Origin of the sequence: Archangium sp., from assembly GCF_036277355.1 — a bacterium.
Taxonomy (GTDB): domain Bacteria; phylum Myxococcota; class Myxococcia; order Myxococcales; family Myxococcaceae; genus Archangium.
Genome location: NZ_DASUNC010000076.1, coordinates 171,981 through 220,458 on the forward strand (window position 1 = coordinate 171,981; position 48,478 = coordinate 220,458).

The window sequence follows — 48,478 nt, forward strand, 5'->3', positions numbered from 1 at the left end:
AGTCCCGGCACACCTTGGCGAACTCGGAGTTCTCCGAGAGGAAGCCGTAGCCGGGGTGGATGGCGTCCGCACGGGTGATCTCCGCCGCGGAGAGCAGCTGCGGGATGTTGAGGTAGCTCTCCTTGGACGGGGGAGGACCGATGCACACCGACTCATCGGCGAACCGCACGTGCAGGGCGTTGGCGTCCGCCGTGGAGTGCACCGCCACGGTGGCGATGCCCAGCTCACGGCAAGCACGGATGACCCGCAGGGCAATCTCCCCGCGGTTGGCGATCAGCACCTTCTTGAACACGATGTCGTGCCTCCGCGGGGCGCTGGGCGCCCGCTATGTCAGACCGGCTCGATGCGGAAGAGCGCCTGGCCAAACTCCACCGGCTGCCCGTTCTCCACGAGGATCTCCGCCACGCGGCCCGCCACGTCGGCTTCGATCTCGTTCATCAGCTTCATGGCCTCGATGATGCAGAGCACCTGGCCCTTCTTCACCACCGTGCCCACCTCGACGAAAGCGGGCTGATCCGGGGCGGGCGTCCGGTAGAACGTCCCCACGAACGGGCTGGTGACGGCGTGACCGGGCTTCTCCGCCGCCGGAGCCGCGGCAGCCGGAGCCGGCGCGGCCGGAGCATGGTGCACGGCGGGAGCAGGCGCGGCCATCACCGGCGCGGCGGCCATCACCGGCGCGGGGCTCACCGAGGGCGACACCGGAGCGGCGTGCACGATGGTGGGCGCCGGCACGGGGCCACGGCGGATGAACAGCTTCTCCTCACCCCGCTGCCAGACGAGCCGCGTCACCTCGGAGGCCTCGAGGATCTCCACGATCTGCCGGAGCGCCTCCACGTCCAGGGACGTGGTGTTGCCCTCGATCCGGGCGCTCCCCGGCTGCACGGTGGCCACGGGCTCCGTTCGCACTGCCTTGCGCTTGGTTGCCAATTCCGTCCCCTCCCTGAACCGCAGTGGGCTCTTAGCCCGCGGTGGCCACGCGCGTGAGGTACTTGCCGTCGCGCGTGTCGATCTTGAGGATGTCACCCTCGTTGATGAAGAGCGGCACGTTGACGGTGTAGCCCGTCTCCATGGTGGCCGGCTTCAGCGCGCCGGACACGGTGTCGCCGCGCACGCCCGGATCGCACTTGGTGACCTTCAGGTCCACCGAGTTCGGCAGCGTCACGCCGATGGCCTTGCCGTTGTAGAACAGGATGGCCGCGTTGATGTTCTCCTTCAGGAAGTTCTTGGACTCCCCGAGGACCTCGGCGCTGATGAAGGTCTGCTCGTAGTTGCGGGTGTCCATGAAGTAGAAGTCGCCGCCCTGCTCGTACAGGAACTGCATGTCCTTCTCTTCGATGTCGGGCTTGGCCACCTTCTCGCCGGACTTGAGGGTCGGCTGGAGCACACGCCCGGTCAGCAGGCTGCGGATGGACGTACGCACGAAGGCCGAGCCCTTGCCCGGCTTGACGTGCTGGAACTCGACGATCTCGAACGGCTCACCGTCGATTTCGATCTTCATGCCCTTGCGGAACTCGGACGTATCAATGACACCAGCCATGGACAGGCTCCTTCGGACAGCTTGAAAAGTCCGGGGTGTCTAGCCGAGGCGCCGCGCCTTGCAAAGGGGAAAGGCGCGGCGCGCTGCGCCGTCCGCTCGGCGGCCTACAACTCGGCGCGAATCTTGGGGGCGATCACCCGGAGGACGTACCTGCCCTTTCCATAGTTACCGTCCGCCCGGAGCGCCAGCACCAGGAAGTATTCCGGGGAGATGAGGCGCATCAGCGTGAGCACCCGCTCGCTGTTCACGCTGACCTCCTGGACCTCCCCCGTCTTGAGCGTCTCGGCGGCCTGGCGGAGCTGACCGAGCAGGTTGGCGTACTCCACCCAGGCTCCGTTCAGCTCCAGCTCGGCCGCGTCTTCCTTCTGATGGGTGTCCACGGAGATCCCGTCGAAACCCATCACACTGCAGGCCAGGGCCCCGTCTACCTGGTTGACCACCGACTCGAGGTGCGTGCGGAAGGACATGGCGTCTGGCTTGTAGGAGGCGCGGGGAAGTGGGTCAAGCGCTAGGTGGCATCAACGCAGCCGTTGGAGCCACTGGGGACGAGGACATCCTGCCCCCTTACGCAAGTGCCGGCAGGCTTTGTATCCGGATCCGTGCAGTCGTAGGTTGCACCACTTGTATACACGGTCACCGGGAAGGTGAACTTGTTGCTCTCCACCGTCTGACCGCTGCTCAGCCGTCCCCGGGCCTTGATGGTGGCGAACACGGTCCCAGCCCCCTTGCCGGGCAGTGCCGCGACCGCCTTGGGGCCGAACGCGTTCATGAAGACGTAGCTCTCCTCCGCGCTGGTCCCAGGACGCAAGACGCGGTAGATGGCACTGGTCTCCTCTTCGGTGTCGATCAGATTCGTGGCATCGGTACCGCCTTGCGGCATGAACTTGTAGGAGTAGACGATCTCGTTGAGGGTGATGTCGCTGAGCCCCTGGCCCGAGAACTCCTCCTGGTTGACGGTGATGGACTGGACGGAGTTGTTCGTCTCGACGCTCATCGCCAGCAGGTAGTTCAGACTACCGGACAGGTCGAGAAGGCCCGAGCCGATCACGAAGTCATCGGCGGGCGTGCAGCCCACGCCCTCCTCGAACGTCAGCGCCCGGGCATCGAGGAACCGCACGGCCGCATCACCCTGGTTGGCCACACAACCCGCCTGCGCCAACGCCAGTGCCGCAATCGCCATCAATCGCTTCATGAATCGACTCCTTGGACCGTAGGGCAGAGAGACCGGCTACAGGGACTGGGAAATCGTCTGCCGGTTGAGGATGCGCGGCGTGATGAAGATGAGCAGCTCCTGGCGATCATCACGCTCGCGGAAGTTCTTGAACAGCAGCCCCAGCACCGGAATCTTCGAGAGGAAGGGGACCGAGTTGCTCTGGGTGCTGCCGCGGCGCACGTAGATACCGCCGATGACGGTGGTATCGCCGTCCTTCACCAGCACCTGGGTGTTGGCCTCCTTGCGCTGGATGGCGGGCTGGCCGTTGGCGCCCGTCTGCGAAGGATCCGGCTGGTTGTTGGCCGCGTTGATGGTCAGCATGATGCTGCCATCCTGGGTGACGTGGGGCGTCACCTCGAGCGACAGACGCGCCTCGACGAAGGTGGTGTTGGCACCGGAGGCGGACACCTGGCTGAACGGGATGGACACACCCTGGCTGATGCGGGCGGTGTTGTTGTCCAGCGTCGTCACCTTCGGGGCGGAGATGGTCTTCACGACACCCTCGTTCTCCGCCGCGGACAGGCGCAGGTTGAGGGCGAGCGCACCACCGGCCGAGCCGAACACGAAGCCCAGCGCACCACCGGTGCCCAGACCGGCGCCCACCGGCAGGTTGACGGCGAAGTTGGGGATGTCGGAGACGCCCGGCGACGTGCCTTCGATGCCACCCGTCACCACCGCGGTGTTGGGGAAGATGAGGCCGGTGGCATTGCCCGTGGCGGGCGCGGCCGAGGCCTGACCACCCCACTGCACACCGAGCTCGCGGCTGAACGAGGTGTTGGCCTCGACGATGCGGCTCTCGATGAGCACCTGCGGCGTCTGCGTGTCCAGGTTGCGCACCAGGGCCCGCGCCTTCTCCACGTTGGCGCGCACGTCCTTGACGATGAGCACGTTGGTGCGCAGATCCACCGTCACCGTGCCGCGCTCGCTCAGCACGTCCCGGACGCGGCTCGACATGTCGTTGGCCGACGCGTAGTTCACCGGGATGAGGTTCACCAGCAGCTCCTCCTGGGCCACCAGCGACTTCTTGCGCTCCTGGCGCAGCCGGGCCTCCTCCTCCAGCGTCTTGAGCGGAGCCACGCGCACGATGTTGCCGATCTCCTCCTTGCCCAGCGACTTGGTGCGCAGGATGAGATCCAACGCCTGATCCCAGGGCACGTTGCGCAGGCGGATCGTCACCTTGCCGTTCACGTCATCGGCCACGACGATGTTCTTCTTGGAGATCTCCGCGATGACGCGCAGCAGGTTCTGGATGTCGATGTCCTTGAACTCGAAGGACACCTTCTTGCCGCGGTAGCGGGCCTGCTGGGGCGCGCCCTCGGAGGCATAGGTGGGCGCCTCGGCGGTGAAGCCGGCGGTGCGCTGGGTGACGGTCACCTGCTCCGTCTTCACGCCCTTGACGCTCAGCCGCCAGGACAGGCCACCGGCCACCTGGCTCACGTTCTCCTCGATGGCGCCATCCGCGGCCACCACCACGCGCACCCGGTTGCCCTCGCCGGGCACCGCGAAGGCGCTGATCATCTTCACCGGCGTCTCCAGCGCGCTGGTGTCCAGGCTGCGCTCCAGGCGCCGCGGCAGCCGGGCGTTCTCGATGGACAGCACCGCGCTGCGCGGATCCGGCCGCTCCACCTTCCAGGCCACCGCGCCCGACAGCTTCAGGTTCACCCGGCCACCGGACTCGTTCTCGTCGAAGGTCAGGTCCTTCACCTCGACGGCGGCCAGCTGGGCGTCCACGGGCTTGACGCGCACGGGCTCGTTCTCGGCGACGACCTTCTCGGGCGTGTCGGCCGGCTTGCGGGCCACCTTGCCACCGAGCACCACCTCCAGGCCGCGGCCGGTGCGCTCCACCTCGTAGCCGGGCATCTGCCCGCGCACGTCGAGCACCAGCCGGACCTTGTCCGAGTGGGCGCCCACGCGCACGTCCTTCAGCACGCCCGAGCGGACGCGCGGAGCGCGCGCCGACAGGCCCACGCCGTACACGTCCACCGCGAGCCGGGGGGGATCCGCCAGCTCCAGCACCTCGTAGCGGGCGACCTCGCCGTCCGCGCGGATGCTCAGGGTGTCACGGGCGAAGGACAGGCCGGTGATGCGGCGGGCCGGGTGGGCCACCTCGCGCTCGTCCGCCTCGGCGGCCACCACGTTCTCGGGCAGCGCGGCGGACTTCTTCTCCTGCGGCTCGGCCGCGGCCGGCCGCGGCGCGGGGGCCACCTGCGGAGCGGGCGCGGCGCTGGCGACGGCGGCGGGCTTCGGCTCGGGCGCGGCCGGCGTCACCGGCTCCGCCCTGGCCTCGGGCGCCTTCGCCTCGGCGACCTTCGCCTCGGCCACCGCTCCGTCCACGGAGATGATGACCTTGTTGCCGTCCGCGCGCACGTCGTACTGCGCGGCCTGGTGCAGGGCCACCAGCACCCGGCCCACGCTCGCGCGCTCGTCCGAGAACTGGGAGGCCACCACTCCGGCCACCGGTCCCTGTCCGTTGTGGTGTCCCTTGATGCCCGTGGCGTCCGCCGACGAGAGGTCCACCACCAGCCGCTCCGGACCGCTCAGCCGGAAGACGGTGAAGGTAGGAGCCCGCGTGCCGGCCACCACCACCTGGGCGCCCGAACCCGTCTGCACGACCTTCAGGTCGCGCAACGTATTGAGCTCGGCGGCCTCGGCCCCGACACCCACGATGGCAACCGCCAGGGCGGCCACCACGCTCATCAACTTGCCCCTCGTCACAGCGCTCTCCTCGAGCATGCTTCCCCTCAACAAGTTGCAATGGGCCCTGGGCGCCGCACTTCCCGGCGCCCAGGTCACCGGGCCCCTACGGCTCCCAGTTCTTGCCCGTCATCAGGTCGTAGGCGGGGTCCACCCGGCCCTCACGCTGCTTCAGCTCCAGCTTCACCGGGTTGTAGACCACCCGGTCCGCCGTGGTGGTCGTCTCCGTGACGATGACCTCCTCACGGAGGATCTGCGTCACCTTGCCACCCTGGCGGCCCATCCGGGTGTTGCGGCGCACGATGTGGCCGCGGCCCATCGGGTCCTCCACCATGGCCATGGGGTTGGCGTCACCGGTGACCACCGCCACCAGCTTGAGCTGATCGATGTCCCACTGGCACAGCGGCTCGGTGCAGGCCGACACCTGGGCACCGGGCTGCGGATTCTCGCGCACCATGTCCTCGATGGGACTGCGGAACGGATCCCGCCGGCCCATGGGATTGTAGCTGTAGACGTACCCCGGCGCGGCCGTCACCGTCGTCACCGGCGCCGCGGCCTTTTCCTTCTGGGCCTCGGCCTTCGGCTTGGACGCGGCCGCGGCAGGCGGAGGCGCTTCCTCGCCGCAACCGGCGAGGGCGAGGGCCAATGCCCCCGAAATCAACATGGAGTGGAACGTCTTCATCCGCGGGTCCCCTTGTCGCCCCATTTCCAGGACCGATCAAGTTTCTGCTACTTCTTCTTCTTCTTGCCTTCACCCGCGTTCGCCGTGTTGACGAAGCGGAAGGTGGTGGCGAGGAAGGAGCTGTTGAGCATCACCTTCTCGCTCTTCACCTTGGCGCCATCGAGCTTGATGTTGTTGACGTTGACGATGCGCCGCATGGTCGAGACCTCCTGCAGGAACATCGCGATCTCGTGGTAGTTGCCGCTCACCACCACCTTGATGGGGATGCGGGCGAAGAAATCACCACCGCCCACCGTCTCCGGACCCGGCTCCACGCGGGCGATCTCCAGCCCGGACTTCTTGCCGATGTCGTTGATCTGCGCGAGCAGCTCCTCGATGTCCTTGTTCTCGGGCAGCTCGGTGAGGGCCTCGGCGAGCCGCTGCTCCAGCACGTCCATCTCGCGCCGGCGCTCGTTGAGGTTCTGGGCGATCTCGCTCTTCTCCGCCAGCTCCAGGTCCAGCTTGCGCTGCTCGGCCTGCTGCCGCTCCATCTGCACTTCCAGCGGCTGGATGCCGAAGAAGAAGTTGGCGGCGGTCAGCAGCACCACCAGGGCCGCCAGTCCGCCGAAGCGGACCGCGGGGGGGGCCTTGGCGAGCCTCTCGAGGTATTTGTCCATGGCTCCAGGTCCTCTCAGATGGCGTAGTTGGCGTTGAGGGAGATGTCGAAGACCACCGTGCTCACCTCACCGGCCTTGGCGGCGCCCTGCTGGGTGCTCTTCAACTCCACGTTGGAGAAGAAGGACTTGACGTCCGTCACGGGGAACTCCTCGATGGCGGCCTCGGCCGCCACCAGCTCCACGCGGGAGGTCTTGGCATCGCGGCGCTGCTCCACCAGGCGGCCAATGCCCTTGGGCGTCCACACCATGCTGTTGAGGTTGCGCATCAGCTCGGCCACGTCGTCATGGCTGACGGCGGAACCGGCCAGCTTCACGTTGCCGCGCTCCTCGGTGAAGACGCGCAGCCACACCTTCTTGGGCAGCGCGGTGGACAGCGCGTCCAGCATGCGCACCGGACCGGAGCGGCCGCGGCGCAGCTCGTCCAGGACGGCGAGCTTCTTCTCCACCTCGGTCTTGCGGGTGTTGATGTTCTTCACCTCGCCGATCGTCTTGTCGAGATCGGCGATGCGGCGCTTGGTGTTGGACAGGCCCTCGGCCTGCTTGTCCACCACGCCGGCGCGATCGGCGTACCACATGTAGTTGCCCACGCAGGCGCCCACGAGCACGAAGGCGAGGAGCGCCAGGACTTGGCGTCCGGCGTTCGGCCTGACCTTGGCCCGGACTGGCAGCAGGTTGATACGAATCATCATGTGCGTCGGTCCTTCGAAGACGAAGAAGCTGGGGAGGGATCAGCCGAGCTTGTCGCCAGGCTTGCGCAATGCGAGACCCACGGCCACCGCGGCCATCGGCGCCACCTCCATGATGAAGGCGGGGTCGAACTTGCGGTTGTCCACGTCGATCTTCCGGAACGGGTTGAGGATCTCCACCGGCACGCCCACGCGCGACTCGATGGTCTTGAACAACGCCGGAATCTTGGCGGTTCCACCGGAGAGGTAGACCTTGGTGAAGTTGGCGTCCACGGCGGTGCCCGCGTAGAAGTCCAGCGAGCGCTGGATTTCACCGGCCACCTGCTCGGCCACGCCCAGCAGCACCCGCTCCACCTCCTGGGGAACCACGGCGTCCGAGTCCCCGCGCGTGCCGCCGATCTTCAGCGCCTCGGCCTCCTCGTAGGAGACGTTGAGCTGCTTCTGGATCTCCTCGGTGAACTGGTTGCCACCGATGGTGACGTCACGGGTGAAGACGGTGATGCCGTTGGAGATGATGTTGATGTTCACCACCGAGGCGCCCGCGTTGATGAGCACCACCGTCTCCTTGTCGGGGACGTCGTAGTTGGAGGCGAACATGTTCTGGACGGCGAAGGCGTCCACGTCCACCACCACCGGCTGCAGCCCCGACTCGGAGACCACGGTGGTGTAGTCGTTGATCATGTCCTTCTTGGCCGCGACCAGCAGCACGTCCATCTGGCCGGTGGCGTCATTGCCGCCCGCGTCCAGAATCTGCGTGTCGATGTTCACGTCCTTCACGTCGAAGGGGATGTACTGCTCCGCCTCCCACTGGATGCTCTCCTCGAGCTCCTCCTGGCTCATCCGGGGCATCTGGATCTTCTTGATGATGACCGAGTGGCCGGAGACGCCGATGGCGACCTCCTTGTTCTTGATCTTCAGCTCGGTCATGAGCTCCTGCAGCGCCTGGACGATGGCGGTGGAGTTCATGAGCGCGCCGTCGACGATGGCCTCGGGAGGCAACGGCTTCATGCCGAAGCTCTGCAGCGCGTAGCTCACCTGGCCGCGCTTGCGCTGCTCCTTGAGGAGGATCATCTTCACCGAGGTCGATCCGATATCGAGACCGAGAGCCAGCTTTCCCTTCGCCATACAGTCATTGCTCCTGAGGGGCCGCCAGCGTAGCACCGGCTCGCGAGCCCTCCTAAAAAGTGCTCCGCGCCTGCCCGGACAGCAGACGGCCAATTCGTCCCCCGGAATCCCACGGCGGTGCACCCACGCCGCTCTTGTAGGGCCGATTTTCCGGCTTCGGACGCGTTCCGTCAAATCTCACCGGTTCACGCTCCGTCCTCTACCGGGCAGCCAGTCAGCCTCGCTCCCCCTCTGCGTCCGCGTCGATTCCGTACTCCTTGATTTTGTACAGCAGGGCCCGATGACTGATCTCCAGGACCTCGGCGGCGCGGGTGCGGTTGCCCCGGGTGCGGCGCAGGGCGGCGCGGATGTAGGACTCCTCCAGGTCGCGGATGGCCTGCTTGAGGGAGAGGTTGGCCTCGGAGGAGGGACGCGTGGGGGTGAGCGCGGGCGCGCTGGCCGGGGGAGGCGTGGCCCAGAGCCGCTCTGGCAGGTTCTCCGGGAGGATCAGCTCTCCCTCGGCCAGCAGCACGGCGCGCTCCATGGCGTTCTCCAGCTCGCGCACGTTGCCGGGCCACGCATAGGAGGACAGGAGGGCCTCGGCCTCGGGGCTGAAGCCGCGCACGGGGGGCTCGCGGTTGAGCTCGCGGTTGAAGCGCAGGAGGAAGGCGCGGGCCAGCACGAGGATGTCCGCGTGACGCTCGCGCAGCGGGGGCACGCGCACGTTCACCACGTTGAGCCGGTAATAGAGGTCCTCGCGGAACTCGCCCCGCTCCACCAGCCGGCCCAGGTCGCGCAGCGTGGCGGCCAGGACGCGCACGTCCACCTTCTCCGCGCGGTTCTCCCCCACCGGGCGCAGCTCGCCCTCCTGGAGCACGCGCAACAGCTTCACCTGGGCGGGCGGGGGCAGCTCCCCCACCTCGTCGAGGAAGAGCGTGCCGCCGTCGGCCTCGCTGAAGAGGCCGCGCCGGGCGGTGCGCGCGTCGGTGAAGGCGCCCCGCGCATGGCCGAAGAGCTCGCTCTCGATGAGGCCCGTGGGGATGGCGCCGCAGTTGACGGCGACGAAGGGCATGGCGGCCCGGGGAGAGCGCGCATGCAGCGCCCGGGCGATGAGCTCCTTGCCCGTCCCGCTCTCGCCGGTGATGAGGACGGTGGTGCCCACCGGCGCGAGCCGCTCCACCTGCCGCATCACCACGCGCATGGGCTCGCTCTCGCCGAGGATGCCGTCGCCGGGCGAGACGCCACCGGAGGCCTGCAGGCGCCGGTTCTCCCGCAGCAGCCGCTCGCGCTCCTCCGCCTTGCGCAGGACGAAGACGATCTCCTCGGGCTTGAAGGGCTTGCGCACGTAGTCGTACGCGCCGGCCCCCACCGCCTCGAGCGCCTGCTCCTGCGAGCCGTAGGCACTCATCACCACCACCGTCAGCCCCGGGTGCTCGGCGAGCGCCTGGCGCAGCACGGACAGGCCGTCGCGCCTGGGCATGCGCACGTCGCACAGGAGCACGTCGTAGCCGCGCGCGGACAGCTCCCGCAGCGCTTCCTCCCCATCGGCCACGGCGCGCACCTCGTAACCCAACCCCGAGAGCACCAGGGTGAGCACGTGGCGGACGGAGGGCTCGTCATCGGCGACGAGGATGCTGCGGAAGAGGGCCATGGGACCCTTCAGAACTAGCCCACTCCGGGGTGCGCGGCCAGATTCCGCCTCAGATGGCTGGCAGCCGGACGGAGAAGCGAGCACCCCCGCCCGGCACATTCTCCGCCGTGAGCCGCCCGCCCATGCCCTCCGTCAGATGGAGCGAGACGGCCAGTCCCAGTCCCGTGCCCTGACCGGGCTCCTTGGTGGTGAAGAAGGGCTCGAAGAGGCGCGGCATCACCTCCGCCGGGATGCCCGGCCCCGTGTCCTCCACCCCCAGCACCACCTCCCCCGCCTCGCTCCACGTGGAGAGCCGGACGAGCCCCTGCCCTCCCATGGCCTGCACCGCGTTGAGCAACAGGTTGATGACGATCTGTGACAGCGGCCCCGAATCCGCCCGCGCGAGCAGTCCGGGCGTGAGGGCGAGCTCCAGCCGCACCTGCGAGAAATCCCGGCCCACCTTCACCAGCTGCACGCACGTCTCCACCACGTGCCCCACCTCCACCGGCCCCAGCCGCTCGCGCGAGGGGCGGCCGATCTCCAGCAGCCCCCGGACGATGCCGTCGATGCGCTGCACCTCCTGATCGATGCGTCCGAGGTACTCCTGCACCTCCGGATCCTTCACGCGGGCCCCGGCCAGCGACAGGTAGCCGAGGATGCCCGCCAGCGGATTGCCCACCTCGTGGGCCACGCCCGCGGCGAGCCGGCCCACGGTGGCCAGCCGCTCCGCCGAGACGAGCTCCGTCTGCGCCCGGGCCAGGCGCGCGTTGGCGGCCCGCAGCGCCTCCACCTGCCGCCGCGTGGTCTCCTGCTCCTCCTGGAGCGCCGCCGCCATCCGCGAGAGCGCCCGCTGGATGCGCGAGAGCAGCGGCCCCGGACTCTCCGGGACCGAGACGTCCAGCTCCAGCCGGCCGAGCTGCTCCACCACCACCTCGGTCCGCCTCAGCGGCCGGCCCACCATGAAGTCCAGCACCCCGTACGCCAGGACGGTGAGCAGCAGCAGATCCAACACCAGGAGGAAGGGCAGCGAGCCCAGCGTCCGCGACAACACCACCGCCTCCTGCGAGCCGTGCACCGAGCCGTGCCGCGCCACCTCCAGCAGCGCCAGCAACGGCCGCTGCAGGGTGAGCCAGGTGAGGCCCGTGCCCACCACGCTGAGCAGGAAGGCGACGCTGGCGATCCGCCACTTCATCCGCGTCCGCCCTCCCTCACCGCGCTCCCGCGAACAGCATGTCCAGCGGCACCGGCAGCACCTCGCGCAACAAGGGACCGAGCAACATCACCTCGAGCGCCGCCAGCGACAGCCAGGGGCCGAAGGGGATGCTGGTGGGGCCCGGCTCCCAGTCGTCCTCCTCCTCCTCCTCGTCCTCCGCCTTCTTCTCTTCACCCCCGGTGTCCACCGGCTCCGGGCCCACCGGCGGCGCGGGGGTGGACTCCGGCCCGGGCTCGGGGTCCGGCGCCGGTCCCGCACGCCCACGCACGAGCAGCAGCAGCGAGCCCACCACCGCGCCCTGCAACGAGGAGAGAAAGATGACGGCGAGCAGCGGCTTCCACGTGAGGAAGGCGCCAATGAGCGCGAGCAGATCCTTGTCTCCCGCGCCCAGCGCCTCCTTCTTGAAGATCTTCTCCCCCAACCACTCCATCCCCCAGAACACGAGGAAGCCCACCACCGCGCCGATGATGGCGTCCTGCACCCTCCCCCACCCCATCGGCCAGGACAACACCACTCCGGCGGCGATGCCCGGCCACGTCAGCTCATGCGGGAGGATCCAATGCTCCAGATCAATGAAGGAGAGCGGCACCAGCAACAGCACCAGCACCAGGGCGGCCACCAGCTCGGGGGTCCAACCAAAACGGCGCTGGCACGCCAGGAAGAGCAGCGCGGTGAGCAGCTCGATGAGCGGATAGCGCCAGGAGATGGGCAGACCGCAGGAGCTGCAACGAGCGCGCAGCGCGAGCCACGACAGGACTGGAATGTTCTCGTACCATGCGAGTTGATGCCCGCAACGGGGACAGCGCGAGCGGGGATGCACGATGCTCTCGCCCGCGGGCACGCGAGCGATCACGACATTCAAGAAACTGCCGAAGAGCAGGCCCATGACGAAAACCAACGTCACGGCCGCGCCTTCCACCGCCTGAGGAGTCACGTTCCGCGTCCCTTCGTTCCGCAAACATCTCCGGATGGCGGAGCATAGGGCCCAAGCGCGTCACCGGGGCAGACGTTTCCTGTCACCCGGTGACAAAAATTGGCACCCGAAAACCGTCACCCGCGCCGTGCGCCAGAGCCAAGATCCTGGATCAGCGTGGAGGCTGCGAGGGTTTGACCCTGGCACCGTTCGTGCTATTCCTCACGACGGCTTCGGCCGCAACCCCTCCTTCACCCGAAGGGAAATTCAAATGACCCGTCTGTTCGCCCGCAAGAACCGCGGCTTCACGCTCATCGAGCTCATGATCGTGGTGGCCATCATCGGCATCCTCGCCGCCATCGCCATCCCGAACTTCATCAAGTTCCAGGCTCGCTCCAAGCAGGGCGAGGCCAAGGCCAACCTGAAGGCCTGGTTCACCACGCAGCGCGCCTTCCTGCAGGAGAAGGACCGCTACGAGCAGGACATCAAGATCATCGGTTACGCCCCCGAGCGCGGCAACCGCTACGCCTACTACTTCGTGAAGGACCCGACCTGGGAGCTGCGTGAGGGCGCGGCCCTGAAGGCCGACCAGACGTCCGCCACCGGCATCACGGTGGACGCCGGTAAGTTCAAGGGCGCCACCACCAACCCGAAGTTCGTCGACATCGGCGTGTCCCACGCCGGCACGGGCGGCGCGCCCCTGAAGCCCGGCATCTCCGGCACCTGCCCTGGCTGCAACATCGACGCGATCGCCGCCGGTAACATCGACAACGAGACCGACGGTATCGACACCTGGTACATCTCCACGGGTGACTCCACGGGCGCCGCCAACTGCGGCAACGGTGACGAGACCATGGCCGTGGCCGGTACGCCGTTCATGAACTTCAACGACGTGGACTGCGACGCCACCAAGTAGTCGCTCCGTCGCCGGGCAGGCTCCCTGAGCCTCCGTCGAGAATGAAAGGACACTCGGGCATAAACCCGGGTGTCCTTTCTGTTTTAATGCCGCCCATGAGGTCGCGAACTTCCCTGCCTGCCCTGCTGGTCGGCGCCTTCTGCCTGACCGCTCTCGTCCTGCTCGCGGCGCCGCCTCGTCAGCAACCCCGAGGTCCCCACCAGGAGCCCCTGCTCCCTCGCCAGGAGCTGCTGCGCCTGGCCGGGCGTGGCTACCTGGAGCTGGTCGCCGACTATTTCTGGCTTCAGACCATCCAGGCCACCGGCCGCGCCTTCGTCGCCGAGGAGTACGGGGACATCTACCCGTATGCGGATCTCACCACGGACCTGGATCCGAAATTTGGCCTCGTCTACGTGTTCGCCGGCAGCGCGCTGCCCACCAACACGGGGCGGGAGATCTGGGCCAACACGGATGAGTCCACACGTCTTCTGCGCAAGGGCCTGAAGATGTTCCCGGACGATCTCAAGATGCACATCCTGCTGGCCTACAACCTGAGCGCCTTCCACAAGCAGTACCAGGAGGCCGCCCAGCTGCTGGAGCGGGCCTCGAAGCTGCCGGGTGCGCCCTCGTACCTGCCGGCCCTGGCCACCCGCCTGTATGCCCAATCCGGGAGCGTGGACGCGGGCCTCGCGCTGGCCCGGACCCTCGCGAGCTCCGCGGAGGACGAGGAGACGCGGGAGATCTTCAAGCAGCGTGTGCGGGACCTGGAGATGGAAGCCGAGCTGCGGCACGTGGAGGACTCCATCGCCCGCTTCCGCCAGCAGTTCGGCGTGGCCCCACCGGATGTGGACACGCTGCTGTGGCTGGGCTTCCTGGACAGGCCTCCGTACGACCCCAAGGGCGGCGGGTTCTTCATCGGAGCCGATGATCGCGCCTATTCCGTCACCCAGCAGCGGCGGCTCGAGATCTTCACCCCCGACAACCGTGGCTACCAATGGGCCATGCCCATGGAGCAGTGAACCCATGGACTCTCCCTCTCCCATCGAAATCCGAAACCTGTCCAAGACGTACCGGCTCGGGTTCCTCATGAACCGGCAGGTGCGCGCCCTGCAGTCGTTGGATCTCTCGCTGATGCCGGGCCAGGTGTATGGACTGCTCGGGCCCAATGGCGCCGGCAAGTCCACCACCATCAAGATCCTCCTCAACCTGGTGCAGCCCTCGGGAGGCGAGGCGCGGCTGTTCGGCCTGCCCCCGTCCGAGCGCGAGGCGCGCCGCCGGGTGGGCTATGTGCCGGAGAACCCCGCGCCCTACGAGTACCTCACGGGCCGCGAGTTCGTCACGCTGTCGGGACGGCTCAATGGCCTGAGCGGCAAGGAGCTGGATGACCGGGTCTCCGAGGTGCTGGGCATGGTGCAGATGACCCGCGCCGCCAACCTGCAGATCCGCCGCTACAGCAAGGGCATGGTGCAGCGCGTGGCGCTGGCGCAGGCCCTGGTGTCCAAGCCCGCCCTGCTCATCCTGGACGAGCCCACCTCGGGGTTGGATCCCGTGGGCCGCCGGCAGATCCGCGACCTCATCCTCGAGGAGCGCCACCGCGGGACCACGGTGCTCTTCTGCACGCACATCATCCCGGACGTGGAGGCGCTCTGTGATCGGGTGGCCGTGCTGGTGGGTGGCCGGCGCGTGCGCGAGGGCAGCGTGGCGGAGCTGGTGAGCTCGCAGGCCACGCACGTGGAGATGACGGTGGAGGGGCTGCCCCTGGAGCGCATCCAGGCCCTGGGCATTGCCCTGGAGCTGGCCCGTCCCCTGGAGAACCGCGTGCTGCTGCACGTGCGCGAGTCGGATTCACAGCCGATGCTCAAGCGTGTGCTGGAGCAGGGGGGGCGGGTCACCCAGCTGCAGCCCGCCCGCTTCTCGTTGGAAGAACTGTTCCTGCGTGCCCTGGAAGAGGCGAAGCAGGGTCCCGTGGGAGGAGAGATCTCGTGATGGGTCCGTTCATCGCCCTGGCGCTCAATGGCTTCCGGGAGGCCCGGCGCAACCGGGTCACCCTGCTGGTGGCCATCTTCGCGTTGGCCATGCTCCTGTCCACCACGCTCGTGCTGGAGGTCACCGTCGGCACGTTCGATCGCGTCATCACCGACGTGGGCCTGGGGGCCATGAGCCTGATGCTGGTGCTGCTCACCATCTTCCTCTCCAGCGGGCTCATCTCGCGGGAGATCGAGAGGCGCACCATCTTCCTCATGGTGTCCAAGCCGCTGTCGCGTGGCGCGTTCCTGGTGGGCCGGCTGGCGGGCAACATGCTCACCGTGACGGTGCTGCAGCTGCTCATGGCCGCGCTCTTCTTCGCGATGATGTTCTTCTACCAGAGCCCCATCAGCCCGGCGCACCTGGCGGCGGTGGGCATGCTGTGGTTCGAGCTGTGGGTGCTCAGCGCCGTGGGCTTCCTGATGTCCAGCTTCTCCAGCCAGATGGTGTCGGCCTTCGTCACGGTGAGCGTCTACTTCGCCGGCCACCTGTCGTCGGACATCTACGCGCTGGCCTCCAAGTCCCAGAGCGGCGCCATCCAGGTGGTGGGCAAGGCCGTGTACTACGTGCTGCCGGACCTCTCCCGCTTCAACTACCGGCCGCACGCGACGTACTACGCCCCCATCGCCTCCAGCGAGCTGCTGTCGGCCGCCACGTACGGCGTGGCCTTCACCGGCGTGCTGGTAGCGCTGGCCATCATCCTCTTCAACCGGCGCGACTTCCGCTGAGGCCCGGGGAGGCGGGGCTCAGGCCTCGTCCTCCCGGTCCGACAGTCCGTGCTTGGCCAGGCGGTAGCGGAAGGAGCGGAACGTCAGCCCGAGCAGCTCCGCCGCGCGGATCTTCACCCCGCCCGCCTGGGAGAGGGCGGCCAGCAGGTAGCGCCGCTCGGCGTCGTCCAGGTGGTGCTCCAGCGAGAAGCCGGGGCCGAGCTGCACCTCCGCCGAGGGAGCCGCCGCCACCGGCGACGCAGCCGGCTCACCGCGCAGCGTGGGCGGCAGCGAGGCCAGCGTCAGCACGTCCCCATCCGCCAGCGTGGCCGCGCGCTCGACGATGTTCTCCAGCTGGCGCACGTTGCCCGGGAAGGAGTAGGCGGACAGCACCGCCAGCGCCTCCGGCGAGAAGCGCATCCCCGGCCGCCCCAGCTCCTTGCGCTGACGCTCGAGGAAGTGCTCGGCCAGGAGCGCGATGTCTCCCGCCCGCTCGCGCAACGGCGGCAGCTCCAGCGTGATCACATTGAGGCGGTAGAAGAGATCCTCCCGGAAGCGCCCCGCCTTCACCTCGGCCTCCAGGCGCCGGTTGGTGGCGGCCACCACGCGCGCGTGGAAGGGAATCTCCGCCGAGCTGCCCACCGGCTTCACCTTGCGCTCCTGCAGCACACGCAACAGCTTCACCTGCGTGGCCAGCGGCACCTCGCCAATCTCGTCGAGGAACACCGTCCCCTCGCCCGCGTGCACCAGCAGGCCCGGCCGCTCCTGCGTGGCGCCGGTGAAGGCGCCCTTCACGTGGCCGAAGAGCTCGCTCTCCAGCACGCCCTCGTTGAGGGCCGCGCAGTTGACGGGAAGGAAGGGCTGGCCCGCCCGCTGGCTCTTGAGGTGGATGGCCTTGGCGATGAGCTCCTTGCCCGTGCCGCTCTCCCCGTGGATGAGGACGGTCGAGCGCGTGGGCGCCACCTTCTCCACCAGGCTCCACACGGCGCGCATCCGCTCGCTGCGCCCCACCCCCATCACCCCCGCGCCGGGCACCAGGTGCTCGCGCAGCGACACGTTCTCCTGGCGCAGCGAGCGCTTCTCCAACGCCTTCTGCACCAGCAGCTTCAACTCCTCGTTGTCGAAGGGCTTGCCGATGTAGTCGTACGCCCCCTCGCGCATGGCCTCCACCGCCGAGGCCGCCGTGCCAAAGGCGGTGATGACGATGACCTCGGGCGGCTCGGGCAGCGCGCGCGTGGCGCGCAGCACGTCCATCCCGCTCTGCGAGGCGCCCAGCTTCATGTCGGTGATGACCAGGTCCACCTTCGCCGAGGCCAGCACCTCCCGGGCCGCCTTCACTCCGTCCGCGCACGTCACCTGGTAGCCCGCACGGGCCAGCAACACCTCCAGGAACTCGCGCATCGACAGCTCATCGTCCACCACCAGGATGTGCACGGCCACGCTCTCCCTTTCTCCCCCTCAACCCTGCACCGGCAGCTGGATGAGGAACTCGGTGCCCTCCTGCGGCGAGGAGGACACCCGGATGTTGCCACCATGCGCGCGCACGATGGAGTACGCCGTGGACAGACCCAGCCCCGTGCCGCCCTCCCGGGTGCTGAAGAACGGCTCGAAGATGCGCGACAGGTCCGTGGCGGGAATGCTTCCCCCCGAGTCCCAGATGCGCAGCAGGGCCAGCTCGTCCGCGCCCTCCAGCGTCACCCGCACCCGGCCGCCCGGGCCCGCCGCCTGGAAGGCGTTGCGCAGGATGTTGATGAGCACCTGGCGGATCTGATCCGCGTCCACCGGCACCCGCAGCGGGGCCAGCACCTGCTCCACCCCCACCTGCCAGGCCAGGGGATCCGCCCGCAGCATGGCCACCGTCTCCGCCACCAGCACCTCCAGGTCCAACGCCTGCTTGACGGGAGGCGGCGGACGGGCGAAGCGCAGGAAGTCCTCCACCAACTTGGACAGCCGGTCCGACTCGCGCAGGAGGATCTCCACCAGCTTGGCCGACGAGGGATCCCCTCCGGGCTCCTGGACGAGCAGCTGCGCCGAGCCCCGCATGGCGGCCAGGGGGTTGCGAATCTCATGGGCGAGCTGGGCGGCCAGCGTCCCCAGGGCGGCCAGCCGGTCCGCGCGCTTCAGGTCCTCCTCGATGCGGCGCAGCTCCGTCAGGTCCTGGAAGACGACGAGCGTGCCCCCGCCGCCACTGCCCTCCAGCCCCGTCACCGTCAGCCCGAGCGTGCGCAGGCCCGCGGGCGTCTGCACCGTGAGCTCCCGGCGGCGCTGGCGGGCCTCCGGCCCCAACGTCCCCGGCAGCAGGGACTCCACGTGCAGGTCCGGCGGCAGCCGCCCCTCCAGGGACAGGATGGAGCGGGCGGCCCCGTTGACGAAGGTGACCCGCCCCGCCTCGTCGCAGGTGATGAGCCCCGAGGGCATGCAGGCCAATATCTGCCGCTGCAGGTTGTCGAGCTTCTTGAGGTCCGCCTCACGCTCGGACAGCTGCCCGCCCGTGGCCGACAGCTGGCGCGTCAGGTAGCCCGCCAGCGCGGCGATGAGGAAGAGGGCCAGCACGTTGCTGCCCAGCAGGAAGGCCAGGCGCTGCCGGCTGATGTCCCCCACGCCCAGGGGCGGCTCCAACCACCGCAGTCTCACCGCCATCAGCAGCGAGCCGTAGGCGATGGCCCCGGCTCCCGCGGCGAGCAGCGCGCCCCGGCCGTCCAGCACGATGCTCGCGCCGATGACGGCCAGCAGGTAGAGGAAGGTGAAGGGGCTGTCCCCCACTCCGGTGAGGAAGACGAGCACCGAGGCGATGAGCAGGTCCCCCACCACCTGCACCACCGCCGCCACCCGGTCCGCCCGGCCTCCGCGCAGCATGAGGCCGTACACCAGGGTGAAGAGGTAGACGAGCCCGATGACCGTGAAGGACAGCGTGTCGACGCGGCTGGGCTCCTCCACCAGCGGCTGCATCAGCAGCCGGGCCACCACCGCCACCAACGACAGACTGACGGCCACCGTGCGGAACACGGTGAGCCACACCAGCCGCGTCCGCAGCGCGTCTGCCTGCGGAGGCGCGGCCAGCACGAGACCACCGACGCTACTTGACGGCACCGGCGATGGCGAAGATGGGCAGGTACATCGAGATGAGGAAGCCACCGACCACGCCGCCGAGGAACACCATCATCAGCGGTTCGATCATCGCCGTGAGACCGGCGACGGCCGTGTCCACCTCGTCGTCGTAGAAGTCGGCGATCTTGTTGAGCATGGTGTCCATGGCGCCCGTGGCCTCACCCACGCCGATCATCTGCACCACCATGGGCGGGAACACCTTCGTCTCCAGCAGCGGACCGGCGATGTTCTTGCCCTCGGCGATCTTCCCGCGCACGAAGTAGATGGCCTCTTCCACCGAGCGGTTACCGGCCGTCTTCGCCGTCACGTCCAGCGCGTCCAGGATGGGCACGCCCGAGGAGATCATCGTGCCGAGCGTCCGGGTGAAGCGCGCCACGGCCACCTTGCGGATGACGGGTCCGAAGATGGGCGCCATCAGGAACACCTTGTCCATGAAGCGCCGGCCCTGCGGATGCCGGTAGGTGTACGTGATGGCCGCCGCGATGGCGCCGATGCCGCCGAAGGCGTGGAGCACGTACTTCTGCGCCCACTCGGACAGGTCCACCACGAACTGGGTGGGCGCCGGCAGCGCCTGGCCGAAGTCGGAGAACATCTTCGCGAACGTCGGCGTCACCTTGAGGAGCAGCAGCGCCGTCACGCCGAAGGCCACGAGGAGAACGATGGCCGGGTAGGTCATCGCGCCCTTGACCTTGCGCTTGAGCTTCTCGTTCTTCTCACGGTAGGCCGCGAGACGGTTGAGGATGTTGTCGAGAATACCGCCGACCTCACCGGCCGCGCACAGCTGGACGAAGAGCTCGTCGAAGACCTTGGGGTGGTCCGCCAGCGCGTCGGCGAAGGTGGAGCCCTGCTCCACCTTGCTCTTGATGGCGAACACGACCTTGCGGAAGGCCGGGTTGTCCATCTGGCTGCCGAGGATGTCGAGGCACTGCACCAGCGGAAGGCCGGCGTCGATCATCGTGGCGAACTGACGGGTGAAGACGAGGATGTCCTTGCCCGTGACGCCCGACCCGAAAGCGATGTTCAGGTCGGAGTCGAGAAGACCCTTGCGGCGGACCTTGACGGGATTGAGACCGAGCGACTTGAGACGGGCATTGACGGCCTCGATGTCGGAGGCCTCCATCTCTCCCTTCTTGGTCTCGCCAGACTTGGTCTTGGCCTCCCAGAGGAACTGGGCCGTATTCTTGGACTTTTGGGGTGCAGACTTCTGGGTTGCCGTTGCCGCCATACAGCCCTCCGAGGGGGATGTGAGTCTATCCCCTCAGTCGAATTTCGCGAATTAGCGTCCGCCCGGACCGGCCGGCCGCTGACCAGGCACGCCGCCACCCGCGCCCGACAGGATGTTGCGCAGCTCGTCCGGATCGCTCGAGCGTCCGAAGGCCTCTTCCTGGGAGATGAGCCGCCGCGCCAGCAGCTGCGCCAGGGCCTGATTGAAGGTCTGCATGCCGAACTTGGCCTGGCCCACCTGCATGGCCGAGTAGACCTGGTGCACCTTGTCCTCGCGGATGAGGTTGCGGATGGCGGGGTTGGGCACCATCACCTCCAGCGCCAGCACGCGGCCCGGAGAGCCCGCCTTGGCGATGAGCGACTGGCTCATCACGCCTTCCAGCACGAAGGACAGCTGCGCGCGCACCTGCGGCTGCTGGTACGGGGGGAACACGTCCAGCACGCGGTTGATGGTCTGCACCGCGCTGTTGGTGTGCAGCGTGGCGTAGCAGGTGTGGCCCGTCTCGGCGATGACGAGCGCCGCTTCGATCGTCTCCAGGTCACGCAGCTCGCCCACCAGCACCACGTCCGGGTCCTGGCGGAGGATGTACTTGAGCGCCGTCTTGAAGTTGCGCGTGTCCGCACCCACCTCGCGCTGGTTCACCAGGCAGTTCTTGTGCGGGTGCAGGTACTCGATGGGGTCCTCGATCGTCATGATGTGCTCGTGACGATCGGTGTTGATCTTGTCCACCATGGACGCGAGCGTCGTGGACTTGCCCGAGCCCGTGGGACCCGTCACCAGGATGAGGCCGCGCGGCTTCTTCACCAGCTCGGCCACCACGGGGGGCAGGCCGAGCTCCTGGAAGGTGAGGATCTTGAAGGGGATGGTGCGGAAGGCCCCGGCCACCGCGCCGCGCTGCATGTAGATGTTGGCGCGGAAGCGGGACAGGCCCTTCACACCGAAGGACAGGTCGAGCTCGTTCTCCTCCTCGAACTTGTGCTTCTGCGCGTCCGTGAGGATGGAGTAGCAGAGCTGCTTGGTCTCCACCGGGGTGAGCTGGGCCGTCTTGAGCGGCACGAGCTCGCCGTCCACGCGGAGCTGGGGCGGGGAGCCGGTGGTGATGTGGAGGTCGGAGGCGCCCTTCTCGACCATCGCCTTGAGCAGCTGGTGCAGATTCACGAAAACCGTCCTTCGGGTATGGGGTGTGGCGGGTGGTGCGAGAGCGTTAGAAGGTGTCGGGCGCCGTGTTGGCCACCACCTCGTCCAGCGTGGTGACGCCGTCCATCATCTTCGCCAGGGCCGACATGCGCAGCGAGCTCATGCCCAGGCGGATGGCCTCCTGCTTGAGCTCGGCGGCGGAGGCACCGTTGATGACCAGCTCCTTGAGGCCATCCCAGAAGGGCATGACCTCGTAGATGGCCACGCGGCCACGGTAGCCACGGTCGTTGCACTCGCGGCAGCCCACCTTCTCGTAGAGCGTGAAGGTGCCGAGCTTCTCGGCGGGCACGCCGGCGTTGAGCAGCGCCTGCTCGTCCACGTTCTCCGCCGGCCGCTTGCAGGCGGGGCACAGGCGGCGCGCCAGACGCTGGGCGAGAATCAGGTTGAGCGAGGCCGTCACGAGGAAGGGCTCGATGCCCATGTTGAGCAGACGGCTCACCGTGCCAGGCGCGTCGTTGGTGTGCAGCGTGGAGAGCACCAGGTGGCCCGTGAGCGCCGCCTTCACGCCGATTTCGCCCGTCTCGAAGTCGCGGATCTCACCGATCATGATGATGTCGGGGTCCTGACGGAGGAAGGAGCGCAGCGCCGCGGCGAAGTTCAGGCCGATGTCTTCATGCATCTGCACCTGGTTGATGCCGGCGAAGTTGAACTCGACCGGGTCCTCGGCGGTGGCGATGTTGGTGTCGATCTGGTTGAGCGAGGAGAGCGCCGAGTAGAGCGTCGTCGTCTTGCCGGAACCCGTGGGGCCCGTCACCAGCACCATGCCGTAGGGACGCTCGATGGCCTCCTTGAACCAGGCCAGCGGCTGGGCATCGAAGCCCAGCTTCGTCATGTCCAGCTGGAGGTTGCTCTTGTCCAGGAGGCGGAGCACCACCTTCTCGCCGAAGAGCGTGGGGCACACGCTGACGCGGAAGTCCATCTCCTTGCCACCGCCGAGCTTGATCTTGATACGGCCGTCCTGCGGCAGGCGGCGCTCGGAGATGTCCAGGTTCGCCATGATCTTCAGACGGCTGGTGATGGCGTTGCGCAGCTTCATCGGCGGACGCATCACCTCGTAGAGCGAGCCGTCGATGCGGAAGCGGACACGGAAGTCCTTCTCGTAGGGCTCCACGTGGATGTCCGAGGCGCGCTTCTTGATGGAGTCCTGGAGGATGAGGTTCACCAGCTTGACGACGGGGGCGTCGTCGGCGGCGCGGGCCATCTGCTCGACGTTGCCCTCCTCCTCCTCCTCCTTGGCCACCTCGATGTCGTCGGCCATCTCCTCCACGAGGGCGTTCATGTCCGGGCCCTTCTCGGCGTAGTAGCGCTCGATGGCCTCGCGGATGGAGATTTCAGAGGCGACCACCGGCTCCACGTTGTAGCCGGTGAGGAACTTCAGATCGTCCACCGCGTAGATGTTGGACGGATCGCACATCGCCACGATGAGCGACGGACCGGCGCGGTTGACGGGAATCACCAGGTGCTTCTCGGCCACTTCCTTCGGCACGAGCTTGATGATCTCCGCGTCGATGTCGAAGTCCTTCAGGTTGATGGCCGGGACACCGTACTGCTTGGAGAGGAAGTCGGTGAGCTTGGACTCCTCGATGGCTCCCGTCTTGATGAGGGCGGTGCCGATGCGCGTCCCGTTCTTCTGCTGCTCCTCCTGGGCCTTGCGCAGCTGCTGGACGGAAATCAGGTTCTCACGAACCAGCAGTTCACCAAGTCGACCGGACATTCAGATGGCCTCGAACGTTGAAATGGCTTGATGGCGCCCCTCGCATGTCAGCGCGAGAGGACACCCCAGGATGCGCCCAAACGTGAGCGCACCGATGTTTCGGGATTAAAGGAAGGGTCGCGCGAGCCTGTCAAGGCGGCGCCTCAGGCCCGCTCTCCCGGCAAACCTTTGAATCTACTCGGGAAAAGTTCACTCGGACGCCCGTGCGATGACCGCCCGAGCAGCCTCGACGTCCCTCTTGATCTGCCCCACGAGCTCTGCCACCGAGCCAAAACGGCGCTCGGCGCGCAGCCGCTCCAGGAACTGCACCCGCAGCTCGCGCCCGTAGAGATCACCCTTGAAGTCCAGCAGGTGGGCCTCGATGGTGACCTCGTTGACGCCAAAGGTGGGTTTGACGCCGATATTGGCCACCCCGGGGAGCCAGGTGGCGTCCGAGGGGGAGCCGGGTGCGCCGAGGAAGCGCACGCGGATGGCGTAGACACCGGCGGCGGGCCGCAGCTCGTTCTGGGTGTCCACGTTGGCGGTGGGGAAGCCGATGCCCCGGCCGCGCCCCTGGCCGGTGACGACGGTGCCGTCCAGGTCGAAGGGCCGCCCCAACAGACGCTGCGCGGCGCTGACACGGCCCTCGAGGATGTACTCGCGCACCTTGGAGGATGAGGCCACCACCCCATCCACGGTGACGGGAGGCACCACGTGCACCTGGGCCCCCCGTGCGGCGGCGGCCTCGCGCAGGGTGTCCGCGGTGCCGGCGCGGGCGGCGCCATAGGTGAAGTCGTAGCCCACCACGATGTGGCGCGCGCCCAGCTCGTCCAGCAGCGAGGCCTCGAAGTCCCGCGGCGAGTGGCGGGCGTACTCGCGCGTGAAGGGCTGCACCACGGCCGCGTCCAGCCCACACGCCTCGAAGAGCTCCAGCTTGCGCGGCAGCAGGGAGATGAGCTTGGGGGCCAGCTCCGGCTGCAGCACCTTGCCCGGGTGGGGCTGGAAGGTGAGCGCGGCGGCGGGCGCGCCCTGGCGCCGGGCCTCGGCGAAGAGGGCCTGGTGGCCCAGGTGCACCCCATCGAAGTTGCCCAACGCGAGCGAACACCCGGCCAGCTCCCGCGCCTCCGTCACACCGTGGAAGACCTTCATGAAGCGCCGGTATACCGCCAAAACCGTCGCTTTGCCCTGGCCAGACCGCCCCGGCCCATGCGAAGAGGCCCCCAGCGTCACGCATCCGTCATGGCCCGCCCCCGCCTCCTCCCCGAACCTGTCGGCCTCCACCTGGCCAAGCTGGAAACCCCTCCCGACTGGGACGCGGAGTTCGGCTTCTCCGGCCCCCTCGAGCTGGAGATCGGCTCCGGCGCCGGTGGCCACGCCCTGGAGTACTGCCGGCGCAACCCCCAGGTGCGCTTCGTCGCCTTCGAGTGGCGCAAGAAGTACGCGCGCGACACCCTGGACCGCGGCAACAAGATGGGCCTGCGCAACCTCCGGGTGCTCGAGGCCGACGCGCGCTTCGTCGTGCCGCGCCTCTTCGCCTCCAGCTCGCTCGACGCCATCCACCTGCAGTTCCCCGACCCGTGGTGGAAGCGCGCCCACTTCAAGCGCGCCGTCATCCAGCCCGAGTTCGCGAAGCTGCTCCTGGACAAGCTCAAGCCCGGCGGCCTCTTCGACATGCGAACGGACGTTCAGGACCGGGGCGTGTCCATGCTGGCCATCCTGGAGGACGCCGGCTTCGTCAACCCCCTGGGCCAGGGTATCTTCCACCCTTATGACCCCGAGGAGGTGCCCTCCACCCGGGAGCGGCGCTACCTGGCCAGCGGGGAGCCCGTCTACCGCGCGCGCCTGCGCAAGCCGGCCTGAGGAGCACCCGGGCCAGCGGGTGACTTGGCAGTCACCGGGCTTCCGGGGAAGAATCAGACGGCCCCGGAAGTCGAGGGTGCAGCGGGGGCAGGCGCGACATGGCGGACGGCTCGATCAAGAAGATGGGAGAGATGGCCCGCCGGACCCTGGCCACCCCAGCGCTCGCCGACCGCACCATCCTGCTCGTCGACGATGACCCCGCCAACATCCAGCACGTGCGCGAGGGCCTGGCCTCGCACGGCTACCGCTTCCGCGAGGCCCATGACGGCACCGAGGCGCTGCGCTCGCTCCGGGAGGTGCGGCCGGACCTCATCATCATGGACGTGGAGATGCCCCGGCTGGGCGGCGTGGAGGTGTGCCGCATCATCAAGGCCAACGGGGGCGAGGGCGGCTTCGGCTTCATCCCCGTCATCCTGGTGACGGCCCGCCAGGCCGCCGGCAAGGTGGAAGGCCTGGAGCTGGGCGCGGATGACTACCTGGTCAAGCCCTTCGACATGCTGGAGCTGTCCGCGCGCGTGAAGTCCATGCTGCGCCTCAAGGCCCTGCAGGACGCGGTGGTGGAGAAGAACCGCGAGCTGGACAACAAGAACCGCGAGCTGGACAAGGCCAACAAGGAGCTGGCCCAGAAGCGCGAGGAGCTGCTGGCCCTCACCCGGGTGGACGCGCTCACCGGCCTCTACAACCGCCGCTACTTCGAGGAGCGCCTCACCGAGGAGTTCGTCCGCTCCACCCGCTACCGCTCGCCCTTGTCGCTGGTGATGATGGACATCGACCACTTCAAGAAGATCAACGACACCTACGGACACCCCTTCGGGGACGAGGTGCTGCGCCAGGTGGCCCGGACCATCAAGGGCAAGCTGCGCGAGGTGGACTTCGTGGCGCGCTACGGCGGCGAGGAGATGATCGCCCTGCTGCCGGAGACGGGACCCAAGGAGGCGCTGGGGGCGTGCGAGCGGGTGCGCGAGGCCATCGCCTCCCTCCAGTTGGAGTTCCGCGCCCAGGACGGGTCGCGCCAGCTGGTGCGCTGCACGGCCTCGCTGGGCGTGGCCAGCGTGCCGGCCAGGAGCCTGCCGGTGATGGAAGAGCTGATGCGCGTGGCCGACGTCTGCCTCTACGAGGCCAAGGCGGCGGGCCGCAATTGCGTCCGCCAGTACCAGGAGGAGTCCCCGGGCTGATTCTGCCCCTTGGCGAGCGGGTCGGTTTGGCCTAGATGGCTAGAACATGCGCCTGCTGACCGCAATGCCGTTGCTCTTGCTGGCCCTGCTGGCCCTCGGTGGTTGCGACCGGGCTGGTTCCATGCCGCCCGACAAGGCCTACCAGTCCTTCCTCGAGGCCCTGCGACGGGGAGACGAGAAGAAGGCCTGGTCCGCCCTCTCCCAGCCCACCCAGGAAGCACTCAAGGCCCGGGCCGAGACCGCCGCCCAGGCTTCTGGAGGCGCGGTGAAGGCGGATCCGGTAGCCTTCTTCTTCGCGAATGTTCCTCCCCCCGCCGATGTTACGGAGGTCTCGGTATTACGCGAGGAAGGGGATGTGGCGGAGGTGGGCGTGGTTTCCTCGAATGTAAAGAGCCAGGTCCGGATGGTGCGTGAACCGTCCGGATGGAAGATTGACTTGACGAAGTCCCTCCAGCAGCCGTGAGAACAGGCCTCCCCCAGGCCGCTCGCGCTTCAGGTAGCCTAAGAACGTGAACGATCGGAAGCCACGGCGGATTGCCCCCGCAGTCGAGGTCATCCGGCGCCCTGCCAGCACTCCCGGCACCGCGGCGCCGAGCCCGACTCCCACCAGTACTGTCTCGCCCCGGCCTACGCCTACGCCGCGGCCCACTCCCACCCCATCCCCGGCGGCGCCCACCGTCTCCGTGACGCCGCGGCCCACGCCGCGGCCCACGCCGACCCCGGCCCCAGCCCCGATTGCGGCGCCCTCCGGCCCTCCCGAGGCCCCGGCGGCCGTGGCCCCCGTCGCGCCCGTCGCGCCCCGGACGGTCGTCCCCGCCCCCACCGCGCCCCGGCCCGCTCCTTCCGCCGGCCGCGCGCCCGGTGCGGGACCCGGCTCGCGTCCCGGTGGTGGCTTCGGACGCCCCCGGACGCCCCGGCCCCCTCCCACCCCCGAGCAGATTCTCGCGCTCGCCACCAAGGAGCATGTGCCAGCGCGCATCGCCAAGGGTGAGCTCGAGGGCAAGATGAAGTGCCGGGTGTGGCGCAAGCTGCACGCCGAGGAGGCCAAGCGCTTCGACCAGGTGTACGCGCTCATGGGCCAGAACCCCGGCCTGTCGCTCCCCGACGCCTTCGGCGTGCTGCAGAGCGGCCTGTCCGTGACCGACTTCCTCGCGCGCAAGGAGCGCACCCAGCGCAAGGCCGCCGTGAAGCAGGCCCGCGGCGAGGTGGACGACTCCTCGGTGAGCGTCTTCATCAACGGGCTGCTCGAGTCGAAGACGGAGCTGGCCGTGGTGCTGGGCGAGCGCACCGTGCTCGACACGCTGTCGTCCGTGGAGCCCATCTCCTTCGTGCTCGGCCGCAGCGGCCGGCTGGAGAAGCTCCAGGTCGTCATGATCACCCGCCGCTCGGACTGGGAGCAGCTCACGCCCCAGCTCGAGCGCGACCAGAAGCTGGCCCAGAAGCCCGCCAATGTCGCGCGCCAGCCCGACAAGCGCCCCTACTCGGATCCCCGCCCCTTCCTGCCCCACCAGGGGCAGCTCGTGCACCTCACGCTGCGCAACGGCATCCAGCTGTCCATGCGCCTGCGCGTGGTGGGACGCTTCGACCTCATCGTCGGCGAGGACGCCCACGAGGTGTTCATCCCCCTGCACGCCCTGGTCCGCTTCTCGGCCGAGGAGGCCGCGGACGAGGACATGGATACCGACACCGACACCGAGAGCTCCGGCGATGAAGCCGGAGAGAACGACTAGCCCCGAGGACCCGCGATGCCCTTCCTCTCCAAGATCATCAAGCCGCTGCTGGCCCTCACCCTCTCGGCCGCCATCCTGGGCTCCCAGGGCTGCACCAAGGACCCGAAGCCGGCGGCGGAGCCCGCCGCCGCCGCTCCCGCCCAGCCGGCGGCGAAGCCCGGTGAGCCGCGCACCATCGCGCTCTCCGTCACCGAGAAGGGCTACGAGCCGAGCCCCGTCACCCTCAAGCAGGGCGAGCCCGTGAAGCTGGTGCTGACCCGCACCACGGACCACACCTGCGCGACGGAGATCGTCCTCGAGGACTACAACATCAACACCCCGCTGCCCCTCAACCAGCCGGTGGAGGTGGCCTTCACCCCCAACAAGACGGGCAAGCTCGTCTACGGCTGCGCCATGGGGAAGATGGTCAGCGGCGTGTTCATGGTGGAGTAGCTCCACTCCTTCGATTCCGCCGTCCCCAGGGGGCCGGCCACACCCGCGCGGTGTGGAGGCCCCCTTCGTGTATCAGTCCAGCGACTCCCCGGAGTCCTCCGTCCCCACGGCAGCGGGCTGATCCACCGCGGCGGGCTGCTGCTCGGAGACGGTCTCGGGCATGGGAACCGGGCACTCGAGCGAGCGGGCCCACGTCGCGGCCCGGTGACGCGCGAGGTGGAAGGCCGGCCAGCCTCCCGGCATCGGCTCGGTGAACCGGCAGAACATGCCGTGGACGTTCCGAGCGAACACGCTGTCGGGCGCCAGCGCCATCTGCGCGGCCAGCTCCGGCGCCGCATCCTCGGACAGCGAGACCATGTACCCATCGTCCAGCGAGTCACCGGCCGCGAACCGCGCGAGGTTGCCCCGCGCGATGAAGGCGTCCGGGTTGAGCACGTTGAGCGCCGCGAGGAAGCCGAGCGCCCCCACGAAGGCCCCGATGGCGAAGCGCTCCGGGCGCCACCACAGCGTCACCGCGCGCCACACCAGCACCCCGGCCAGCGCCACCATGAAGACGTGCGTGTACACGCGCAGGTGCGTGTAGCCGTACGCGGACTCGTAGAGCGCCATGCGCTTCATCGCCGACGCCAGGATGACCAGCACCAGGCCCACCATCACCGAGCATGCCACCCGGAAGGCGGTGACCTGCCCCTCGCTCCGCAGCCGCGTCCAGCGCGCCAGCGCCAGGCTCAGCCCCAGCGTCATCACCGACACCGCCAGCAGCTCGAAGAAGCCGCGCCGCGCGTACTCCGAGTAGCTGATGAACCTCGCCGGCAGCTCGGCCGCGCCGAAGAGGAAGGCGAGCTGGATGGCCGTGAAGCCCAGGAAGAGCAGGTCCACCAGGCCCACCAGCGTGAGGCTCTCGACGAAGCCCAGGCGGGCCTCCACCGGCGCCACCTCCGTCTCACCCGCCTCCACGCCGTTGCGGCGCCGCCGCTGCGCATGGGCCAGCAGCCCGAGCACCCCGAACGCGCTGCCCCCCACGAACACCAGCCGCAACACCGTCTCCAGGAACGTCATGCCCGGATTGAAGGCCAGCACCCGCGCCACCGCGTCCTCGAAGACCGCGTCCGCCGAGACGAGCAGCGCGGTGAAGATGAACAGCACGGGCACGGCGAGCAGCGCGCCCCGCACCACCGGCATCAGCTTGGGCACCTGCCTGCGGGCCGAGGACAGGTCCACCTCCGCGCGCAGTACGCCCGGCGGCAACAGCGCGGCATGGAAGAAGGCGCCGAGCGCCGTGAACGGGTAGCTCCACAGTCCGAGCCGCTCCACCCGGCCCGCCGCCCAGAAGTGCGTCACCAGCAGCAGCAGGAAGCCCGAGGCGAGCACGTTGAGCGTCGTGAGGAACGGACTCGCGCGCACGAACACCATCCCGGAGAAGAACAGCAGCGGCACGAGCAGCCACGCGTTGGGACGGGCCCGCTGCCAGCCCTCGCGCCCGCCCAGGCCGAGCAGCGCCGCGAGCAACAGCACGACGAAGAGCGGGAAGGAGATGCCGAGCGCGGGCCCATCGAAGAACACCTCGGCGCAGACGCCCAGCCCGAGCGACGCGAGCATCGTCGCGAGAGGCCGGCGCAGACGCGGGACGGCGGGGGCCGAGGCAACATCATCGGTATCGGTCGGGAAGCCAGTGGCGGCGGTCGTCATACGGAACTCCGAGAGCGCGTGTTCGCCCGGTGTTGTGCAAGGTTGGGCCCAACCGGGGTGCCGGCGAGGGCTCGCGCGCCGAACGGTCGGTTCGCGGCGCCGAACGGTCGCGACCCCGTACAGCGCGTGGACCCCCGCGCCGCCCCACCCGGCTTCACGTGTCCCGAGCGCCACGGCTGCGGCCGGTGAACCGCACTGCCTCCCCGCGTGAAGTCCACGAATGGACGGAGCCCCCAGAGGACCCCGGACGCCCGGTTTCTCGGCATGACGCCCGAAGACGGGTAGGCTTGGGCCTCTTCTCCCCATGGGCGGCGCGGCGGACCTCTTCACCCGGCACGTATTCCTCGACCTCGAGACGACGGGGTTGGATCCGCGCGCCGACGAGGTCATCGAGCTCGGGGCCCTCTTCATCGAGAACGGCCGCGTCGTGGACCGCTACGTCCACTTCTTCGCCGCCTCGCGCCCCCTGCCCCTCACCATCCGCCGGCTCACGGGCATCAAGGACACGATGCTCGCCGGCCAGCCCCGGCTCGCCGACAAGGTGCCCGAGCTGCGCCAGAAGCTCGCCGGGTGGACCGTGGTGGCCCACAACGCCTCGTTCGAGAAGGGCTTCCTCCCGGACCTGCTCGGCCCCATCCGCGCCCCGGTGCTCGACTCGTGCGAGCTGATGCACTACCTGCACCCGGAGCTGTCCAGCCACTCGCTCGAGTCCCTCCTGCGCTGGGCCGGCAAGGGGCCTCGTGTCCGCCACCGCGCCATGACGGACTGCGAGGCCACCTGGTCCGTGCTGCTGCACGCGCTCGATGGCTGCATCCGCGACGGCCGCGCCGAGGACATCGCCGACCTGCTGGAGACCCTGGACCCTCGCGCCGCGCTGCGGCTGGCGCAGATCGAAGCCGGCGAGGCCGGGGGAGAGCTGGACGGAGCGCTCGACCCCGAGGCGGCGCCCCTCGTGTCGCTGCTCACCGGATTGTGGAACCTGTGCCGGGCCCGGCCCGCTCCGCTGAAGCTGGAGGCCACCGGCTTCCTCCCCGGACGCGCCGAGCGCCAGCGGGCCAACGGCTCGAAGCCGCCGCCCGAGCCGCCGGATGAGAATACGCCAGTGTTCCCCGTCCGCTCCGAGGAGGTGTCGGCCCTGCTCGGCCCCGGTGGTGCCCTGGAGCGCGCCCAGGAGGGCTTCGCCGCCCGCCCCGCGCAGCTCGAGATGGCCCAGGCCGTGGCTCGCACGCTGTCCGACGGCGGTCAGCTCGCGGTGGAGGCCGGCACGGGCACGGGCAAGTCGCTCGCGTACCTGGCGCCCGCGGCCCTCTTCGCCGCTCGCAACGGCCGCAAGGTGGGCGTGGCGCCGCATACCAAGACGCTGCAGGACCAGCTCATCGAGAAGGACCTGCCCCGCCTGCACCGCGCCACCGGCGGCGCCTTCTCGTACACGCTCCTCAAGGGCCAGACGAACTACCTCTGCCGCCGCCGCGCGCTCGACATCACCCGCGTGGAGCCCGGCATGGGCCACGCCGCGCGCGCCCCTCGCGCCTACCTGCGCGCCCTCATGCGCCGCGGCCCCGATGGAGACCTGGACCGGCTGAGCCACTGGTTCCGCGAGCGCTTCCCCGTGCTGCACGCGCTCGCCCCGGCCGTGCGCTCCGAGGCCTCCACCACGCTCGGCGAGCGCTGCCCCTACTTCCACCGCTGCTACTACCACTCGGCCGTGGCCCAGGCGCGCGACGCGGACGTGCTCGTCATCAACCAGTCCCTCGCCTTCGCCTGGCCCGCCCGCTACCCGAAGCTGGACCACCTCGTGCTCGACGAGGCCCACGAGGTGGAGGACGTGGCCACCACCGCGCTCTCCTCGGAGCTGTCGGACATGGCCTTCAGCCGGCTCGCCGAGCGGCTGCACGGGCGCGACGGCCGGCGCGGACTCTTCGCCGAGCTGCGCCGGGCCCTCTTCGCCTCGCGGCGCGCCGAGGCCCGCGTGCTGATGAGTGAGATCGACAGCGCCCTGCTCTCGGTGAGCACAGCCGCGCGCGCGCTCGGCGAGCGGGTCACGGCGCTGTGCGAGCCGGCCGCGGCGAGCACCTCCGAGGACGCGGACGAGTCCGCCTACGCCCCGGAGCTGCGCATCACCGCCGAGGTGCGGGCCTCGCCCCCGTGGACGCCCGTGCGCGAGGGGCTGCTGGAGCTGCGCGAGTGCCTCCAGGGCCTGCACAAGCTGCTCACGGTGGGCCTGCAGGAGATACTGCCGGACCTGGCCGTGAAGATGCCGCCGCTGGAGCGAGAGCTGGCCGGCGGCGTGTCCGAGGTGTTGGAGCTGACCACGCTGACCTCGGAGCTGTCCGACGAGCCGGCGGAGGGCCGGTGCTACGCGGCCACGGCGGTGCCTCGCAAGCAGCGCTGGAGCCTGAGCGCGCAGCCGCTGAACGTGGCGCCCTACGTGTCCCGGGACTTCGCCCAGCACAAGCGGGCCCTCGTGCTGGCCTCGGCCACGCTGAGCACGGGCACCGAGCGGATGCCCTATGTGCTCGGACGGCTGGGGCTGGACGGGCGCAACGAGGGGATTCCCGCGCCCCGGCTGCTGCGCGCGCCCACGCCCTTCGATTTGCGCAAGCAGGCCCTCGTCATCCTGGTGATGGACGCGCCGCGCGCGCACGAGGAGCCCTTCATCGAGTGGGCCGCCACGCGCGTGTCCGGGCTGGCCCAGGTGATGGGCGGGCGGGTGCTGGGGCTGTTCGCCTCCACGCGGCGCATGGAGCGCGTGGGCGACCTGGTGAAGGCGAAGCTGGAGCCGATGGGCATCGAGGTGATGCGGCAGTCGCGCGGGCACGGGCGCTCGCTGGCGGCGCGGCAGGAGAAGGACACCGGCACGGTGCTGCTGGGCACGAAGAGCTTCTGGCAGGGCGTGGACATCCCCGGCCGGGGCGTGGGCTGCGTCTTCATCGACAAGCTTCCGCTGGAGCCCGCCAGCCGCCCGCTGGTGGCCGCGCGCGAGGAGCCGCTCGCCCGCGGAGGCAACACGCACCTGGGCTTCCTCCACTACCGCATGCCCCGGGCCCTGCTGATGCTGCGCCAGGGCGTGGGCCGGCTCATCCGCTCGCACGCGGACCGGGGCGTGGTCGTCATCGCCGATCCGGGCCACCCCAGCTACCGGCAGATGCTGCTGGACGCGCTCGCCGGCTACCGCGTGGAGCTGCTCCCGTGGTCCGAGGCCCGGGTGCGCCTCTACTCCGCCATCGAGGAGATGGGGCTCATCCGCCGGGCCTGAGGCCAGGGGGGCTTTCCTCTCGCACGGGGATGGCCCAGAGTTCCCCCATGGCTCCCTGGATGGCACTCGCGTGGTTGTGGCTCCTGGCTACCGTCATCTCCCTCGTGTCGGGCGTGGTGATGGCCCTCGTGTGTTGGGCCGTGGGCGCCTCGCTCTCCGAGGTCCGCTTCCACGTCGGCCCCCCGCTGCTCAGCTTCCGCATCCGGGGCGTCAAGTGGAGCCTTGGCTTCCTCAACTTCGGCGCGAGCGTCACCTTCGAGCCGCTCGGCATCCGCAGGGATGGGTCGGACAACAACAGCTTCCTGCAGCTCCCCCTGTTCCTCCGGCTCATCGTCCACACCAGCACGGTCGCCGGCATGCTCCTGCTCGCCGTGGCGTGCCTCTCGCCCGCGCGCGGCCTCGCGGCGTTCACCTCGGGGTTCGAGCAGGTGGTCAACGTCATGCTCGCGCGGGAGCGGGTCGTCGCCTTCCTCGCGCTGCTGAGGTCCGAGGGCTTCGTGCCGGCGCTCGGCGTGCTCTCGGCGAAGCTCGCCGCCCTCAACCTGCTCCCACTGCCTCCGCTCACCGGCTACATGATGCTGCGCGAGCTCTGGCAGGGCATCTTCAAGCCCCGGACGCCGAATGAGGGGGTCCCCGCCTGGGGCATCACGCTGGTGCTCCTGCTCCTCCTGGGCTGGGGCTACGGCCTCTACGAGGGCCTCGTCCATCCGTACTCGAAAGAGCCCGGGCTCGGCGTCATGTTCCGCGAGGCCAAACGGCTCATCGGAACCGCCGCCGATCCCTGAACGCGCGGGCCAGCTCAGGCGGAGCCCGGCTTCGTAGCGGGAGGTCCGCGCTCCAAGGGGTCCCACACGAATTCCTCCGTGGGAGTCAGAACCATGTTGGTGAAGCCATGGCGCTCAACGAAGCGCGCGAAACGCTCGGAGACGACCAGGTCTCCATAAAGGCCGCGAGGACGGAAGATGTCTTCCCCCTTCCAGGTGCCGGGCTCCAGGGCGAAGCCATGGATGGAATCTGTTCCTTCGGAACGGCACTCCTCGCAGGTAGGTGGTTTGTTGTAGCGGATGCGGCTGCGGGCCACGTCCACTGCCGCGCGGCCGAAGCAGGCCGTGACCGCCAGGTACTGGGGGATGTTAGAGGGCTTGGGGCCCCGACGTTTCCGGCGGACCCGTACCACCTCCACCGGATGGAAACCCTCCAGTCCCATGAGCCCCTCTTCCCTGAAGGCCTTGGCGAAACGCTCGGACACGAGAAGGTCATCCCCCTGGGTTTCGAGGTAGTCCCCGGCCTCCTCACCGTGCAGTAACAGCTCGATGCGGTAGGGGGGCAACCACCTCATCATTCCAATGGGGTCCCCGCATTTCGGGCAGTCGGCCCCCTCTTCGCGATTGACGGGCTCGGCCTTGTCTACGTCAACGTCGTAATGAGACCAGAGCGCGCCCTTCTGCAAGACGAAGAAGCGGGGGGAGGTCGCCGACTCAGAAACCAAGGGGGAACCTCTCACGCATCAAGGGCCGGTCATGGATTTCCCGAAGGAAGGTCTCGAACTCCTTTGAGGTCGCTTTCTTGTAGCGCCGCAGCCATTCAACGACCTCCGCGTCCACATCCCGATGCCATTTCTGGTAGCCACAGTGGGCCTTCTCATCCACGGCCCGGGTGACGAAGCGCGGGTCACGCGCCTCGTACTGGCCGCGAAGCGTTCTGTGTTCCTCCAACGCCTTGGCGATGCGTTTGGAGATGACATGGTGCAGCTGCCCCTTGCACTCCTTGGGCTCGGAACAGTCGGAGGCAACCGCGGCCTCGGCCGCGCTGTCCGCCTTCCGGGCGGCCTCCTCCACCTTGGACCGCGGCGCGAACTCCTCCAGGAGTTCCAGCAGCGCCTGCTCCTGCAAGGTACTGCCTGACTCACACATGCACTCCAACTCCACCAGCGTCCCGCCAGGTGGTGGGGGTGGCTGCTGCGTGAGCAACAACATCAACAAGGTCGCGAACATTGGGCTCCTCCCAGGTGCTGATGAAGACACGCAAGCGCCATCAGCGCGCCGGAAACCCGAGGAGCTTCCGGCCCGCCTCGACCGTCCGCTCCTCCGGTGCGCGCTCATCGCCCTCCTGCTGGAGCTCCCAGACGCAGTGCAGGGCGTAGATGTCCTCGGGAGGCAGGCCGGCCGTCGCCTCTCCGAAGAGCGCGAAGGTGACCGAGCCCACCATGCCCACGCCTTCCTCCGGTTCGCCCCCTTCCTCTTCGTAGCGGTAGCGGAAGAGCCAGACGTCGCGCTCGTCGTTCGTGGGCGGCCAGAAGAGCCGGCGGTGATCGTAGACCTCGAGGTGGTCGGGCGGCCGGCCGAATTCCGACGGGTGCTCGAGCCAATCGCTCATCTCGGCCATCGCGTCGAGCCGGAGGCGCTCCTCCTTCGGGAGAGGCGCGGGCGGGTGACCGAGCTCCTTCAGGTAGGTCACGGCGCGCTTCCGGGTCTTCGGGTCCTTCGACCAGTCCTGGAGCCGGGCCACGGCCAGGGCATCTCCACCCCAGGCGGCGGCCCAGGCGGCCTCCATGCGGACCGCCACGTCGGGGTGCGCCTGGGCCAGGGTGAAGAACTCCCGCGCGTCCTTCAGGAAGGGCAGGCTGGCCGCCGCGCTGTGGGCGTACGAGAAGTGGTCCGGGTCCTCGTCGGTGAGGAAGGCCCGGATCCGCTCGCGCCCCTGGGCCGTGTCGAAGGCGTGGGACGTGACGCCGTGCTCGCGCGCGAGCGTATTGGCCATGTCGAGCAGCGCCACGGCGATGAACCCCGGAGGCAGCGGCTCCCGGAGCGCGGAGGCGACGTGAGTGGCGGCTTCCTTCTCCGCCTTGACGAGCGCGAACAGGGCGACCGACCACATGTAGCTATCGGGAGCGAGCGGGATTCGCGCCGCGTCGATGATGCGCTGGAGCGCCTCCTCTCCCCGGTACATCCCGAAGATCTTCAGGACGTAGAGCAGATCGCTGGCGGCGTTGTCATAGCCCTCCTGAGGACCGGCCTTCCGCCACTCGCGCAGCCGCGCGTCATGGAGACGGAGCAGGGCGGGGAGCGCCTCGGTACGCAGGGTCACCGCCGCTTCCTTGACCGTAGGCCGCTGGAAGAGCGCCACGATCTTGGACAAGGGTGACACGACGGACTCGGGGTCCGTGTACTTCTCGGGGTGGGCCTCGAAGTCGAGAACGAGCCTGGCGGCCCGGTGTGCGGCCTCCGCCGAATCGATGTCGGCCGTGGACCAGTGCTCCAGCGCTTCCCGAGCAGATTTCTCCTGGGTCATGGATTGGTGTCTACCGCAGTCCCTGGGAGTTCCTGTAGCGAAGTCGAGCGCCCCTCGGGCCAGCACGCCCCCCTGCGGTAGACTCGCGCCCGGACAGGTGACGTCGGCCCACGGAGTCAGGACATGGCACGCAGCCTCTGGTCGTGGAATGGAGCCTTCCTGGGCATGCGCGGCGGTGACGGGACCCAGCCCGCGAAAACCCCAGTGAGCTGGGCCCTGGACGTGCCTTGATCACGAATCTGGAATGGACGGCGCTGTTGGGCGCCGTGCTGCTCTCCACCGGCTGCGTCACGCTGGCGCCCCGGCAGGGCGGCTGCACCGCGGAGGCGGGCGAGCACGAATTCTCCGAGGTCGCCAGCGCGAGGCATCCCCTTCAGGAGCCGCCCTCCTGTGGGGGGCAAGCCGTGCCCCCGGGCTGGCCGGACTACTCCTCCAACGACAGCGAAGCACTCCTCGCCCCCTTCCTCACGTGCACCTCGCCCGCCGAATACGTCGCACTGCAGGAGCGCGTGGACATGCCCCGGCTGGTGGAGTCGCTGACGGACTGGGATGCCGTGCGGCTCGGCTCGCTGGGGCCCGTGCGGGAGGACGCCGCCGGCCTGCTCAACCGCAAGCGCCTCGCGTTCATCCTCCACGCCACCGGCACGTATGGAGTCGCCCATGCCGAGGTGTTCGTCCGCTACCTCCTCGACTCGGCTTATGACGATGAGCTGCGGGAGCTCCTCTTCTGGCTGGCCCGGGACAAGCGGCTGGAGTCCACGCTGGGGCGGATGCCCAGGGCCCGTGCGGAGTTGGAGGCGCGGGGTCTGAAACTCTCGGCCCGTCCGGACAGGGACTTCCAACCTGGAGACGTGCTGCGAGGGGCAGACCATGCCGCCTCGGACCTGCTCACCCACGAGCAGGAGAAGAATGCCTGGTTCACCCACTACGCCCGGCAACGAGGCCAGCTCCCACCGTCCTACCAGGAGGACCTCGACGAGGTGGAGCGGGAGGCGGCGCGGCAGCACTACTCGGCGGGCAACGTGCTGCTGGGCAGCGTGGACCAGGTCACCTTCGGCGTGCCGCTGGGCTTCTACTACCTCGCGGCGGGAACGGGTCACGGGCTGTCCTCGCTCTCGCGGGGTGAGTACGAGCAGGCCGTGCGCGAGCTGACGCCCCTCGCACTGCTGGCAACCCTGTACGCGGGTGGCAAGGGCGTGCGCACCGTCTACGAGGCCCGGGGAGCAGGAGCTGGATTCCAGGGGGGACTCGCGACGGTACGGGCGCGAATGGGTCTCCTCGCGGAGAAGACGCGGCAACTGCAAGCGCAGCTGGGCACGGGCGTGGAGGGCCTGCGGGAGCTGGCCCGCTACATCCAAGCCAGACGCGAGGCGGGACGCTTCGTGGCCGTGGGGGGAATGGACGCCGCGCTGGCGCTCTACGAAGCGCGGGGGAACGTGGCCAGGGCCCGGCCGCTCATGTCCAGGGCCAGGCCCGGGGCCACGGGAGCCCCACCCGTGCGCCAGGGCACCCTGGCCTCGCTGGTGGATGAGGGGGTGGGCCACACGCGGGAGGTGGTGGACGCGAAGCTGGCGGCGGTGGAGTTGGAAGCCACGGGCCCGCGCCTGCCCACGGACACGCGGGTGCTGAAACAGCACCGCCCCTCACTCGATGCCCCGCCGTCCAAGGCCCGGGGCAACCCGCGCTGGCTCGAGTACGTGGACTACTACGAGCGGCGCCTGGGCGAGGTGGAGCAGGGCAAGGCCAGCAAGGGCCCCCTGAAATGGGAAGGGTACGAGCAGTTGCGCGGGTGGTTTGCCCGGGGGCTGGCCTTCGAGCGCGACATGGTGAAGCTGCTGCGAGAGGACGCGGCGAAGCCTCGGGCCGAGCGCCGATTCCTCGGGGACTTCAACAAGCCCCGCATTGAAACGCAGGTGGGCGTGAGGAAGCCGGATTCTGGCCTGCGCTACGCGGATGTGCTCGTCATTGAGGAAGGCCCGCTCGGCGGAGGGCCTCGGCGCGTGGAGACGTTCAGCTTCAAGAGCCGTGACCTCTCGAGGATGGGGAGAGACACTTTGACGGCACAAATCATCGAGGACGCCAGTGAGGCACTGAGACTCTACGGCGAGAGGCTGGATATCCGCCGAAACTCCCTCCAGCCCCTTTTGCCGGGAGGCAGCGAGGTGCAGGTTCCGAGGGTGCGCCTCATCTACGAGGGGGGCGAACTCAAGCCCAGGAACGCAGCTTTTTTGAATGATGCCGTGGCGAGAGCCCAGAGTGATGTACCTGGAGTGGAGGTGTCGTTCCAATGAAGGTGCTGGACCTGCACGGTTTGCCTGAGGAAGACAGCCTCCGCCTGGAGTTCAAAGGTGGCTTCGAGCCACAGGAAGGGCTCCAGAACGAATTGGAATCTTTTCTGCTGACGCTCGAGGAGCACGCCGACGGATGGATGCCGGACGTCGTCAACGGCAAGCGGCAACGCAAGTACTCCCACTCTTCCTTCTGGAAGGCACTGGAAGAGCGGCGCAGCCAACGATCTACAGGGCTGGGTCTCTATCGCACGACGTGGCCCGCGTTGGACATGTCGCTCTGGCTCTCGTTCGCATCTCAGCCCCCCAAGCTTGACTGTGCTGTCATCGTGAAGCCGCTCTCCTTCTTCACGGAGGCAGCGCGCTGCCAAAGGCTGGTGGACATGGTGCGCGCCTGGGCCTCCCGCTACCCCGTCTGCCATGCTTCAGCACATAGCTCTGATGACAGCGAGCTGGCGGGGTTTCCCAGCTTTGGTCGCGAATTGCAGACCACTGTTCGGGACGGCTTCGACAAAATCTACGAGGTCTTCTGGCTCAACATCTTCGGCCCCAAGCTGGTGGAAACCGTGGGCCGCGAGCGCATGCTGTCCACCCCGGCTCACCGGGTGGAGGAGTTGCCCAACGGCTCCGTGCTCCTGGTGACGTGGCCCACGGTGACGGACTTCGCGAGCAAGGAGGCACGGCTCGCTCAGGCCCGAGCCCACGCCCACCTCCGGCCACACCTCGACTTCGACACCGTGCTGCACAGCTTGCATGAGCGCAGTGCCAGGCTGGCCCCCGTGGAGCCCCGCTTCCATCCGGACCTGGCTCCGCTCCTCTCGCGGGTGGTGGACCGCGCCACCAGTCACGAGCGCCCGCGCAGAATCGCCGAGCTCAACGCATGGCAACCCCCCGAGCCCGAGGAATGGCGCCCCGCCAACTCCGCCCTGCCTCCGGACGTGGACGACCCGGAGCGCGCTCTCGAGTACTACGGCGACCTCGCCGAGCACCTCGTGGCGCTGCTGCACTCGGAGGTGCCCTCCGTCTTCAATGCCACACCCGAGTCGCTCACGGATGCCGACTTCTACTTCTGGCGTGAGGAATTCCCGACGAGCCGCCTGCGGGAAGCCATCGACGAGCACGCGGTGCCCGCCATTGGCGCCTACCTGGGTGAGGTGCTGGTGCGCAACCTCGGTGGCCGGTGGATTCCGCGAAAGAAGCTCGAGGAGGCCCAGGTTCTCGTGGGCAACCGCGTGTGGCTTCCCTTCGTCCGGGCCCGCAACGCCATGCGCTCGCGACAGTCGCTGCTGGACTGCTCCCTGACCTGGCTCTATCGCGTGGCCGAGCGGCACAGGGGCTGAAGCGTGAAACGACGTGGTGCCCCGCCGGGCCTCACGTGTCCCATTCGAACGTGTCGGCGGCCTCCTCGACGATGCGCGGGGCCAGCACCTTGAGCAGGTCCTCGGGCTTCGCTCCCGACGCCTGCACCTCCACGTCTCCCAGCAGCGCCTGGTCCGGGTAGCCGATGCACACCATCCGCACCAGCAGCCCTCCCGATTCCGTGGAGTGAATCTCCGCCTGCACCCGGAAGCCGTGGATGCCGTGCTTGCGCAGCACCCCCTGCGCCGCCGCCTTGCTCTCCTTCGCCGGTGCCAGCTGCGCCCCCATCTGCGTCAGCTTCCGCTTCATCCGCGCCTCGGCGAACTTCACCACCTCGGGCTTCAGCCCGCCCGTCTTGTCCTTCACCCCGGCGAAGTGCACGTACACCCGCGGCGTCTGGTTCTTCAGCTCCTGCAGCACCTGCACGGACGCCTTGATGGCCGCCTGCGCCGCCGCGTCCGTCTCGCCCTTGCGCGCCTTCAGGCACTCCAGCCCCGCCACTTCCTTCAGCTTCCCCAACGCCTGGGCCGCCGCCGCCCGCACCACCCCCTCCGGATCCTTCAGCCCTCCGCACAGCGGCTTCACCGCCTCCGGATCATCCGAGGACCCCAGCCCCTGCGCCGCCTGCGAGCGCACGCGCGGCTCCTGCCCCTGGCCGAGCTGTTTGCTCAGCGAGGCCGTCCGGGAATCCACCTGGGCCACAACGGCCCCGGGCAGGGTGAGCACGAACACAACGAGGAGCGAGAGCGAGCGCCGCATACGGGGAAACGAATCCTAGCGTCCGGAGCGAGAGGAGCGCAGCCCACCCGGGGTGTGCGCTATTTCCACTTGAAGGAGGCCGCGGTCTCCGTGATGGCCTCGGGCGCCAGGGCCCAGAGCAGCTCGTAGGGCTCCGCCCCCGACGCCTGGACCTGGATGCTCCCCAGCAGTTGCAGCTTGCCCGGGTAGCGCGTGCACATCACCGCCAGCATCAACCCTCCCGAAGCCCCCGGGCGGATCTCCGCCGTCAGCCGGTACCCCTGGATCTTGTGCTTGCGCAGCACCCCCTTCGCCTCCGCCTCGCCCTCCTTCGCCGGCGCCAGCCACGCCCCCTCCTGCGTCAGCTTCCGCCGCATCCGCGCCTCGGTGGCCTTCACCAGCTCCGGCGGCAGCGTCCCCGTCGTGTCCTTCACCTCGTTCAGCAGCACGTAGAACTTCGGCGGCCGGGCCTTCAGCTGGCGCAGCTTCCCCACCGCCGACTCCACGGCCGCCCGGGCCGCCGCGTCCGGCTCCTCCTTCCGGGCCTCCAGGCACTCCACCCCTCCCAGCTCCCCCAGCTTCTCCAGGGCCTGGGCCGAGGCCGCCCGGACCTCCGCCGCCGCGTCCTCCAACCCCGCGCACAGCAGCGGGAGCGCCTCGGGGTCCTCCGATTCCCCCAGGAGCCGGGCCGCCTGGACACGGTGCTCGGGCTCGGCCCCCTGCTTCAGCCTCCGGCCGAGCGAGGCCGTCTGGGGGTCGGTTTGCGCCAGGACTGTCGCCGGGCAGACGAGCAGCAGAAGGGTGACAAGGTGGGATGGGGAGCGCATGTCAGGAGGTGGATCCTAGCCCGGTCCACAAGAAACGCAGCGTACCCACCACTTGTGGCATATACCCTCACCATGTCCTCTGCCCTATCCGCTTCCCAGATTCGAGAGGCGTTCCTCAAGTTCTTCGAAGAGCGCGGCCATCGCCGCGTCGCGTCGTCCTCCCTCGTGCCGCAGAACGACCCCACCCTGCTCTTCACCAACGCAGGCATGGTGCAGTTCAAGGACGTCTTCACGGGGCGTGAGAAGCGCGAGTACACCCGCGCCACCACCTCGCAGAAGTGCGTGCGCGCCGGCGGCAAGCACAACGACCTCGACAACGTGGGCTACACCGCCCGGCATCACACGTTCTTCGAGATGCTCGGCAACTTCTCCTTCGGCGACTACTTCAAGTCCGACGCCATCGCGTACGGCTGGGAGTTCGTGACGAAGACGCTCGGGCTGGACAAGGCGCGGCTGGCCGTCACCGTGTTCAACGGCGAGGGCGGCATCCCCTGGGACGAGGAGGCCTTCGAGCTGTGGGCCAGGCAGGGCGTGTCCCGCGACCGCATCCTCAAGCTCGGCCTCAAGGACAACTTCTGGGCCATGGGCGACACCGGCCCGTGCGGTCCCTGCTCGGAAATCCACTACCACCAGGGCGACGACATCCCCTGTGCCGAGGTGTCCGCGGGCCGCCCGTGCAAGGGCGTGGCGTGTGACTGCGACCGGTGGCTGGAGATCTGGAACCTCGTGTTCATGCAGTTCGAGCGCAAGGAGAAGGACGCGCCGCTCATTCCGCTGCCCAAGCCGTCCATCGACACGGGCGCGGGCCTGGAGCGCATCGCCTCCGTCGTGCAGGGCAAGCGCTCCAACTACGACACGGACCTCTTCCAGAGCATCCTCTCGCGCGTGAGCGAGCTGGTGGGCAAGCCCTACACCCAGGAGGGCGGAGCCTCCATGCGCGTGGTGGCGGACCACAGCCGCGCGGCCGCGTTCCTCATCGCCGACGGCGTGCAGCCCTCCAACGAGGGCCGCGGCTACGTCCTGCGCCGCATCATGCGCCGCGCCATCCGCCACGGCTCGCTGCTGGGGCTCGAGGACGTGTTCTTCTTCAAGGTGGTGGACCGCGTCATCGAGCTCATGGGTGACGCCTACCCCGAGCTGCGCGACGGCCGCACCTTCATCCTCGAGGTCTGCAAGCACGAGGAGGAGAGCTTCCGCCGCACGCTCAACCGCGGCATGAAGCTCATCGACGAGGAAGTGGCCCGGATGAAGCAGTCCGGGGAGAAGGTCCTCTCGGGCGCCAAGGTCTGGGAGCTCCACGGCACCTACGGCTTCCCGTGGGACCTCACGGAGATCATCCTCAAGGAGCGCGGCTTCGAGGCCGACATCCCGGGCTACGAGAAGCTCAAGAAGGAAGAGGCCGACAAGGGCCCGGACGGGCCCATTGGCCCGGGTGCCGCCATCTCCACCGTCTACCTCAAGCTGCTCGAGCGCCTGGGCCCCACCCAGTTCCTCGGCTACGAGGGCGTGGGCCACGAGGGCGAGGGCTCCGTGCGCGCCCTCATCAACAAGAAGGGCGTGGAGCTGACCGAGGCCACCGCGGGTGACGAGGTGGAGCTGGTGTTGGACCGCACGCCCTTCTACGGCGAGTCCGGCGGACAGATGGGCGACACCGGCCGCATCGTGGGCCATGGCGGCAAGGCGAAGGCCGAGGTGCAGGACGCGACGCGCCCGGTGTCCGGCCTCATCGTCCACCACGTGAAGGTGACCGAGGGCACCTTCAAGGTCGGTGACATGGTGCAGGCGGGCGTGAACGGCGAGCGGCGCTCGTCCATCCGGGCCAACCACTCGGCCACGCACCTGCTGCACAAGGCGCTCAAGATGGTGCTCGGCGAGCACGTGAAGCAGGCGGGCTCCGTGGTGGCGCCCGACTACCTGCGCTTCGACTTCTCGCACTTCTCGCCCATGACGCCCGAGCAGCAGGAGCAGGTGGAGGACCTGGTCAACGGCTGGGTGCGCGAGAACACCGAGGCCCAGACGCGCGTGATGAACCTGGAGGACGCGAAGAAGTCCGGCGCCGTCGCCATGTTCGGCGAGAAGTACGGCGAGACGGTGCGCGTCGTCACCGTGCACCCGCAGTCCACGGAGCTGTGCGGCGGCACCCACGTGCGGCGCAGCGGCGACATCGGCCTCTTCAAGCTGGTGAGCGAGAGCGGCGTGGCCTCGGGCGTGCGGCGCATCACCGCCGTCACCGGCCTGGGCGCGCTCCAGTACGTGCGAGAAACAGAGCGCGAGCTGAAGAAGGCGGCCGAGCTGCTGAAGACCTCGCCCAAGGACCTGGTCAAGCGCGTGGAGGCCACGCAGAAGCGCGTGAAGGACCTGGAGCGCAAGATCGAGGAGGTGGCCGTCAAGGCGCAGGCCGGCTCCAGCAAGGACCTGCTCGAGCAGGCGCGCGACATCAACGGCATGAAGGTGCTGGCCACGCGGATGGATCCGGCGGACCCGAACGTGTACCGCGGGCTGGCCGACCAGCTGAGAGATCGCATCAAGTCCGGCGTGGTGGTCATCGGCGGCGAGAAGGACGGCAAGGTCGTCCTGCTGGTGGCGGCGACCAAGGACGTGGTGGCCAAGGGCATCCACGCGGGCAACCTGCTCAAGGAGATGGCCAAGGAGGTCAACGGCCGCGGCGGTGGCAAGCCGGACCTGGCCCAGGGCGGTGGCGAGGATCCCTCGCGCATCTCCAACGCCTTCGACAAGTTCTACGAGCTGGTGAAGGGGACGACCCTCTCATGAGCCCGAGCACCCGAGGCCTCGCGGTGCTCCTCTGCGCGGCGGCCCTCTTCGGGGGCTGCAAGAAGGAGGAGCCCGCGGCGAAGGACGACCGCACCCTGGAGAAGCTGCGCCAGGAGGTGGACCGCGTGAACCAGGGCGGGGCGCCCTCCGGCGCGCCCGACGAGACCGACCCCAACGCCCGGCTGGCGGGACTCGCCGCCGGCCAGGACCAGGAGAAGCCCCGGACGTACACCCTGCCCTCCAAGCAGAAGGTGAAGGTGGACACGCTCGAGCTCCAGCCCACCGGGTTGGAGTCGCTGCACTCCCTGCGCGGCACGGGCAAGGTGGCGCTCACCACCGACGAGCTGTTCCTGCGCGTGAAGCTCGACGCGGAGAACGTCGGCGAGAGCGCCGTGCACGTGCCCTTCTCGACGGTGCGGGTGGTGGACGCGGGGGGCAAGGAGTACCCCCTGGCCCGTGATGCCCAGACCGTCGCGGGGACGCGCAAGCTGGACCGCACCTGGGAGAACGAGCAGCGGGACTCGGTGGACCTCATCTTCGAGGTGCCGCCGGACGCCATCGCCCCGGGACTGTCCCTCCTGATTCCCACCAGCAGCGGCGAGGACGCTCGCATCCCGCTGCAATGAGGCCCTTCGGGAGACGGTGACGCACGGTGACGGTCGGGCCCAAGCTGATCCCGCTGCGCATCCGCCTCCCGTACGCGACGGAGGAGGACTTCGTCGAGAAGTACGGCTCCAACGTCGCGCGTGGGGGCCTCTTCATCGCCACGCGCTCGCCCAAGCCCGAGGGCACGGGACTCGCCTTCGAGCTGGTGCTCGCCGATGGGGGGCGCCTGCTGCGCGGCGAGGGCCTGGTCGTGAAGGCCCAGGCCGAGGGCCCTCGCGCCGGCATGACCGTGCGCTTCGTGCGCCTCGATGCGTACAGCAAGGCGCTCATCGACCGCATCCTCGCCCGCCGCAACCACGGCTCCGAGAGCACCGCCAGGACGCATGACGCGGCGGCCGGTGCTGGGAACACCGCCGAGGTGCCCGAGCCTCTCGCGAGCCCGCCCGTCGAGACGCCCCGCGCGGAGGAGCCCGCGCCGCTGGAGCCGGCTCCACGCCCGGAGGCCACAGCGGGCGCTGCGAAACGCGGCCGGCCCGTCATCTCCGCGGAGGCGCTCCGCAAGCAGGCCGCGACGCCATCCGCGCCCATCGCGCCTCCACCAGCGGCCAGCCCCGCCGCTCCGAAGCCCGCTGCGCCGGCCCAGGCGACTCCGAAGCCCGCCGCTCCCAAGCCCGCCGCGCCAAAACCGGCGGCCCCGAAGCCCGCCGCTCCGAAACCGGCATCGCCTGGCACGACGGCCGCTCCCAACTCGCCCGGGCCAGCCAACGCTCCGGGAGCCGTATCACCGGCACCGGCTCCTGGTCCGGCGAAACAGACGGCTCCTGTTGCGCAGACCCGTGCGCCAGAGCCGAAGACGCCTGCGCCCGCTCAGGCGATGCCTCCGGCCTCCGCGAAGCCAGCCGCGCCCTCCGCCCCGCCCCGGACGCCTTCGCCCAAGCCGGCCGCGCCTGCTTCGCCAGAAGCGGTGACGCCTCCCACCGCCATTCCCGCGCGACAGGACGCCCCGCCCACGCCGAAGCCGGCCGCGTCTCCTCCGCCAGAGGTGGCGACTCCCGCCGCCGCCATTCCCACGCGACAGGATGCCCCACCCACGCCGAAGCCAGCCGCGCCCTCCGCGCCCGCTTCCGCGAGAGTGCCCACGCCCGTGGAGATTCCCACGGCTGCCTCGCGGCCCACCACCCAGGACCTCATCGCCAACGCCGTCCTGGATCATCTCGCCCCCGACGAGGAGCTGCTCTCTCCAGAGAGCATCATCCTCGAGCCCGAGCCGCTCACGCCCGCCCCACCCGTGAACGAGGCCCCCCCGGCTCCCGCTCCGGTGGCTCCTCCCGTCTCCGTGCAGCCGGAGCCGCCCGTCGCCGAAGTTCCGGCCCCGGCCGCCCCCGCCCTCCCCGAAGCGCCCGCCCCCACGCGTCCCCCGGAGGCTCCCGCTCGTCCGGAGACAGCCCGCGAGGTGCCGCCTCCCGCCGAGGAACCCCGCCGCCCCGTCTCCGCCGAGATCAAGGGCCGCCGGCGCGCCATCCTCGACGTGCCCGTCTCCATGCCCGTGGTGGCCGCCCACCCCGAGGTGGTGCTCGGCATCGACCTCGGGACCTCGCAGGCGCGCGTCGCCGTCCACCACCAGGGCACGCTCCAGCTCATCCCCCTGGGCGAGGCCAGGGCCCTTCCCTCGCTCGTCGCCGTGGACGCCTCGGGCCAGCTCCTCGTGGGCGCCGCCGCCCGGGCCGAGGCCGAGCGCTCCCCTCGCCACGCCGTCCACGGACTGCGCCGCTTCCTCGGCCTGCGCGCCCGCTCACCCCTGGTGCGTGCGCTCGGCGGTCCCCTGCCCTTCCCCATCTCCGCCGGCCCCCACGGCGACGCCAGCATCGAGCTCCACGGCCGCGGCCACCTCCTCCCCGAGCTCGCCGCCCGGCTCCTGCGCGAGCTCAAGTCCGCCACCACCACCTTCCTCGGCCACGAGGCCACGCGCGCCGTCCTCTGCGTCCCCGCCCACTTCGACGACCGCCAGCGCGCCGCCATGCGCGAGGCGGGCTCGCTCGCCGGGCTCGACGTCCTGCGCATCCTCAACGCGCCCTCGGCCGCGGCGCTCGCCTTCGGTCATGAGCGGGGACTCGCCCGCAAGCGGCTGCTCGTGGTGGAGCTCGGCGGCGGCGGCCTCGACGTGTCCGTCGTCCAGCTCACCGGGGATGATCTCGAGGTCATCACCACCGGGGGAGATCCCACCGTGGGCGGCATGGACTTCGACGCGCGCATCGCCGAGGCGCTCGCCAGCGAGCTCCAGGCCCAGGGCCTCCCGCGCCCCGAGCACCCCGCCGACTGGCTCCCCCTGCTCACCGCCGCCGAGGCCGCCAAGGTGGCCCTCAGCGAGCGCGACGAGGTCTCCGTCCCGCTCCCCGGCATGCAGGCTCCGTTCTCGCTCAACCGCGAGCGCCTGGAGGCCCTCACCGCGGACCTCGTGCAGCGCATCACCCTCGTCGTGCGCCACGTGCTCGAGTCCAGCGCGCTCTCGCCGCAGGGGCTCGACGAGGTGCTGCTCCTGGGAGGCCAGGGCCGCTCGCCGCTGGTGCGCCGCCGGCTGGAGGAGAGCCTGGGCGTGCCCGTGCGCGCGGACCTGGAGTCCCCCCACGACGCCACGCATTCCGTGGCGTTCGGCGCGGCGCTGGTGGGCCAGGGACTGCTCGATGCGGCCGCGGGCAAGCCCGGCGCCACCGTCTCCGAGGTGCTCTCCGTCCCCATCGGCGTGGCCGAGCGCGGGGGCACGCTGCGCCGCGTCCTCGAGCGCAACACGCGGCTGCCCGCGGAGAAGACGCTCGTGCTTCCCGTCACGCCCGGGCCGCTCACGCTCGCCCTCTTCCAGGGGCCCTCTCCGGTGGCCGCGGAGAACGAGTACCTCGGCACGCTCGCCTTCACCGTCGAGCGTCAGGGCGAGGCCGAGGTGCACTTCAGCCTCTCGCAGGACGGCATCCTCTCGCTCGCGGCCACGCTGCCCGGCGTGAAGCGCCACGCCGTCACGCTCGCCCTGGACATGCCCGAAGACGCGGAGCTGGAGGCCGTCATGGCCCGCTCGCCGCTGGAGGGCGAGCCCGAGGCGCGTCCGGGCGGTCTCCTCTCCGGCCTGCGCAAGCTCTTCGGCCGCCGCTAGCCCGGATTATTCACCAGGGCTTGGCGAGGAGCCGCGAAGCAGTCGTGCGCAGGACCCGGGGGCACAATCTGGCCCGTTGCCCCTATCTGTCAGGTGAGCGGCAGTCAGGTTGGCAAAGGGGCGCCAAATCCGTGG

41 protein-coding genes (1 of these 41 running past the window's edge) are annotated in these 48,478 nt (G+C 69.3%); 16 read left to right on the plus strand and 25 right to left on the minus strand.

Features of this window, described 5'->3' with window-relative positions:
• From accC to VFZ09_RS20840, 13 genes are all read right to left on the minus strand, one after another.
• On the minus strand, positions 1-292 hold the 5' portion of the coding sequence (gene accC, locus VFZ09_RS20780) for an acetyl-CoA carboxylase biotin carboxylase subunit (RefSeq protein ID WP_329729365.1). It extends 1,094 nt beyond the left edge of the window; 292 of the gene's 1,386 nt are visible here — the first part of the coding sequence; the start codon lies at positions 290-292; the stop codon falls past the left edge of the window.
• Between the two features lie 38 nt (positions 293-330).
• The gene (gene accB, locus VFZ09_RS20785) at positions 331-927 is read right to left on the minus strand and encodes an acetyl-CoA carboxylase biotin carboxyl carrier protein (RefSeq protein ID WP_414640723.1); all 597 of its coding nucleotides are present in this window, start codon (positions 925-927) and stop codon (positions 331-333) included.
• A gap of 31 nt (positions 928-958) precedes the next feature.
• Positions 959-1,537: an elongation factor P gene (efp, locus tag VFZ09_RS20790; protein ID WP_329729366.1), complete on the minus strand. Its 579-nt coding sequence runs from the start codon at positions 1,535-1,537 to the stop codon at positions 959-961.
• 104 nt (positions 1,538-1,641) lie between these two features.
• On the minus strand, positions 1,642-2,004 hold the full coding sequence (locus tag VFZ09_RS20795) for a roadblock/LC7 domain-containing protein (protein WP_267539747.1): 363 nt from the start codon (positions 2,002-2,004) through the stop codon (positions 1,642-1,644).
• Positions 2,005-2,045: 41 nt separating this feature from the next.
• Positions 2,046-2,729: a hypothetical protein gene (locus VFZ09_RS20800; protein ID WP_329729367.1), complete on the minus strand. Its 684-nt coding sequence runs from the start codon at positions 2,727-2,729 to the stop codon at positions 2,046-2,048.
• A gap of 36 nt (positions 2,730-2,765) precedes the next feature.
• Positions 2,766-5,483, minus strand: a complete 2,718-nt coding sequence (gene pilQ / locus VFZ09_RS20805; protein ID WP_329729368.1) for a type IV pilus secretin PilQ — start codon at positions 5,481-5,483, stop codon at positions 2,766-2,768.
• Positions 5,484-5,550: 67 nt separating this feature from the next.
• Positions 5,551-6,126, minus strand: a complete 576-nt coding sequence (locus VFZ09_RS20810; protein ID WP_329729369.1) for a pilus assembly protein PilP — start codon at positions 6,124-6,126, stop codon at positions 5,551-5,553.
• A gap of 47 nt (positions 6,127-6,173) precedes the next feature.
• Positions 6,174-6,782: a type 4a pilus biogenesis protein PilO gene (locus tag VFZ09_RS20815; protein ID WP_329729370.1), complete on the minus strand. Its 609-nt coding sequence runs from the start codon at positions 6,780-6,782 to the stop codon at positions 6,174-6,176.
• 14 nt (positions 6,783-6,796) lie between these two features.
• Entirely contained in the window at positions 6,797-7,471 is a 675-nt protein-coding gene (locus VFZ09_RS20820) for a PilN domain-containing protein (RefSeq protein ID WP_329729371.1), read from the minus strand.
• Positions 7,472-7,510: 39 nt separating this feature from the next.
• Complete coding sequence (gene pilM, locus VFZ09_RS20825; RefSeq protein ID WP_329729372.1) at positions 7,511-8,593, minus strand: type IV pilus assembly protein PilM; 1,083 nt, start codon at positions 8,591-8,593, stop codon at positions 7,511-7,513.
• A gap of 214 nt (positions 8,594-8,807) precedes the next feature.
• The gene (locus VFZ09_RS20830) at positions 8,808-10,223 is read right to left on the minus strand and encodes a sigma-54 dependent transcriptional regulator (RefSeq protein ID WP_329729373.1); all 1,416 of its coding nucleotides are present in this window, start codon (positions 10,221-10,223) and stop codon (positions 8,808-8,810) included.
• Between the two features lie 49 nt (positions 10,224-10,272).
• The gene (locus tag VFZ09_RS20835; protein ID WP_329729374.1) at positions 10,273-11,394 is read right to left on the minus strand and encodes a sensor histidine kinase; all 1,122 of its coding nucleotides are present in this window, start codon (positions 11,392-11,394) and stop codon (positions 10,273-10,275) included.
• Positions 11,395-11,410: 16 nt separating this feature from the next.
• Positions 11,411-12,301, minus strand: a complete 891-nt coding sequence (locus tag VFZ09_RS20840; protein ID WP_329729405.1) for a prepilin peptidase — start codon at positions 12,299-12,301, stop codon at positions 11,411-11,413.
• A 298-nt stretch (positions 12,302-12,599) separates the two neighbouring features.
• Here VFZ09_RS20840 and VFZ09_RS20845 point away from each other — a divergent pair, with 298 nt between their 5' ends.
• From VFZ09_RS20845 to VFZ09_RS20860, 4 genes are all read left to right on the plus strand, one after another.
• Entirely contained in the window at positions 12,600-13,244 is a 645-nt protein-coding gene (locus tag VFZ09_RS20845; protein WP_329729375.1) for a prepilin-type N-terminal cleavage/methylation domain-containing protein, read from the plus strand.
• 95 nt (positions 13,245-13,339) lie between these two features.
• Positions 13,340-14,242 carry a hypothetical protein gene (locus VFZ09_RS20850; RefSeq protein WP_329729376.1) on the plus strand — a complete coding sequence of 301 codons (903 nt, stop codon included), beginning with the start codon at positions 13,340-13,342 and terminating at the stop codon, positions 14,240-14,242.
• Positions 14,243-14,246: 4 nt separating this feature from the next.
• Positions 14,247-15,209: an ABC transporter ATP-binding protein gene (locus VFZ09_RS20855; RefSeq protein ID WP_329729377.1), complete on the plus strand. Its 963-nt coding sequence runs from the start codon at positions 14,247-14,249 to the stop codon at positions 15,207-15,209.
• Positions 15,209-15,976: an ABC transporter permease gene (locus VFZ09_RS20860; RefSeq protein WP_329729406.1), complete on the plus strand. Its 768-nt coding sequence runs from the start codon at positions 15,209-15,211 to the stop codon at positions 15,974-15,976. Before VFZ09_RS20855 ends, VFZ09_RS20860 begins: the two co-directional genes overlap by 1 nt.
• Before the next feature lie 18 nt (positions 15,977-15,994).
• On the opposite strand, the gene VFZ09_RS20865 is transcribed toward VFZ09_RS20860, so the two are convergent.
• The 6 genes from VFZ09_RS20865 to VFZ09_RS20890 form a co-directional block, all read right to left on the minus strand.
• The gene (locus VFZ09_RS20865) at positions 15,995-17,389 is read right to left on the minus strand and encodes a sigma-54 dependent transcriptional regulator (protein WP_329729407.1); all 1,395 of its coding nucleotides are present in this window, start codon (positions 17,387-17,389) and stop codon (positions 15,995-15,997) included.
• A 24-nt stretch (positions 17,390-17,413) separates the two neighbouring features.
• Positions 17,414-19,018, minus strand: coding sequence for a two-component system sensor histidine kinase NtrB (locus VFZ09_RS20870; RefSeq protein WP_329729378.1), 1,605 nt, complete (start codon positions 19,016-19,018; stop codon positions 17,414-17,416).
• Positions 19,019-19,031: 13 nt separating this feature from the next.
• Positions 19,032-20,288, minus strand: a complete 1,257-nt coding sequence (locus VFZ09_RS20875; RefSeq protein ID WP_329729379.1) for a type II secretion system F family protein — start codon at positions 20,286-20,288, stop codon at positions 19,032-19,034.
• A 51-nt stretch (positions 20,289-20,339) separates the two neighbouring features.
• Entirely contained in the window at positions 20,340-21,446 is a 1,107-nt protein-coding gene (locus VFZ09_RS20880; RefSeq protein WP_329729380.1) for a PilT/PilU family type 4a pilus ATPase, read from the minus strand.
• 46 nt (positions 21,447-21,492) lie between these two features.
• On the minus strand, positions 21,493-23,199 hold the full coding sequence (pilB, locus tag VFZ09_RS20885) for a type IV-A pilus assembly ATPase PilB (protein WP_329729381.1): 1,707 nt from the start codon (positions 23,197-23,199) through the stop codon (positions 21,493-21,495).
• A 189-nt stretch (positions 23,200-23,388) separates the two neighbouring features.
• Entirely contained in the window at positions 23,389-24,327 is a 939-nt protein-coding gene (locus VFZ09_RS20890) for a bifunctional riboflavin kinase/FAD synthetase (RefSeq protein WP_329729382.1), read from the minus strand.
• Between the two features lie 90 nt (positions 24,328-24,417).
• On the opposite strand from VFZ09_RS20890, the gene trmB reads away from it, so the two are divergent.
• The 5 genes from trmB to VFZ09_RS20915 all read left to right on the plus strand — a co-directional run bounded on the left by trmB (position 24,418) and on the right by VFZ09_RS20915 (position 28,375).
• Positions 24,418-25,038 carry a tRNA (guanine-N7)-methyltransferase gene (gene trmB / locus VFZ09_RS20895; RefSeq protein ID WP_329729383.1) on the plus strand — a complete coding sequence of 207 codons (621 nt, stop codon included), beginning with the start codon at positions 24,418-24,420 and terminating at the stop codon, positions 25,036-25,038.
• A 98-nt stretch (positions 25,039-25,136) separates the two neighbouring features.
• On the plus strand, positions 25,137-26,213 hold the full coding sequence (locus VFZ09_RS20900; protein WP_329729384.1) for a diguanylate cyclase: 1,077 nt from the start codon (positions 25,137-25,139) through the stop codon (positions 26,211-26,213).
• Positions 26,214-26,259: 46 nt separating this feature from the next.
• Entirely contained in the window at positions 26,260-26,676 is a 417-nt protein-coding gene (locus VFZ09_RS20905) for a hypothetical protein (RefSeq protein ID WP_329729385.1), read from the plus strand.
• A 310-nt stretch (positions 26,677-26,986) separates the two neighbouring features.
• Positions 26,987-27,943 carry a hypothetical protein gene (locus VFZ09_RS20910; protein WP_329729386.1) on the plus strand — a complete coding sequence of 319 codons (957 nt, stop codon included), beginning with the start codon at positions 26,987-26,989 and terminating at the stop codon, positions 27,941-27,943.
• Positions 27,944-27,958: 15 nt separating this feature from the next.
• Positions 27,959-28,375 (plus strand): cupredoxin domain-containing protein, encoded by a 417-nt coding sequence (locus VFZ09_RS20915; RefSeq protein ID WP_329729387.1) that lies wholly within the window; start codon positions 27,959-27,961, stop codon positions 28,373-28,375.
• A 72-nt stretch (positions 28,376-28,447) separates the two neighbouring features.
• Here VFZ09_RS20915 and VFZ09_RS20920 read toward each other — a convergent pair whose 3' ends face one another.
• The gene (locus VFZ09_RS20920; protein ID WP_329729388.1) at positions 28,448-30,064 is read right to left on the minus strand and encodes a DUF4173 domain-containing protein; all 1,617 of its coding nucleotides are present in this window, start codon (positions 30,062-30,064) and stop codon (positions 28,448-28,450) included.
• A gap of 304 nt (positions 30,065-30,368) precedes the next feature.
• On the opposite strand from VFZ09_RS20920, the gene VFZ09_RS20925 reads away from it, so the two are divergent.
• Complete coding sequence (locus tag VFZ09_RS20925; RefSeq protein WP_329729389.1) at positions 30,369-33,320, plus strand: helicase C-terminal domain-containing protein; 2,952 nt, start codon at positions 30,369-30,371, stop codon at positions 33,318-33,320.
• Positions 33,321-33,367: 47 nt separating this feature from the next.
• Positions 33,368-34,105 (plus strand): site-2 protease family protein, encoded by a 738-nt coding sequence (locus tag VFZ09_RS20930; protein WP_329729390.1) that lies wholly within the window; start codon positions 33,368-33,370, stop codon positions 34,103-34,105.
• A gap of 14 nt (positions 34,106-34,119) precedes the next feature.
• On the opposite strand, the gene VFZ09_RS20935 is transcribed toward VFZ09_RS20930, so the two are convergent.
• The 3 genes from VFZ09_RS20935 to VFZ09_RS20945 form a co-directional block, all read right to left on the minus strand.
• Positions 34,120-34,662: an imm11 family protein gene (locus VFZ09_RS20935; protein ID WP_329729391.1), complete on the minus strand. Its 543-nt coding sequence runs from the start codon at positions 34,660-34,662 to the stop codon at positions 34,120-34,122.
• Positions 34,663-34,798: 136 nt separating this feature from the next.
• Positions 34,799-35,314 carry a Wall-associated protein precursor gene (locus VFZ09_RS20940; RefSeq protein ID WP_329729392.1) on the minus strand — a complete coding sequence of 172 codons (516 nt, stop codon included), beginning with the start codon at positions 35,312-35,314 and terminating at the stop codon, positions 34,799-34,801.
• Positions 35,315-35,354: 40 nt separating this feature from the next.
• Complete coding sequence (locus VFZ09_RS20945) at positions 35,355-36,611, minus strand: hypothetical protein (RefSeq protein ID WP_329729393.1); 1,257 nt, start codon at positions 36,609-36,611, stop codon at positions 35,355-35,357.
• 227 nt (positions 36,612-36,838) lie between these two features.
• Here VFZ09_RS20945 and VFZ09_RS20950 point away from each other — a divergent pair, with 227 nt between their 5' ends.
• Both VFZ09_RS20950 and VFZ09_RS20955 read left to right on the plus strand, forming a co-directional pair.
• On the plus strand, positions 36,839-38,902 hold the full coding sequence (locus tag VFZ09_RS20950; RefSeq protein ID WP_329729394.1) for a hypothetical protein: 2,064 nt from the start codon (positions 36,839-36,841) through the stop codon (positions 38,900-38,902).
• The gene (locus VFZ09_RS20955; RefSeq protein WP_329729395.1) at positions 38,899-40,239 is read left to right on the plus strand and encodes a hypothetical protein; all 1,341 of its coding nucleotides are present in this window, start codon (positions 38,899-38,901) and stop codon (positions 40,237-40,239) included. The genes VFZ09_RS20950 and VFZ09_RS20955 overlap by 4 nt, the downstream gene beginning before the upstream one ends.
• Before the next feature lie 31 nt (positions 40,240-40,270).
• Here the strand turns inward: VFZ09_RS20955 and VFZ09_RS20960 are convergent, their stop codons facing one another.
• Positions 40,271-41,017, minus strand: coding sequence for a HEAT repeat domain-containing protein (locus VFZ09_RS20960; RefSeq protein WP_329729396.1), 747 nt, complete (start codon positions 41,015-41,017; stop codon positions 40,271-40,273).
• 59 nt (positions 41,018-41,076) lie between these two features.
• Positions 41,077-41,823 (minus strand): HEAT repeat domain-containing protein, encoded by a 747-nt coding sequence (locus VFZ09_RS20965; RefSeq protein WP_329729397.1) that lies wholly within the window; start codon positions 41,821-41,823, stop codon positions 41,077-41,079.
• 72 nt (positions 41,824-41,895) lie between these two features.
• Between VFZ09_RS20965 and alaS the strand changes: the two genes are divergently transcribed.
• The 3 genes from alaS to VFZ09_RS20980 are packed head-to-tail and all read left to right on the plus strand — an operon-like array spanning position 41,896 to position 48,343.
• Complete coding sequence (alaS, locus tag VFZ09_RS20970) at positions 41,896-44,595, plus strand: alanine--tRNA ligase (protein WP_329729398.1); 2,700 nt, start codon at positions 41,896-41,898, stop codon at positions 44,593-44,595.
• Entirely contained in the window at positions 44,592-45,221 is a 630-nt protein-coding gene (locus tag VFZ09_RS20975; protein ID WP_329729399.1) for a hypothetical protein, read from the plus strand. Before alaS ends, VFZ09_RS20975 begins: the two co-directional genes overlap by 4 nt.
• A gap of 26 nt (positions 45,222-45,247) precedes the next feature.
• Positions 45,248-48,343: a TIGR02266 family protein gene (locus VFZ09_RS20980; RefSeq protein ID WP_329729400.1), complete on the plus strand. Its 3,096-nt coding sequence runs from the start codon at positions 45,248-45,250 to the stop codon at positions 48,341-48,343.
• Positions 48,344-48,478 lie beyond the last annotated feature (135 nt).

Coding starts and splice junctions, on each gene's coding strand:
- pilM (WP_329729372.1), bottom strand. CDS start 8,593: ATGGCGAAGGGAAAGCTGGCTCTCGGTCTCGATATCGGATCGACCTCG.
- VFZ09_RS20815 (WP_329729370.1), bottom strand. CDS start 6,782: ATGGACAAATACCTCGAGAGGCTCGCCAAGGCCCCCCCCGCGGTCCGC.
- VFZ09_RS20915 (WP_329729387.1), top strand. CDS start 27,959: ATGCCCTTCCTCTCCAAGATCATCAAGCCGCTGCTGGCCCTCACCCTC.
- VFZ09_RS20835 (WP_329729374.1), bottom strand. CDS start 11,394: ATGAAGTGGCGGATCGCCAGCGTCGCCTTCCTGCTCAGCGTGGTGGGC.
- VFZ09_RS20930 (WP_329729390.1), top strand. CDS start 33,368: ATGGCTCCCTGGATGGCACTCGCGTGGTTGTGGCTCCTGGCTACCGTC.
- VFZ09_RS20850 (WP_329729376.1), top strand. CDS start 13,340: ATGAGGTCGCGAACTTCCCTGCCTGCCCTGCTGGTCGGCGCCTTCTGC.
- VFZ09_RS20960 (WP_329729396.1), bottom strand. CDS start 41,017: ATGCGGCGCTCGCTCTCGCTCCTCGTTGTGTTCGTGCTCACCCTGCCC.
- VFZ09_RS20855 (WP_329729377.1), top strand. CDS start 14,247: ATGGACTCTCCCTCTCCCATCGAAATCCGAAACCTGTCCAAGACGTAC.
- VFZ09_RS20905 (WP_329729385.1), top strand. CDS start 26,260: ATGCGCCTGCTGACCGCAATGCCGTTGCTCTTGCTGGCCCTGCTGGCC.
- VFZ09_RS20940 (WP_329729392.1), bottom strand. CDS start 35,314: ATGTTCGCGACCTTGTTGATGTTGTTGCTCACGCAGCAGCCACCCCCA.
- trmB (WP_329729383.1), top strand. CDS start 24,418: ATGGCCCGCCCCCGCCTCCTCCCCGAACCTGTCGGCCTCCACCTGGCC.
- VFZ09_RS20845 (WP_329729375.1), top strand. CDS start 12,600: ATGACCCGTCTGTTCGCCCGCAAGAACCGCGGCTTCACGCTCATCGAG.
- VFZ09_RS20935 (WP_329729391.1), bottom strand. CDS start 34,662: ATGATGAGGTGGTTGCCCCCCTACCGCATCGAGCTGTTACTGCACGGT.
- VFZ09_RS20890 (WP_329729382.1), bottom strand. CDS start 24,327: ATGAAGGTCTTCCACGGTGTGACGGAGGCGCGGGAGCTGGCCGGGTGT.
- VFZ09_RS20810 (WP_329729369.1), bottom strand. CDS start 6,126: ATGAAGACGTTCCACTCCATGTTGATTTCGGGGGCATTGGCCCTCGCC.
- VFZ09_RS20860 (WP_329729406.1), top strand. CDS start 15,209: ATGGGTCCGTTCATCGCCCTGGCGCTCAATGGCTTCCGGGAGGCCCGG.
- VFZ09_RS20800 (WP_329729367.1), bottom strand. CDS start 2,729: ATGAAGCGATTGATGGCGATTGCGGCACTGGCGTTGGCGCAGGCGGGT.
- VFZ09_RS20830 (WP_329729373.1), bottom strand. CDS start 10,223: ATGGCCCTCTTCCGCAGCATCCTCGTCGCCGATGACGAGCCCTCCGTC.
- alaS (WP_329729398.1), top strand. CDS start 41,896: ATGTCCTCTGCCCTATCCGCTTCCCAGATTCGAGAGGCGTTCCTCAAG.
- VFZ09_RS20875 (WP_329729379.1), bottom strand. CDS start 20,288: ATGGCGGCAACGGCAACCCAGAAGTCTGCACCCCAAAAGTCCAAGAAT.
- pilQ (WP_329729368.1), bottom strand. CDS start 5,483: ATGCTCGAGGAGAGCGCTGTGACGAGGGGCAAGTTGATGAGCGTGGTG.
- VFZ09_RS20820 (WP_329729371.1), bottom strand. CDS start 7,471: ATGATGATTCGTATCAACCTGCTGCCAGTCCGGGCCAAGGTCAGGCCG.
- efp (WP_329729366.1), bottom strand. CDS start 1,537: ATGGCTGGTGTCATTGATACGTCCGAGTTCCGCAAGGGCATGAAGATC.
- VFZ09_RS20900 (WP_329729384.1), top strand. CDS start 25,137: ATGGCGGACGGCTCGATCAAGAAGATGGGAGAGATGGCCCGCCGGACC.
- VFZ09_RS20965 (WP_329729397.1), bottom strand. CDS start 41,823: ATGCGCTCCCCATCCCACCTTGTCACCCTTCTGCTGCTCGTCTGCCCG.
- VFZ09_RS20955 (WP_329729395.1), top strand. CDS start 38,899: ATGAAGGTGCTGGACCTGCACGGTTTGCCTGAGGAAGACAGCCTCCGC.
- VFZ09_RS20795 (WP_267539747.1), bottom strand. CDS start 2,004: ATGTCCTTCCGCACGCACCTCGAGTCGGTGGTCAACCAGGTAGACGGG.
- VFZ09_RS20925 (WP_329729389.1), top strand. CDS start 30,369: ATGGGCGGCGCGGCGGACCTCTTCACCCGGCACGTATTCCTCGACCTC.
- VFZ09_RS20840 (WP_329729405.1), bottom strand. CDS start 12,301: ATGGGCCTGCTCTTCGGCAGTTTCTTGAATGTCGTGATCGCTCGCGTG.
- VFZ09_RS20975 (WP_329729399.1), top strand. CDS start 44,592: ATGAGCCCGAGCACCCGAGGCCTCGCGGTGCTCCTCTGCGCGGCGGCC.
- pilB (WP_329729381.1), bottom strand. CDS start 23,199: ATGTCCGGTCGACTTGGTGAACTGCTGGTTCGTGAGAACCTGATTTCC.
- VFZ09_RS20920 (WP_329729388.1), bottom strand. CDS start 30,064: ATGACGACCGCCGCCACTGGCTTCCCGACCGATACCGATGATGTTGCC.
- VFZ09_RS20945 (WP_329729393.1), bottom strand. CDS start 36,611: ATGACCCAGGAGAAATCTGCTCGGGAAGCGCTGGAGCACTGGTCCACG.